Below are 55,003 nucleotides of genomic sequence, written 5' to 3' on the forward strand. Positions count from 1 at the left end.
TGAGTGCTGAGGTAGTCCCCGACGTAGACCGCGACGTAGCCGATCAGCGTGATCATGCCGAGCACGAACGACGCGATCGCCTTGCCGGAGCCGTGGTCGGCGCGGCGGCCGGCCTGCCCGAGCAAGGTGGCGCCCGCGCCCAGCACGAGGGGGATGCCCGACCAGAACGCGACCGGCACGGCGAGCAGACCGAGGACGCCCAGGGCGATGCCCCGGCCGCCGGCCGACTCGTGCCGCAGGCCGCGCGCCACGACGAGGGCGAAGATCGCCGCGGTGAGCAGCGGGATGAACACGGCCTCGCCGATCGCCTCGCCGCGGGTGTTCGCGAACAACGCGGAGACAGCGCTGCCGACGACGGCGACGGCGACGGCGGTCGGCACGAGAGCCTGGCGGACCTGGGTGCGGTCCTCGGCGGCGGTGGGGGCGTGGGTGGTGGTCATGGCAGGTCCTCTCGGAAGTGGTCTCTCGGAAGTGGTGGAGCACCAGCGAACCGCCGGCCACCGTCCCGGCGCGTCCCTCCGCGCAGCGATTCCGCGTCACCCGACAGGATGGCCCGGGGTCATTCCTGCGAGTGACTGCGCGACCACGCGCGCGGACCTACCGTTCTTGCCATGGACCTCCGCCGGCTCGCGCGCCAGCACGCCGATGTGCTGGTGCCCGTCCCGATCGCGGTCCTCTACGTCGTCGAGCTGGTCGGGCGCGGCCACGGCACCGACCTGACGCGCGCCGTACCCCTGGCCCTGCTGGCGTGCGCGTCGCTGACCCAGCGTCGGCGCCACCCCTTGGTCGCCTTCCCCCTGACCATGGTGGCCAGCGGCATCGTGCCGCACTGGTCCCCGGCCTTCGACAGCAACTCCATCAGCTACGTGGTGGTCTTCTTCTTCGCGCTGTACTCCCTCGGCCGGCACGCCCGCGGCGCCGCCGCCTGGGCCGCGGTCCCGCTGGTGGCGCTCATGGTGGTCGCGTTCGTCGTGGGCGACGGCGCGCACGGGCCGAGCGACGTGTTCTTCGCGATGGCGTTCGTCGGATCGCCGTACGCGGCCGGCCTGACCTGGCGGCTCCGCACCGAGCGCGAGCAGGTGCTGACCGCCCGCAACGAGGAGCTGCGCCGGAGCCAGGAGGAGAACGAGCGCCGTGCCATCGCCGCCGAGCGCGCCCGCATCGCCCGTGAGCTCCACGACGTCGTCTCGCACGCGATCTCGGTGACCGTCCTCCAGGCACGCGGTGGCCGCAAGCTGGTGGGCCAGGACGACGACGCGGTACGCCGTGCCCTGGACGCGATCGAGAAGACCAACGCAGCCGCGCTCAGCGACATGCGCCGCCTGCTCGCGGTGCTGCGCGACACCGACACCGACCCCGACGCCCGACAGGCGCCGCAGCCGAGCCTGGCCAGCCTCGACCTGCTGCTCGAGCAGGTGCGTGCCTCCGGCCTGCAGGTGGAGACCACGGTCAGCGGAGCGCCGGCGGCCATTCCTCCGGGGGTCGACCTCTCGGCGTACCGGATCATCCAGGAAGCGCTGACCAACGTGCTCAAGCACGCCGGACCGCAGGCTCACGCGTGCGTGCGCATCGACTACGGGACGGCGGACCTCGACATCGCCGTCACCGACGACGGACCGGGCGCCGCCGCGGCGTCGGCGGACGGCCGGGGCCACGGGCTGGTCGGGATCCGCGAGCGGGTCGCGGTCATCGGCGGCACCGTCGAGGCCGGGCCCGCGGAGGACGGTGGCTTCGTCGTACGTGCCCAGCTCCCCTACTCGGTGACGGCATGAACGCCACGCCCATCCGGGTCGTGGTCGCCGACGACCAGCCCCTGGTGCGCACCGGCCTGCGGATGGTGCTCTCCGACGTGGACGACATCACCATCGTCGGGGAGGCGGCCGACGGCCACGAGGCGATCGCCCTGACCCGGTCCGAGCGGCCGGACGTCGTGCTCATGGACGTGCGCATGCCGGGCCTCGACGGCATCGACGCGACCCGCGCGGTGACGTCGGCCGAGGACCCGCCCCGGGTGCTGGTGCTGACCACCTTCGACCTCGACGAGGTGGTCTACGACGCGCTCCGCGCCGGCGCCAGCGGCTTCCTGCTCAAGGATGCACCGGAGGAACGGCTCGTCACGGCGATCCGCGTCGTCGCCGAGGGCGGCTCGCTGTTCGCCCCGGCCGTGACCCGACGGCTGATCGAGGAGTTCTCGCGACGACCCCGGACCACGCGGCCGGCCGCGATGGAAAGCCTGACCGAGCGCGAGGCGGAGGTCCTCCGCCTGGTCGCCCGAGGCCTGTCGAACCCGGAGATCGCGGCCGAGCTGTTCGTCAGCGAGAACACCGTGAAGACGCACGTCGCGAGGGTGCTGATGAAGCTCGGCCTGCGCGACCGGGTGCAGGCCGTCGTGCTCGCCTACGAGACCGGGCTCGTGCAACCGTCCTGACCCCTCCCCTGCAGCCGCCGCCGAAAATGGGCGACTCGGCCCCCTACCCACCCCGGGTCCGACTGGTCTAGGTTGGCTGTGATCCAGACCACTTCGTCCGAAGCGGCCGTCCACAACAAATGGGAGGCCCGACTGTGTTCATCCAGATGGTTCAGGGACGTTGTTCCCGACAGGACGAGATGCGAGGTCTCGTCGACGACTGGTGCGCCGCGATGGCGGACCGGCCCGGCTGGCTCGGCGGCACCTACGGCTTCACCGACGACGGCCGGTTCCTGGGCATCGTCCGCTTCGACTCCAGCGCCGCCTGCAAGGACTGCGCCAGCATGCCCGAGGCCGCGATGATGTGGGCGGCCGCCGAGGAGCTCTTCGACGGCCGCTGCGAGATCCACGAGTCCGAGGACGTCTCGATGATGCTCGAGGGCGGCTCGGACAGCGCCGGCTTCGTCCAGGTCATGACCGGCCGGGTCGCCGACGCCGACCGGATGCGGCACCTGATCAGCGACGAGATGACCACGATGCTCCACCAGGCCCGTCCCGAGATCCTCGGCGCCACGTTGGCGATCGAGGCGGACGGCCGGTTCGTGGAGACGATCGGCTTCACCGACGAGGCGACGGCCCGCAAGGGCGAGCAGCAGGAGATGCCCGAGGACGTACGTGCCGAGCTGGAGTCGGCGATGGCCGACGTCGAGTACGCCGACCTGCACCACCCCTGGTTCGCCTCGCACCACTAGACCCGGCGTCGGCGTTGCGTGGGCGTACGCCGATCCACGCAACGCCGACGCTTCCGTCGGTGGTCGACGCCGGGGCTTTCGAGGCTCGCTGGCGTGGTTCCTGAGCCTGCCGAAGGGCTCGCACCTCAACCAGCTGGTGGTTGAGGCTGGTGGTTGAGGCTGGTGGTTGAGGTGCGGTTGTGCAGCAACCGCCTCGAAACCAGGCGAGGCGCGTCGTCACGTGGTTTCGAGGCTCGCTGGCGTGGTTCCTGAGCCTGCCGAAGGGCTCGCACCTCAACCAGCTGGTGGTTGAGGCTGGTGGTTTGAGGCTGGTGGTTGAGGTGCGGTTGCGCAGCAACCGCCTCGAAACCCGGTGAGGAACGCCGACACGCCGTTCGAACATGTGTTTGAACTCCGGCGGCGTTGGGTCTACCGTCGGCCCATGGCCTCCGACCGCTTCCGTCCCGGTTCCGCCACGCGCACCGCTGCGCAGCGCGGCAACGTCAGCGAGCTGCCCGACGCGCCTCCGGACGCGACCGGGCTGACCCCGCGCCAGCAGCGGATCCTCAACGTGCTGCGCGACGCGATCGAGCAGCGCGGCTACCCGCCGAGCATCCGCGAGATCGGCGACCTGGTCGGGCTGGCCAGCTCCTCCAGCGTGGCCCACCAACTGCGGGTGCTGGAGCAGAAGGGCTTCATCAAGCGCGACCCCAACCGGCCGCGCGCTCTCGAGGTGTTCATCCCCGAGCTGATGGCCGCACGACGCGCGATCGCGAGCGCCGACGAGCACGGGTACGACGTGACCGGCATCGGCGACGCCGTACCGGAGGCCACGCACGTGCCGCTGGTCGGACGTATCGCGGCGGGCGGCCCGATCCTCGCCGAGGAGCGGGTCGAGGAGATCTTCCCGCTGCCCAAGACGCTGGTCGGCGAGGGCACGCTGTTCATGCTCGAGGTGGCCGGCGACTCGATGGTCGACGCGGCGATCTGCAACGGCGACTACGTCGTGGTCCGTCAGGAGCAGACCGCGCAGAACGGCGAGATCGTCGCCGCGCTGATCGACGGCGAGGCCACCGTGAAGACCCTGCAGCGCAAGGACGGCCACGTCTGGCTGATGCCCCACAACCCTGCCTACGAGCCGATCAACGGCGACGAGGCCAGCATCCTCGGCATCGTCACCGCGGTGCTGCGGAAGGTCTGAGCGGTGACCCTGCGACGAACGAGCAGGGTCACCACGCGAAGAGGTTGAGGGAGCCCGCGGCCGAGCTTGCGAGGTCGCGACGGCGGCTCGAAACCTTGAGCAACGAAAACACGACGACGGGGCCCGGTGCTGGTGCACCGGGCCCTGCCGCGTCGTGCGGCGAGGTGGTTTCGAGGTGGTTCCTGAGCCTGCCGAAGGGCTCGCTGGCGCTCGCACCTCGACCACCGACCGGCGGCGTGCCTCAGGCGGCCGGCGCCTGCGTCGACGGCTGGCCCGCCGGGCCGTCGCCGTTGGCGTCACCCTGCGGGGCGGTCGGCATCGACTGGGTGCCGGTGACCGTGAAGGTCGCGTCCACCTGCACGATGACCGGCTTGCCGTGGTCGAGGATGTGCGCCTCGTAGACGCCGTCGGAGTCGGTCTCGACCCGCTGGAAGGTCGCGTTCGGGTACTTCGCCTTCACCGCGGCGGTGACCTTGTCCTTCGTGTCCCCGGTGAGCAGCTTCTCGTCGCTGCGCATCGGCTTGCTCGGGTCGTTGTTGCCGTTGGGCGCGCCGGTGCCCGTCTGGCCGGCCGGGGTCGTGCCCGGCTGGCTGGTGCCGTACGACGACGTGCCCGACGTGGCGGACGAGTCGTCGGCCGCGTTCGCCGACATCGTGCCCATCAGCACGCCACCGGCGAGCAGGCCGGCGACACCGGTCGAGACGAGCAGGGCGGTTGCCTTCTTCTGCATGTTTCCTCCTGGGGAGCGGTTGACCTCGGCAAGCGTCGCCACGGCCGCTGTCCGATCCGGGGTGCGGCGCTGGCAGGACGCTGTGAGTCGCTGTGCGGTTCGGCAGGGTGGTTTCGAGGCTCGCAAGCTCGCACCTCAACCACCGGGGTCGGGGCAGGGTGGTTTCGAGGCTCGCAAGCTCGCACCTCAACCACCCCGGGGTTGCGGCGGGCGAAAAGCAGAGGCGGTCGCGTGGGCGGGCGACGTACGTTCCCCGGGTGACCTCGGAGCTCGCGCCGCCCGCCGCCCTCACCCGGCGCGGCGTGCCGGTGGACCCGACGCTGCGGATCCTCTCGCTCGGCACCTTGGTCAACCGCGCCTCCGGGGGCGCCGTGTTCACGACGTTCGCCCTGTACTTCACCCGCCACGTCGGGCTCGAGCCGGCCCAGGTCGGCCTCGCGCTCTCGGTGTCGGCCGCGGCGGGGGCGGTCGCGCAGGTGCCCGGCGGCCAGTGGGGTGACGTGCGCGGGCCGCGGGAGGTGATGCGCGACCTCACCGTGGTCACCGGCGTCGCCACGGCCTGCCTCGCCGTCGCCCGCAGCTTCGGCGCCCTGCTGGTCGTGATCACCGTGCTCGGTGCCGCGCAGATGGCCGGGAACGCGGTGCGCAACGGCTACATCGCCCGGATCGCGCCGGGCGGGTCGGGCGTGCGGTTCAAGGCCTACCTGCGCGCGGTCACGAACGTCGCGATGACCTTCGGCGCCCTCCTCGGCGGCATCGCGCTGTGGATCGACCGGCCGTGGGCCTACGTCACCGTGTTCCTGCTCGACGGCGCCACCTCGGTGTTCACCGGGCTGCTCTTCCAGCGCCTCCCCCACCTGCCGGGGGTGCCGGCCCGCGGCGAGGGCGAGCCGAGGCTCGGCGTCGTGCGCGACCTGCCGTACGTCGCCGTCACGCTCCTCACCGGCGTGCTGTTCATGCACTTCGTGGTGCTCGAGATCGGCATCCCGCTGTGGATCAGCGAGCACACCTCCGCGCCGACGGCGCTGGTGGCGATCCTGCTCGGGCTGAACACGATCGCGGTCGCGGTCTTCCAGGTCCGGCTCAGCCGCGGCGCCGAGGGTGTGACCAGCGGCGCGCGGGCCGTGGCGCGCGGCGGCGTCCTCATCGCCGCCTCCTTCGTGCTGGTCGGCCTCACCGACGGGGCGGCCCGCGACGTGACGATCGCGGTGCTGTTCCTCTACGGGTGCGTGCACGTGGTCGGCGAGATGGTGTCCAGCAGCGGCCAGTGGGGCGTGTCGATGGGGCTCGCGCCCGTCGAGCGCCAGGGTCAGTACCAGGGCTTCGCCGGCCTCGCGTTCAGCCTCTCCCGGGTCGCGGCACCGACCCTGATCACCACGCTCTGCATCGGCTGGGGCCGACCGGGCTGGTTCGTGCTGGCCGGCCTGATCCTGGCCGCCTCGCTGCTGATGCGACCGGTCGCCGCGTGGGGCCTGGCCACCCGGGAGCGGTACGGCGCGGCCACGGCCACCGGCTGAGCCGGATAGTCCGGCACGTTCGGCATCACTCCTGTCACAGAAGCCGTGCCGAACGTGCCGGACTATCCCCCTAGGCTGCTGCCGTGGAGGCACAGGGAGACATCGTCGTGGTGGGCGGGATGAACGTGGACACGCTCGCCCGGATCAGCGGGGACACGGTGCCGGGGAGCAGCAATCCCGGCGAGACCAGCACGGCGCACGGCGGGGTCGGGCGCAACGTGGCCGAGAACCTCGCCCGGCTCGGCAGCCCGGTGCGCCTGGTCGGGGTGGTCGGCGACGACGCGCACGGCTCCGACCTGCTGGCCCAGCTGCGCCTGCTCGACGTGGACTGCGCCGGCGTACGCCGGTCCGCGGACCGCCCGACCGGCACCTACACCGCGGTGCTCGACCACGACGGCGCCCTGGTCATCGGCGTGGCCGACATGGCCGCCACCGACAGCCTCGGGCCCAACGACGTGCCGGACGCCAGCCTGCGCGGCGCGAGCTGGCTGGTGCTCGACGGCAACCTGCGCCCCGACACGATCGCCCACTGCCTCGCAATCGCCGCCGAGTGGGACGTGCCCGTGGTGCTCGACCCCGTCGGCGTCACCAAGGCCGCGCGGCTCGGCCGCCTCCCCGGGCTGCACACGTTCACCCCGAACCACGACGAGCTGCTCGCGTGGGCCGGCACCGACGACCTCGACGCGGCCCGGGAGCACGCGCACGCCCAGGGCATCGAGGTGGTCTGGCTCCGCGAGGGCGCCGAGGGCAGCACCCTGCACACCGGTGACGGCCGCCAGACCGCGCTCCGGCTTCCGCCGGCGCCGGTGGTCGACGTGACCGGCGCGGGCGACGCGATGCTGGCGGCGTACGTGCACCGGCTGCGCGCCGGCGACCCGGTGGTGCAGGCCGGGTGGTTCGCCACCGCGGCCGCCTGGCTGACGGTCGGGTCGCCGACCACCGTGCGCCACGACCTCACCGAGGACCTCGTCCACGGCACCCTGCAGGACCTGCGGTGAGGGGCGCTCCGGACCTGCACCTCACCGACGAGGTGCGCGACGCGCTCGCCGAGGGCCGGCCAGTGGTGGCGCTGGAGAGCACGATCATCAGCCACGGCATGCCCTACCCCGACAACGTCGCGATGGCGCGCGAGGTCGAGGCCATCATCCGCGGCCACGACGCGACGCCGGCGACGATCGCCGTCCTCGACGGCGTGCCCCGGATCGGGCTCGACGACGCCGCCCTCGAGCTGCTCGGCAAGGGCCAGCAGTCGATCCGCAAGGTGAGCATCCGCGACCTGCCCTACGTGGTCGCCCGCAGGGAGCACGGGGCCACCACGGTGGCCGCGACCATGCGGCTGGCCGCCCTGGCCGGCATCCGGGTGTTCACCACCGGCGGTCTCGGCGGCGTGCACCGCGGGGCCGCGACGACGATGGACGTCAGCGCAGACCTCACCGAGCTCTCGCTGACCGACGTCACCGTGATCTCCGCCGGGGTGAAGTCGATCCTCGACATCGGCCTGACCCTGGAGAAGCTCGAGACCCTCGGCGTGCCGGTGCTCGGCTACCGCACCGACGACTTCCCGGCGTTCTACACCCGCACCAGCGGGTACGCCGTGCCGCTGCGCGTGGACACCCCGGCCGAGGTCGCGGCGCTGATGCGCGCGAAGGACGACCTCGGCATCCGGGGCGGGATCAGCCTGGCCAACCCGATCCCCGTCGAGGACGAGATCCCGCACGAGCAGATCGACGCGATCATCGACCAGGCGCTGGCCGATATGGACGCCCGGGGCATCACCGGCAAGGACGCGACGCCGTACCTGCTGGGCCGGATCGTCGAGATCACCGGCGGCGCGTCGCTGACCGCCAACATCGCGCTGGTCAAGAACAACGCCCACCTCGGCGCGGAGGTGGCGACCGCGTTCGCGGCAGGCTGAGCGGTGACCCGGCAGCCCTCTCTGTGAATCCAGTGAACCTATGTCCGTTTTGCCCGCTTTAGGGCAGAATGTGAGGCATGCACCCCGGACTCCGGAGCGCGCTGGCTCTCACCGGCGCACTCGCCCTCCTCGGACCGACCACGCACGCCGTCGCAGACACCGGCGGCACCCCGGCTCCGCACTCCCACGTGCTGGCCCGGGCCGGGCACGGCGCCGCGGTGGTGAAGGCGCTCGGCGACAAGCTCCCCGCCGCGGCCGCGACCAACCGGATGAGCCCCGCCCGGCTGGCGGCCATCCTCGAGTCGGACCCGACCGCCTGGCTCGGTCCGGACGGCCAGATGTTCTACCAGGAGACCGCGCAGACGCTGAGCGCCGCCGACGCGACCACGCAGGTGGCGGCCGCCTCGCTGCCGCTCAGCCAGACCTTCGCGCTGCACAGCCTGCCCGGCTCGACGCACACGATCTTCCTCGACTTCGACGGAGCCGACGTGACCGGCACCTGGTGGAACGACAACAAGGGCCTCGCCCCCGGGTTCCACGCCGGGTTCTCGATCGACGGCGACTACAGCACCTTCAGCTCCGCCGAGCTCGCCTACATCCAGCAGGTGTGGCAGATCGTGGCCGAGAAGTACTCCCCCTTCGACGTCGACGTCACGACGCAGGACCCCGGCCCGGACGCCTACAACCGCGCCGGGCTCAGCGACCCGACGTACGGCGACCACGTGGTGATCAGCGACGACGCCGCCGCGCTCAACGCGACCTGCGGCGGCGGCTGCAGCGGCGTGGCGCTGGTCAACACGTTCGACAGCACCTGGCGCTCCGACTCCTACCTCGAGCCGGCCTGGGTCTTCTCGTCGATGACCTCGGGCTCGGCGGTGCTCACCGCGGAGACCATCGCGCACGAGGTCGGGCACACCTTCGGCCTGCACCACGACGGCGACGCGACGCACGAGTACTCGTCGGGGCACGGGAACTGGTTCCCGCTGATGGGCAGCAGCATCCGGGCGGTCGGCCAGTTCAGCATCGGTGAGTACGCCGGGGCGAACAACACCGAGGACGACCTCGCCCTGATCGCCAAGGAGGCGCCGCTGCGGCTCGACGACCGCAGCAACGGGATGCTGCTGGCCGAGCCGCTCGCGACCGGCACCCTGGTCGACGGCGTGATCAGCACGCGTACCGACCAGGACGTGTTCGTGGTCAACCACCCGTGCAACACCAACCTCGTCGCCCGGGCGACGGGCATCGGCGCCGGTGCCAGCCTGGACATGAGCGTCACCGTGCTCGACTCGGGCGGCAGCACGGTCGCCTACGGCGACCCCACATCCGGCCAGAACGCGCTCGCCTGGCCGTACACGCCGATCGGGCTGGACGCCACGGCCACCGTCTCGTCCGCCGCGAGCGGGGTCTACTACGTGCGCATCGACGGCGTCGGCAAGGGCGACCCGCTCACCGACGGCTACTCCGACTACGCCAGCGTCGGGCAGTACCAGCTCGCCGTGAGCAGCTGCGACGGCAGCCTTCCTGTGCCGACGACGCCGGTGACGGTCACCACCACGCCGACCGCACCCACGTCGCACCCCGCGACCGCGACCACTCCCTCCGCGCCCGGCATCGGTCTCGCCTCGTCCGGACGCCGGGGCCACCCGATCACCGCCGTCGCGCGGTGGAACGCTCCCGCCAGCAACGGCGGCGCGGCGATCACGGGCTACCGGGTGCGGGCCGAGCGACTCAGCCGGTCGGGGCGCGTCGTCGGGTCCGTCACCTCGCGGCTGGTCGGCTCGGGGACGCACGCGCTGACGCTCGCGCTGCCCCAGGGCAGGTACCGGTTCCGGATCGTCGCCTACAACCAGGCCGGCGCCTCGCCGTACTCGTCGGCCTCGCGCGTCGTCGTCGCCCGCTGACCGAGCCCGGCCCGGTCAGCGCCCGCTGAGCCGGCCGAGCGCCTTGCGGACGACGTCGGGGTCGGTGGTCATCCACATCGGGGGCAGGCTGGCGCGCAGGAACGACCCGTAGCGCGCCGTGACCAGGCGCGGGTCCAGCACGGCGACGACGCCGCGGTCGGTGGTCGTGCGGATCAGCCGGCCGGCACCCTGGGCGAGCAGCAGCGCGGCATGGGTGGCCGCGACCGACATGAAGCCGTTCGCCCCGGCCTTGTCGGCGGCCCGCTGCCGGGCCGACATCAGCGGGTCGTCCGGGCGCGGGAACGGGATCCGGTCGATCAGCACCAGCTGGCAGGTCTCGCCGGGGACGTCCATGCCCTGCCAGAGGCTGAGCGTGCCGAACAGGCAGGTGTGCGGGTCGTCGACGAACTGCCGGGCCAGCTCGGGCAGCTGTGCGTCCCCCTGCGCCAGCGTGGTGAGGTGCGGCAGTCGTGCCCGCACCTCCTCGGCCGCGGCCTCGGCGGCCCGGCGGCTCGAGAAGAGGCCGAGGGTGCGGCCGTCCGCGGCGTCGACGAGGTCGACGATCTCGTCGAGCTGGGCCTGCTGGAGGCCGTCGCGCCCCGGCTGCGGGAGGTGGCGGGCGACGTACAGGATCGCCTGCCTGGCGTAGTCGAACGGCGAGCCGACGTCGATGCCCTGCCAGGAGCCACCCTCGGCCGCGGGGTCGAGCCCGACCGTGCGCGCCACGGCGCCGAAGTCGCCGCCGAGCTTGAGCGTGGCAGAGGTGAGGATCGCGGTCTTCTCGGCCAGCAGCCGCTCGCGCATCGGGCCGGCCACCTCGAGCGGGGCGATGCAGAGGTGGTTGCCGCCGCGGCGCTGCTCGCGCTCGGCCACCCAGAGCACGTCGTACTCGGAGCCGGCGGTCATCCGCTCGGCGGTCTGGAACAGCTCCTGGGCCCAGCCCTTGGCCTGCGTGGCACCGGCGTCGGGCGCCCCCGCGTCACCGCCGGACTCGCGGGGGAACGCGCTGACCAGCGCCCGGGCCGCGTCGCGGACGAGGACCAGGGCGTCGGCGAGGTCGGTGGGCACGACGTCGAGCCGGCCCGGCGCCGCCGCGTCGATCGCGTCGCGCAGCGCATCGGCCGCGTCGGCGAGGTCGTCGGCCTCGGACCCCTCGACGTGCCGCTGCGCGCGGCGCGCGGTGCGCTCGACGTCCTGCACCGACAGCTCGTCGGTGGCTGCCTGGGTCACCCGGGCGGTGAGCTCGTGGGCCTCGTCGATCACCACCACGTCGTAGTCGGGAATCATCGGGATGCCCTCGATCGCGTCGATCGCGAGCAGGGAGTGGTTGGTGACCACCAGGTGCGACCGGGCCGCCTTGTCCTTGGCCCGCTCGGCGAAGCACTCGGCGCCGTACGGGCACTTCGCGGCGCCGAGGCACTCGCGGTGGCTGACGCTGACCTGCCGCCAGATCCGGTCGGTGTGCCGGGGTGCACGGTCGCGCTCACCGGTGCCGCGGCCCTCGGCCTCGTCCTCCACCCACTCGCGCAGCGCGACCACCTCGGCACCGGTCGAGCCGACGTCGGGCAGCTCGAGCACCCCTTGGTCGTCCGGCACGCCCTCGCGGACCCGGTGGAGGCAGGCGTAGTTGGAGCGCCCCTTGAGCACGGCGTACGTCGCCTCCTGGTGGAGCACGTCGGCGGCCGCCTCGACCAGCGCCGGGATGTCACGCTCGACGAGCTGGTGCTGCAGCGCCAGCGTCGCGGTCGCCACCACGACCCGTTCGTGGTGCAGCAGCGCCGGGACCAGGTAGCCCAGCGACTTGCCGGTGCCGGTGCCGGCCTGCACCAGCAGGTGCTGGCCGGACTCCATCGCGGCGGCGACCGCCTCGGCCATCTGGACCTGCCCGGCCCGCTCCTCGCCCCCGAGCGCCTCGACCGCAGCCGCCAGCACCGCGCGCACGGTGGGCGCGTCCACCTCGGCCGGCTCGTCGGGCACCGGGACACCCTATGCCGGGGCGCCGACGGTGCGGCGCGGCGGTGGTTTCGAGGCCTCGCCGGCGTGGTTCCTGAGCCTGCCGAAGGGCGCGCACCTCAACCATCGGCAGAGCGGCTCCCCGGTGGTTGAGGTGCGGTTGCGCAGCAACCGCCTCGAAACCCGACGCGTTGCTCGCCGAGGCGCCAGGAGGTTTCGAGGCTCGTCGGCGTGGTTCCTGAGCCTGCCGAAGGGCTCGCACCTCAACCACCCGTGGAGCGGTCGGCGCGGCGCCGCCGGGAGGTTTCGAGGCTCGCTGGCGCTCGCACCTCAACCACCCGGGGAACGGCTCGGCCCGCGCCAAGGTCACGATGCGGCTGAGTTGCTTGTGGTGGTGGCCCATGCCCCCTACCTTCTGATTCATGCGTGAAAGCGGCCAGACACCATCGATCCGGTTGGTCGATCTGGCCAAGGACTTCGGATCCGTGCGTGCAGTGGCCGGCGTGGACCTGGAGATCGCCGACGGTGAGTTCTTCTCGATGCTGGGGCCGTCGGGGTCCGGGAAGACGACCGTGCTGCGGATGATCGCCGGCTTCGAGCCCCCGACCCGGGGGCGGATCGAGCTCGCCGGCGCGGACGTGACCGACGACCCGCCGTTCGCCCGCGACGTCAACACGGTCTTCCAGGACTACGCACTGTTCCCGCACATGAGCGTGCTCGAGAACGTCGAGTACGGCCTGCGCGTGAAGAAGGTGGCGCGGGCGGAGCGGCGCCGGCGCGCCGTCGAGGCGCTCGAGACCGTCCGGCTCGGCGAGCACGTCGCCCGGCGGCCCAGCCAGCTCTCCGGCGGGCAGCGGCAGCGGGTCGCGCTGGCGCGAGCCCTGGTCAACCGGCCCAAGGTGCTGCTCCTCGACGAGCCGCTGGGGGCGCTGGACCTCAAGCTGCGGCGGGAGATGCAGATCGAGCTCAAGCAGATCCAGCGCGAGGTCGGGATCACCTTCGTGTTCGTCACCCATGACCAGGAGGAGGCGCTGACGCTGAGCGACCGGATCGCCGTCTTCAACGACGGCCGCGTCCAGCAGGTGGCGACGCCGCGCGAGCTCTACGAGCAGCCGGGCAGCGCGTTCGTCGCCGGCTTCGTCGGCACCTCGAACCTCCTCGACGGCCCTGCCGCACGCGCCGTGATCGGCCGCGACGGTGTGTTCAGCATCCGCCCGGAGAAGATCCACCTCGACCCGGCGGCCGACCTCGGCGGCCTCGCCGGCGCGCACACCGTCGAAGGGGTCGTACGCGAGGTCGTCTACCTCGGCTCCGCCAACCACTACGTCGTGGAGCTCGACGTGCCGGGCGGCAGCGCCGGCGCGAGCACCACCCTCACCGTGCTCCGGCAGAACCTGGACACCGCCGCGGAGGACCCGGCCGAGCGACGCGGCGACCGCGTGCGCCTCGCCTGGCTCCCGGAGCACGTCATCGAGCTCGGAACCGCAGCACCCGTCAGCACCCCCACCACCCAGGAGTCAGCATGAAGCACCCACGCAGGGTGGCCGCCCTGGCCGCGGTCGCCGCTCTCGCGCTCGCCGTGTCCGGCTGCGGCAGCTCGTCCGGCAGCGGCGGCAAGAAGAGCGCCGCAGGCTTCACCGCCCCGGACGTGCCGATGGCCAAGAAGCTCGGCACCAAGGAGGGCGCGGTCAGCATCCTCGCCTGGCCCGGGTACGCCGAGGACGGCAGCAACGACCCGAAGACCGACTGGGTGACCCCGTTCGAGAAGGCCACGGGCTGCCAAGCGACGGTGAAGTACTTCGGCACCTCCGACGAGGCGGTCAACCTGATCAAGACCGGCGACTACGACGTGGTGTCGGCGTCCGGCGACGCCACCCTCCGGCTGATCGCCGGTGGCGACGTGGCACCGGTCAACACCTCGCTGCTCACCAACTACGGCGACATCCGCAGCTTCCTCAAGGACCAGCCGTACAACTCGGTGGACGGCCAGATGTACGGGATGCCGCAGGGCTGGGGCGCCAACCTGCTCACCTACAACCCCGACGTGGTCAAGCCCGCGCCGACGAGCTGGTCGAGCGTGTTCGAGTCGAGCTCGCCGTACGCCGGCAAGATCACGCCGTACGACTCGCCGATCTACATCGCCGACGCCGCGCTCTACCTGATGAACACCAACCCCGACCTCGGCATCAAGAACCCCTACGCCCTCGACAAGGAGCAGCTGGCGAAGGCCGTCGCGGTGCTCAAGGCCCAGCGCCCGCAGGTCTCGGAGTACTGGTCGGACTACCTCAAGCAGCAGCAGGCCTTCGAGAGCGGCGACTCGGTGATCGGGACGTCGTGGCAGTTCATCGTGAACCTGATCGATGCCGACAAGAAGCCGATCAAGGCGATCCTGCCCGACGAGGGCTCCACCGGCTGGTCGGACACCTGGATGATCGCGGCGAAGTCCAAGCACCCGAACTGCGCCTACGCGTGGCTGGACTACATCGGCGGCCCGGACGGCAACGCGGCCTCGGCGTACTACTTCGGCGAGGCCCCGGCCAACACCAAGGCGTGCGACGTGATCGCGACCACCGACAAGGACCCGTCGTTCTGCGACACCTTCCACGCCGCGGACGAGGCCTACGCCAAGAAGCTCTGGTACTGGACCACGCCGGTCTCGGACTGCCTGGACGGCCGCACGAAGGTGAAGTGCACGACGTACGCCGACTGGACCCAGGCCTGGACCGAGATCAAGGGCTGAGCCGGAGCCCACGAAGAGATGTCGTCGCGCCCAGGGCCCTCCACGAGGACCGGCCTGCTCCTGCTGCCACCCATGCTGTGGCTGGGAGTGGCCTACCTCGGGGCCCTGGGCGCGCTCTTCCTGGCGGCGTTCTGGACCACGAACGAGTTCACCGGCGACCTGGTCAAGGTCTTCACGCTGGACAACTTCCGCCAGCTGCTGCAGCTGCCGGTCTACCGCACGATCACCGCGCGCACGCTCGGTGTGGCGGTGCTGGTGACGCTCGTCGACGCGGCCCTGGCGCTGCCGGTGGCGTTCTTCATGGCCAAGGTGGCCCGGCCCGGGCTGCAGCGGCTGCTGGTGATCGCGGTGCTGATGCCGCTGTGGGCGTCGTACCTGGTCAAGGCGTACGCGTGGCGGGGCATGCTCTCGCAGTCCGGGCCGCTGTCGTGGCTGGGGATCTCCCCCGGCTACGGCCTGACCGGGCTGGTGGTGACGCTGGCCTACCTGTGGCTGCCCTACATGATCCTGCCCGTGTACGCCGGCCTGCAGAAGCTCCCCGACTCGCTGCTCGAGGCCAGCGCCGACCTCGGCGCGCCCGCGCTGACGACGTTCCGCCGCGTGGTGCTGCCGCTGGTCTTCCCGGCCCTGGTGGCCGGGTCGATCTTCACGTTCTCCCTCACCATGGGCGACTACATCGCGGTGAAGATCGTCGGCGGGCCGACCCAGATGCTCGGCAACGTGGTGGCGGACAACTACGGGGTGGCGAACAACCTGCCGTTCGCCGCGGCGTACGCGGTGGTCCCGGTGCTGGTCATGCTCGGCTACCTCGGCGTCGTACGCCGCACCGGCGCCCTGGAGAACCTGTGAGGTCGCCGCGATGACGATGAGCCGTGGCCTGCGGGCGTTCCTGGTCGGCTGCACCGCTGTGGTCCTGACGATCGTCTACGTGCCGCTCGCGCTGGTGCTGCTGAACTCCTTCAACGTGAGCAAGTCCTTCGCCTGGCCGCCCAGCGGCCTCACCCTGAGGTGGTGGCAGGCCGCCGGGCACTCCACGGGTGCACGCCACGCGCTCCTGGTCAGCGTCGAGGTCGGCCTGCTGGCCACGGCGGTCTCGCTGGTGCTCGGCACGATGGCGGCCCTCGCGCTGCAGCGGGCGCGGTTCTTCGGGCGCAACGCGGTCTCGCTGCTGATCATCCTGCCGATCGCGCTGCCCGGCATCGTGACCGGCCTGGCGCTGAACAACGCGTTCACCTCGCTGTTCGGCCTGCAGCTGGGGTTCTTCACGATCGTGGTCGCGCACGCGACCTTCTGCATCGTGACGGTGTTCAACAACGTCCAGGCGCGGCTCCGGCGGATGTCGGAGAGCCTCGAGGAGGCGTCGGCCGACCTGGGTGCGAGGCCGTTCACCACGTTCCGGCTGGTGACCTTCCCGCTGCTGCGGTCGGCCCTGCTGGCCGGCGGCCTGCTCGCCTTCGCGCTGTCGTTCGACGAGATCATCGTGACCACGTTCACCGCCGGCGGCCACGAGCAGACGCTGCCGATCTGGATCTTCCAGAACCTCTTCCGGCCGAACCAGACGCCCGTGGTCAACGTGGTCGCGGCCGCGCTCATCGTGCTGTCCGCGGTGCCGATCTGGCTGGCGCAGCGGCTCAGCCAGGAGGTCGAGGGCGCGGTCTCCGCCGCTCCCTAGGAGCACCGTGAGCACACGGTGACAGCACCGTGACCGGACCGTGCTTGACCCGCGATCCACGGCGTCCACATCCTTGAAAGATGTCGATCTGGGCGGTCCCCGGGCACGCGCACGGGCCGTCGCACGGGCACCGGTCAGCCGCGTACGCCGGGCCCGGCACCGCCGTGCCGGCGTACCTGAGCGCCACGGAGCTGCTCAGCACCAGGGCGGTCTGGCCGACGCTCCTGATGGCGATCCTGAACCTGCCGTCGATCGCCCCGCCGAACCTCGACGACCTCTACCCCGGGCTGGCTGCCCTGTCGGCACCGTTGGGGGTGCTCGGCGTCGTCGCGATCGTCGGGCTGCTGCGGCGCGTCGAGTGGGGCACGCCGCTCGTCCTCGGAGTTGCGGTGCTCAACGAGCTGCTCGGCGAGCTCGCGCTGGTGTCCGGTCAGCGGGCGGGCCTGGTCGGCATCACGCTCGGCCTGCTGGCACTGGCGCTGGCCAGGCCGGTGCCACGCCGCGCGCCGAGGTACTGACGCCTCGACCCGTGTTGGTTGAGGTGTTGTTGCGCAGCAACCGCCGAGGTACTGACGGCTCGATCCCTGGTGGTTGAGGTGTGGTTGCGCAGCAACCGCCTCGAAACCCGGCGCGTTGCCCACAGAGGCGGCCGGAGGTTTCGAGGCTCGCCGGCGTGGTTCCTGAGCCTGCCGAAGGGCTCGCACCTCAACCAGCGGTGGGTTCAGGGCTGGACCGGCGGTTCCTCGCTGGCACCCGCGGGCGGCTCGACCGCCGGCGGCGGAGCCGTCGGGGGGACCGCGGGCGCGGCGGGTGTCGCCGGGGGCGCGATCGGGGCTGCCGGAGCGGAGCCGCCGAAGTCGACCTTGGGTGCGACGTCCGACCCGGCCGGGGCCTCGTAGAACTCCCGCGACCGCACCCCGGCCATGCCGGAGAACAGCATCCACGGGATCGTCGCGACGAGCTTGTTCAGGGTCGCGACCGCGTCGTTGTAGTACTGCCGCGCGAAGGAGATCTGGTTCTCGGTCTCGGCCAGCTGCTTCTGCAGGTCCAGGAAGTTGGTGTTCGCCTTGAGGTCGGGGTAGTTCTCCGCGACCGCGTTCACCCGCACCAGCGCCTGGCTCAGCGCAGCGTCGGCGGCGGCCTTGGCCGGCACGTCGTCACCCTTCGCCGCGGCGGCCACGCCCGCACGGGCGGCCGTGACGTCCTCGAAGACGCCCTTCTCGTGGGCGGCGTACCCCTTCACGGTCTCGACCAGGTTCGGGATGAGGTCGGCGCGACGGGTCAGCTGCACGTCGATGCCGCCCAGCGCCTCCTGCGCGCCGATGTCGGTGCGGCGCAGCTTGTTGAAGCCGACGACCACGAAACCGACCAGCAGGACCAGGACGACGATCACGATCAGAGCGATCAGCATGCCTCGCACCCTAGTGGCACTCGTGTGCCCGCGGCCACGAAACGGGGGCTAGCCGAGGACCACGCGCTGCTGCTCGAGCTCGGCGAGGAGGTGGTGCGCCCCGAGCTCCTGGTACGTCGCGCGGGCCGCATCGAGCGCCGCTTCCGCCTCCGCCGCAACGCCCTGGCGGCCGAGCCAGCTGCCGAGGTCGGCCAGCGTCCGAGCCCGCCACAGCGGTGAGCCCCACCGCTCGAAGCTCTCGGCGGCGTCACGCAGCAGGGGCTCGACCTCTCCCGGGTCGGTGGCGCGCGCGACCAGGCCGCGCAGCCGCAGGTGGTGCGCGCGTGTGCCGGCAGCGAGGCGCTCGGGGTCCTCGATGAGCGCGAGCAGGGCAGCCTGCCGCTCCTCGTCACCGAGCTCGGATGCGAGGTCGACGGCCAGGCCGTACATCCACACGAAGTCGTCGGTGGTGCCGCTGACGCCGTGGATCGTCTCCGCGGCCTTGGTCGCCTGCGCGCACGCGCGCGCCTTGTCGCCGGCCGCGAGCGCCAGGGCGGCCGACTCCAGGTGCACCCAGGCCAGGTCGGCGGGTGCGTCACCGGTCGGCGCGCGGTCCTCCGGCACCGGCGGGACCGGCAACCCCCGGTCCAGGGCCGCGATCGTGGAGCAGTACACCGCAGGCTGGCTGAACGCCGACTCCCACAGCTCACGCGCGCCCGCGAGCAGCGCGTCCAGCTCGTCCCACCTGCCCATCCCGGTCAGGACCGTCGCCAGGTTGAGCTGCGCGACCGCGGTGTTCAGGCGAACCCCGGTGCGTGCCAGCACCGCGAGCGCCTCGCGGGAGGCCTCGGCGGACGCCTCGAGGTCGCGCTCGAGCCTGGCCGAGCCGAGGTTGGACAGCGTGACCCCGAGCGTCTGCCAGAGCTGGTGCTCGCGCGCGAAGCGGGCAGCGGCCTCCTGGAAGATCTCCCCGGCCAAGGGCGCGCCGCTGATCGTGTAGGCGTTGCCGAGATAGCCGATGCTCTCCGCGAGCTGGTGCACGTCCTCGAGCCGATCGGCCAGCCGGATCCGCACGTCGAGCGTGCCCAGCATGTCCAGGCCCAGCGCCAGCTCGGCGCCGGTGACCGCCTGGGCCAGCTCCAGGGCTGCGCGCATCGCATCGTCGCGACCCTGGAGGGCGTCGAACCGCGGGCGGGCGAGCTCGAGCGCGGGCGAGGTCTCACCGCGCTGGGCGAGCGAGCGGGCCCAGACCGCGACGGCGCGTGCGGCCGCGACGTCGTCGCCGAGGGCGTCGAACGCCTCGGTGGCAGCCTGAGCGAGCGCCACGGCTTCGTCGTAGCGCCCGGCCGTGCGCAGCGCGGTCGCCCGTTGGCGCTGGAGGTCGGCCCGGGCGTGCTCGTCCCGGGCGTGGGCCAGCGCGGTCGCGAGGTGGGCCGCGGCATCCTCCGGCACGCCCAGCGAGTACGCCCGGTCGGCGGCCCGGACCAGCAGCTCGATCGCCTTGCTCGCCAGGTCGGGCGCGCCCGGGTCGTCGGGCACCGCGTCGAGGGCGTCGAGGTAGTGCTGGGCGATCACCGCGTCGATGTCGGTCGCGCCCTCGGCGTGCTCGTCGAGGTACCGCGCCGTGGCCAGGTGGCCGGCCTTGCGGTCGTGGCGGGACAGCATCCCGTAGGCCACCTGCCGGACCACCGACTGCACGAAGCGGAGCTGGCCGTAGTCGGCGCTGAGCCGGTTGGTGTCCCGGGTCAGGATCTGCAGCCGGAGCAGCTCGTCCACGGCCGCGTCGAGGTCGATCCCGGGACAGAGCTCGCGCGCCCCGTCGAGGGTGAAGCTCAGGCCGAGGATGCTGCCCTGGTTCACGAGAGTCCGCTCCGCCGGGCCGAGGGCGTCGAGGCGGGCGGCGACGAGCGCCTGCAGCGACGCCGGCGCTCCCACCGACGCGAGGTCGACGTCGCGGTCGACGAGGACGTACTGGCCGCCGCGAGGCACCACGAGATCACGGTCGATCAGCGAGCGCACCGTCTCCACGGCGTACAGGGGGACGCCCTCGGCGCGCTGCACCAGTGCGCCGCAGACCTCCGGCGGCAGGCCCGCCACGAGGCCGTTGACCAGGGTGGTCATGTCGCGCTCCTCGAGCGCCGAGAGGTGCAGCAGGGTCGCGCGCCGGTTGGTGGCCAGCGCGGGCCGGCGCTCGATCAGTCCGGGGCGGGTGAGCAGCACGACCATGCACGGGAACGTCGCGGCCTCCAGCAGGTACTCCACGAACGCCAGCAGCCCGTCGTCGGCGTGCTGGGCGTCGTCGATGAGCAGCACGACCTCGTCGCCGGCGCTGACCCGGTCGAAGAACGTCACCCAGGCCGTGAACAGCTCCTCGCGGGCGAAGGTGCCGATCGAGCCGCCGCCGAGCAGCGCGCCGACGCGTGGCGCCAGCCAGGCGCGCTCCTCCTCGTCGGGGACGGCGACGGCCAGTCCGTCGGCGACGAGCTGGACCGCGTCGTCCTCCTGCTCCTCGTCGCCGTCGCGACCGGCCAACCTCAGCAGCCGGAGCCGGACCGCCTCGGCGAGGGCCCAGTAGGCGATGCCGTCGCCGTAGGCCAGGCACCGGCCCTGGTGCCAGTACGTCGTCTGGGCGAGCCCGTCGATGTACTTGAAGAACTCCCAGCCCAGGCGGGTCTTGCCGACGCCCGGCTCGCCGTCGACCACGAGCAGACCCGCGCGGGCGTTCTCACCGGCGGCATGGAACAGCTCGCGCATCAGCCGGAGCTCGCGATCGCGGCCGACGAACGGCGACTCCAGGCCGTCCTCGCGCTGGCCGCCCCCGATCGCCCCGACGACGGCCCGCGCCGACCAGAGCGCCACCGGCTCGGCCTTGCCCTTGAGCGTGTGGCTGCCGACCTCGGCGTACGCGATCGCGGCGGAGGTCAGCAGCTTGGTGGTCTCGTCGACCCACACCTCGCCGGGCGCCGCGATCGACTGCACGCGGGAGGCGGTGTTCACCGGGTCGCCTGCGACCATGCCCTGCTGCTCGGCGCCGATGGTCACCGCGACCTCACCGGTGACGATCCCGACCCGCATGGCGAGGTCGGCGGCCCCGAGGTCCGCGCCGAGCTCGACGACCATCCTGGTCAGCTCCATACCGGCACGCACGGCGCGCTCGGCGTCGTCCTCGTGTGCGGTCGGCACGCCCCAGACCGCCATCACGGCGTCGCCGATGAACTTCTCGATGGTCCCGCCGTACCGGGCCACGACCTGGCGGCAGCCGTCGAAGAACCGCGAGAGCAGCTCCCGGGACTCCTCCTGGTCGCGGTTCTCCGACGCCGTGGTGAAGCCGACCAGGTCGCCGAAGAGGACGCTGGTGACGCGGCGCTCGGCGACGGGCTGCACCCGCGCCGGAGCCGCCGGCCCTGCGCCCCCCGCGACCTGCGGGGATCCGCAGCTGCTGCAGAACTTCGCGCCCGGTACGACGGCCTCGCCGCACGCGCCGCACTGGGCGGCCGTCGGAGCCCCGCACTCGTGGCAGAAGCGCGCGCCGTCGACGACGCCGACCGCGCCGCACGCTGCACAGGTCGCCATGTCAGATGCCCAGCCTGCGCGTGCTCACGTCCGCGCCTCCCTGCGACCTCGCCCCGAGAGGTTGCCCGCGCAACCGTTGCCCGATGCCCATCGTGCACCCGCGAGGGCGTCGATGTCAGCGAACGTCTAGATCACCACGAGCCGCCGCCACCGCCGCCGCCCCCGCCGCCGCCGCTGAACCCACCGCCGCCACCGGACGACGAGGACTGGGTGGCGTTGTAGGAGGAGATCGCCGAGGACACGGCCGAGTCGAAGCTGGCCACCATCGAGTTGACGTAGTTGCCCGTGTGCGCACCGGTGTAACCGACGAAGTAGCCCGGCACCGGTGGCTCCTCGCCGGTTTCGGTGCGGTACTTCTTCGCCCACTCATCAGCGCAGTCGAAGGCGACTGCCCACGGCAGGTACGCCGTGTAGAGCTCCTTGCGCCCGGAGAACTCGAACCGGTCGACCGCCGACGGCGTGGACAGGATCCGCTTGAAGCCGCCGACCCGGGACCACAGGTCCCGGCCGGTCGGGGTGCGCTTGGTGCCCGCCCCGGAGGTGCCGACGCCGAGGCCGAGGACCGCGAACGACCCGGGCACGAGCGCGAGCACCGACATGTGGAGCGGGTTGAACGCGCCGAGCCAGATGGTCAGGGCCCAGACCGCGAGCAGCGCGAAGCAGCCGAAGCCGCCCAGGCCGCTCGGGCTCATCAGCCCTGCGGTGCGCGCCCATCCCTTCGTGTTCGACTTGAACTCGCTGAGCGCGTCCTTGAGCTTCTCCCCCGCGGTCACCGACTTCGGCGATGCGGTGAACGAGGAGTTCGCGGTGACCACACCCAGCGAGCGGCCGGCGTTGCGGGTGACGTCGTCGGTGGTGTCCCACGCGGCCATGTCGCCGGTGCTCGTGATCGTCCAGGCCTTGCCGTCCTGGCTCAACTGGACGGCGCCCTTCTCCGCGGCGTACATCATCGTGGCGACGAACGCCCGGTCCTCGATCTTCTCGGTCAGCAGGTACGCCGCCTGCGCCGGTCCCACGCCGTCGGGCGGGGCGTACATCAGCGGGAACGCCGGCTCCTTCTCGTACGTCGACCGGGTGAGCGCGAGGCCACCGAGCCCGGCCAGCACGGCGAGCGCGAGCACGCCGCCGAGCAGCACCGGGTGCCGGCCGAGGATCGGGTCGAACCTGCTGCTCCACGGCAGGGTGTCCATCGGCGGTGTCGGGACCTGCAGGCCGACCTTCACCGTGACGGGTGTGTTCGGTTGCAGCGCGCCCGTGCGGATCGTCATCGTGTCGGTGCCGTCGCCCTCGACGACGCACGGGCCGGCGCTCTCGCCGAGGCCGACCGCGCACTGCACGTGCTCGGCCGCGGCGGGCAGGTGGACGGTGAGCGCCGACTGGTTGATCGGCATCTGCCAGCCCTGCGGGATCAGGTTCCAGTAGAACTGGGTCGGCGAGCCGTTGGTGCCCTTCGCCAGCGCGCCGGGAATGCGGTAGCCGATCCGGTACACGTGCTCGCCGGACCAGGTGGTGTCGGCGCTGCCGATCTTCAGGGTGCGGATCCGGCCGCGCTCCTGGGTGGTCCACTGCCACGGCTCGTCGGCGCCGTCGCGGGTCACGCTCACGTCGCGCGGCAGGAACCGGTGGTGGGAGTCGTTGGGGTCACGGGTGTCGAAGAAGCGGAAGATCCCGTGCCGCGGGACCGGGAAGTCCACGGTGAGGGTCTCGACCGCGACCAGGTCGCCGTTCGACTTCACGGTGAAGTCCGCCAGGTAGTTCGCGATCGTCGAGGTCTCGCTGACCTGGGAGCTCGAGCTGACGCTGATCGCGCCGATGCCGATGACCACGGCGAGGACGACCAGGCCCAGCAGGCCGGCGACCAGTTTCTTCATGGCGCGACCCTAGCGGCGGCGACCGGTGCCCCGGGGCCGATTGCTCCGAGGCCGATCGGGGCGGGTTACTCGTCCGCGGCAGGGACCAGGGCGTAGGGCTCGAGCTCGCCGGCCAGCGCGTCGCTGACCCGGGCCACCACGACGGTGCCCTCGCCGGTGTGCTCGGTGCTGACCACCTCGCCGAGGTCGTGGATCCTGCTGACCAGGTCGCCACGGTCGTAGGGCAGCAGCACGCGCACCTCGACCTCCGGGCGCGGCAGGTCGGCCTCGATCGCGGCCCGGACCTCGGCGATGCCCTCGCCGGTCTTCGCCGAGCAGACCACGGAGTGCGGCTCGCGCTGGCGCAGCCGCGCGATCGTCATCGAGTCCGCCACGTCGGCCTTGTTGATCACCACCAGCTCGGGGATGTCGCCGGCCTCGATCTCCGCGAGCACCTCACGCACCGCCGCGAGCTGGCCCTCCGGGTCGGGGTGCGAGCCGTCGACCACGTGCACGATCAGGTCGGACTCGGCGACCTCCTCCAACGTGCTCCGGAACGCCTCGACCAGCTGGTGGGGCAGGTGCCGGACGAACCCGACGGTGTCGCTCATCGTGTAGACCCGGCCGTCGGCGGTCGTCGTACGCCGCGTCGTCGGGTCGAGCGTCGCGAAGAGGGCGTTCTCGACCAGCACGCCGGCGTCCGTGAGCCGGTTGAGCAACGAGGACTTGCCGGCGTTGGTGTAGCCGGCGATCGCGACGCTCGGCACCGCGTTGCGGCGGCGCTCGTTGCGCTTGGTCTGCCGGGTCGTCCGCATGTGGGCCAGGTCGCGACGCAGCTTCGCGATCTTGTTGTTGATCCGGCGCCGGTCGGTCTCGATCTTGGTCTCGCCCGGTCCGCGGCCACCGATGCCCTCGCCGCCGGCGACGCGTCCGCCGGCCTGCCGGGACAGGTTGCCGCCCCAACCGCGGAGGCGCTGCTTCATGTAGTTCAGCTGGGCGAGCTCGACCTGGGCCTGGCCCTCCTTGGACTTCGCGTGCTGGGCGAAGATGTCCAGGATGAGGGCGGTGCGGTCGACCACCTTGACCTTGAGCTTGTCCTCGAGGTTGCGCAGCTGGCTGGGTGCGAGCTCGCCGTCCATGATCACGGTGTCGGCGCCGGTGGACTGCACGATCTCGCGCACCCCCTCGACCTTGCCGCGCCCGATGTAGGTGGCGGGGTCGGGCTTGTCGCGACGCTGGTAGACGTTCTCCAGCACCTGCGAGCCGGCCGTCTCGGCGAGCAGCGCGAGCTCGGCCATGGAGTTCTCGGCGTCCTCGACGGTGCCCTCGGTCCACACGCCGACCAGCACCACCCGCTCGAGGCGGAGCTGGCGGTACTCGACCTCGGAGATGTCCTCGAGCTCGGTGGAGAGACCGGCCACACGCCGGAGCGCGTGCCGCGCGGCGAGGTCGAGGTCGCCCGAGGTCTCCTCCGGATCGTCCTCGTCGTCCCAGCCGGCGGTCTCCTGGAGGGCTTCGTCCAGGGCGAAGTCGGGGTCGATCTCGATCTCGAGGTCGCGTGCGTCCAGCGCGTCGTGCGACTGGTCGAAGTCTTCCGGTGCGTTCGTCATACGCCTTCCAGAGTAGGCCCCACGGCAACAGGTTTCACCCGTACGCCGGGTTGGCTGACGTCGAGGGGATGGAGCGGTCTCCCGCCGAGCAGAGCGTGCTCGACAGATTCTTCCGGGCGGCAGGCTCGTGCTGATGCCGACCCGGCGAGCCAAGCGGCTCCTGGTGCTCGACGAGGTGGCCCAGCTCTTCGAGCTCGGGCGGACCTACTCCGAACACGAGGTCAACGCTTCGCTGGCTCCGATTCATCCCGACGTCTGAGCCGTGACCCTGCGAGGAACGAGCAGGGTGACGACGCGAAGAGGTTGAGCGAGCCCGCGGGTGAGCTCGCGAACCCGCGACGGCGGGTCGAAACCAGCGCTCCGGCGCTACCTGGTGGACGAGCAGTTCCTGACCCGCGAGGGCGGTATCGCTCCTGGCGCAGCGGCGGCAGCGTGGACCTCGACCGGCTCTGAGGCCGCTCCAGGGTCTCTCGGACGAGGCCCACGCCGCCCGCGTCAGCAGCTCAGCGCGGGGTTGAACTCGGCGAACATGCCGGCCGGGTTGTGCTTCCAGATCCACACGTGCAGGTCGTAGTGGCGCGGCATGCCCCCGCCGTGACCCTCCATGGGACCGTCGAACGGCTGACCGAACAGGGTCGGGCGGTCGTCGTCGGTGCTCAGGTCCTGATCGGCGTCGGCGTGGAAGTACTCCACCCCCGCCAGCTCGAGGCCCTCGTCGCCCGGCACGTAGAGCAGCAGTGCCGGGTGCAGGGCGTCGACCGGCTGGCCCAGCAGCGCGGGCTTCGCGTAGTGGAAGCCCATGACGCCGTCCGGGCCGGCCACGCAGTCCGAGATCGGGACGTAGCCGTCGGCGACGGCGGCTTCGACGTCGTGGTACTTCGCGGTGACGTGGCGGACGGCCGCCAGCGAGTCGGCCCCCGCGCCGGACGCGGTGGTGGTGAGCGCCGAGGCGACCAGGGCCGCGGAGACGGCGGCGGCGAGGGACAGCCGGCGGATGCGGGCATTCATGAGGTGCTCCTTGTGTGTGGCGATGGTGTGGTGATGTGACGTCCCAAGGCTCGGGTCCCGCGCCTCCCGCGGACCATCCCTCGAACCTGGGGGGTTTCGGACCCGGCGATCAGGGACGGCCACGCACCCCGGACGCCGGGATGGGCTCGGCGTACTGGACGGGCGCGAATGGGTGGGATGCCCTCGGGTACACCGGCCCCATGAGTGACTACGAGACGCCGCCTGCCGACGCGGACCGTACGATCACCGACGCCGAGGAGGTCCTCGACCCCGAGGCGCCCACCGACAGCCCGCTGGTGAACCCACCGCGCGACGACGGCGACCGCCCCGTACCGGAGCTGGAGGACGTCGACGACGACTTCCAGGCGGAGAACGCCGGCTCCTCCCTCGACCAGCCCTCGGACCAGAGCTCATGACGGCGGAGTCCGAGAACCGGCTGGACGCACACGACGAGGAACCGGGCGTGGACGCCCCGTCGCCGGCCCCGATGGTCACGGAATCCGACCCGAGCGGCAACGGACCGCAGGGTCTCGCCGGCGGAATGGGCGTGAGCAGCGAACGGACGGGGCCCGTGCCGGGCGCACAGGGGGAAGCTACCCACGGTGCGGTCGACCCCTATCCCGAGCTGCCCGCGGACGAGGACCCGCCGGCCGAGCAGTCGGCCGGCGGGCCCGAGGTCCAGCCCGACAACGACCTGCCCCCACATCCCTTCGACCCGCGGACGGCCCAGCGACACTCGCACGGCTGAGCTGCCCGCACTGGCTGGCTTTTCCCAGGAGTCAGCCGACGGAGCGCCCGGAGCCCCCTCACGCAGCGGGGCACCGGGCGCTCCGGCGTTTCGAAGCGTCGAGTGCCGAGGTGGTCGCTCCGGCGACCGTCTCAGCACTCGACTGGCTCCCTCAGCGGATCCGGAAGCGGGGCGAGCTCACCGAAGGACAGTCCGCCACGCCGGGCACGAGCAGGGTGGGGACCGTCGCGTAGTAACGGCCGGGGTGCCGCGCGCGCAGCAGCCGGTAGGACCCGTCGGAGCGCGTGGAGCGGGTGCCGAGGGCGCGGTCCGGGCCGGGGCGCACCTTCCACACGGTCACCGGCCGGGCCACCGAGCAGGCAGCGACCGGCGACGAGACCACCCCACGGAACCTCCCCCGGCGGTACGCCGCCGAGACCTCCGCCACCGGCACGGGGCACCCGGTCGCCGGGTCGCCGGCCGCCCCCGGGCACGCGTCGACGTGGTCCTCGACCGCGTCCGAGTCCAGGTCGCAGGTGGCGTAGCGCAGGGTGAGGGTCCAGTCGTCCAGGACCCCGCCGCTGTCGCCGTCCCCGTTGACGTGGTCCTCGACCTTGAGCACGTACTTCCCACCGATGTGTCCGACCACACCCGAGAGCGGCTGCGCGGGCCGGAAGGTCCCGGTGTACGGCGCTGTCCCCGTCGTGATCGACGTCGCGGCGGCGTCGTCGAGGACGGTGCCGGCGAGGTTCGCACCGGAGAGGGTGCCCAGGCCGACGAGCGTCACCTCCGGCGAGGACGCGACGCCGGCGTCGTCGAACCACTGCAGCGTGATCGACAGGTCGGCCAGGTTCGCGTGGTGGAGGTCGACGGCCACGGCGACACCGGTGACCGCCGTCCCGTCCTCGGGCATGTCGACGGTGCTCTGGTGGTTGCTGCCGTCCGGAATGGTGTTGACCAGAGGCGCCGGCACGTCCCTGACGGACTGCTCGCACGTCGCCGCGGCGGCGCGGCCCGGCGCCGCGACCAGCGAGAGCGCCGACGCCACGAAGGTAAGGACGAGGACGAGAGGGGCGGGGCCTCGCCGCGAGATGACAGGCACGATTGCCTCCTGAGAGCGTCCGACCTCCCGGGAGGATCGCACGCAAGCCGCCGGTGACACGGCGACCGGGCTAGACCGTCGGCCGGAGAACGGCACGGCCCGGTCGTGCCGAGGCACGACCGGGCCGCAAAGCCGGGCAGGCTACTTCGGTGGCATCCGGATGCCGCCGTCGACGCGGATGGTCTCGGCGTTGACGTAGGAGTTCGTGACGGCCTCGACGACCATGCTGGCCAGCTCGTCGGGCACGCCGAGGCGCTTGGGGAAGAGCACGCTCTGGCCGAGGTGCGCCTTGAACTGCTCGGCGGGCTCACCCTCGCCGTAGATCGGGGTGTCGATGAGGCCCGGGGCGATCGTGTTCACCCGGATGCCGACCGCGGAGAGGTCGCGGGCGATCGGCAGGGTCATGCCGACCACGCCGCCCTTCGACGCGGAGTACGACGCCTGGCCGATCTGGCCGTCGAAGGCCGCCACGGACGCCATGTTGACGATCGCGCCGCGCTGGCCGTCGGCGTCCGGCTCGTGGCGGCTCATCGCGGTGGCCGCGAGCCGGATCGCGTCGAAGGTGCCGATCAGGTTGATCGCGATCACCTTCTTGAACGCGTCGATGTCGTGCGCCGAGCCGAACTCACCGTCCTTGCCGATCGTGCGCTGCGCCCAGCCGATGCCGGCGGAGTTGACCAGCACCCAGAGCGGGCCGAGCTCGAGGGCCTTCTCGACGGCTGCCTGGATCTGCTCGGTGTCGGTCACGTCGACCGACACGAACGCGCCGCCGATCTCCTGCGCGAGGGCCTCACCCTTCTCGGCGTTCAGGTCCGCGACGACCACCTTCGCGCCCTTGGCAGCGAGCTGGCGGGCGGCCGCAGCCCCGATGCCGGAGGCTCCGCCGGTGACGATTGCACTGACTCCGTTGATGTCCATGGCGGCGATCCTAGGGCCAGGCTCGGGGCAGGCACCGACGCCCTCGGCACCGGCGTGCGCTCAGGCGAGCGCACGGACCGGCAGGGCGAAGATCCGCGTGAACAGCCGACGCGCCGCACGGTCACCGGTCACGTGGAGCCGGGCCGAGGCGGCGTCCAGCGTCGTCGTGCCGCGGCAGACCTCCACCAGCGCTGCGGCCGAGCCGGTGAAGGTGAGGTCGGGGGTCGCGGAGCGGTCGGCGCGGACGATCCGACCGTCGCGCACCTGCAGCCACAGGTCGTCACCGTCGAGCTCGAAGCGCAGCAGCAGGTCCTCGCCCGCGGCGGCAGCCGGGTCGAGCAGGGCCGCCAGCCCGCCGTACACCGCGGTCCTCGGCCGGACCTTGCCCTCGACCGGGTCGTCGAGGAAGGGCAGCCCGAACTGGGCGAGCGCGCGGAGCACCGGCACGATCCGCCGACCCTGGTCGCGCGTGAGCGCGTAGACCGTGCGCGCGGCCGGCGCCGGCAGCTCGCGCTGCTCGACCAGGCCGGCGTCCTCGAGGTGCCGCAGGCGCTCCGCGAGCAGGTTCGTGGCGATGCCGGGCAGCCCTGCACGAAGGTCGGTGAACCGCTGCTCGCCGAACGACAGCTCGCGCAGGATCAGCAAGGTCCAGCGGTCGCCCACGAGATCGAGGGCCGCGGCGATGCCGCAGTACTGCTGGTAGCTCTTGTTCGACACCACCTCAGGGTAGATGAGTTGTTTTCTTCAATCAAGTAATTGATTTTCTAAAGCGTTGCGGGCTAGGGTTCCGCGCATGGCTCCCGCACATCCCCCGGTCAGGCCGTGGTCGGTCCTCGGCATCGCCAGCCTCGCGGCGTTCATGGTGTTCCTCGACACCCAGGTCCTCTTCGTGGCGTTCGACGACATCCGCGCCAGCTTCCCCTCGGTGTCGTTCGCGACGATGTCGTGGACGCTGTCGGCGTACACGATCGCGCTGGCGGCGGCGCTGGTGCCGGCCGGGCGGATGGCCGACCGGTTCGGGCGCCGGCGCGTGTTCCTCCTCGGCCTGGTCGCGTTCACGCTGGCGTCGGTGCTGTGCGCCTTCGCCCCGACCGCGGGACTGCTCGTCGCCTTCCGCGTCGTGCAGGCACTGGGTGCCGCGGCCCTGGTGCCGTCGTCGCTGGCGATCGTCCTGTCGGTGTTCCCCGCTCCCAAGGTGCCGATCGCGGTCGCGGTGTGGGGCGCGATCGCCGCACTCGCCGCGGCGGTCGGGCCGACGGCCGGGGCACTGCTCGTGCAGACCTGGGACTGGCGCGCGGTGTTCCTCGCCAACGTGCCGATCGGCCTGGTCGCGTTCGTCCTCACCGTGCGCAACGTCCCCGAGTCGCGCGAGGCGACCCGCGCTCGCTTCCCCGACCCGGTCGGCACCCTGCTGCTGGCCGGCGCGCTGACCTTGCTGGCGCTCGGCATCGTGCAGAGCAACACCTGGGGCTGGGCCTCGGCGCGCACGATCGGCGCACTGGTCGCGGGTCTGCTGGTCCTCGTGTGGTTCGTACGCCGCACGCTCGCCGTACCGCACCCGGCCCTCGACCTGCGCCTGTTCGCGCGACCGTCGTTCCGGTGGGCGAACCTCGCCACGGCGGCGTTCATGATCGGCTTCACCGCGATGTTCTTCGCGCTCATCCAGTTCACCATCGGCGTCTGGCACTACGGCATCGTCCGCGCCGGGCTGGCGATGATGCCCGGGCCCGTGGTCGTGATGGTGCTGGCACCCGTGTTCGGCCGGATCGCCGCGCGCATCGGGCAGCGTCGGCTGCTGGTGCCCGGCGGGCTCGTCTACGCCGCCTCCGGGCTCTTCCTGGTCACCCGCGTCGGCGCCGACCCGTCGTGGGCGACGACGCTCCTGCCCGGCGGACTGATCGCGGGTCTCGGCGTCGCCCTGGTCATCCCGCAGCTGGCCAGCGCCGCGGTCCAGGGCCTGCCGCCCGACGAGTTCGGTGCCGGCTCCGCGGTGAACCAGGCCATCCGGCAGTTCGGTGCGACCTTCGGCGTCGCCCTGGTGGTCGCGCTGCTCGGGACCCTCACACCGGCCGACGCGGTCGACCACTTCGAGCGCGTCTGGTGGCTGCTGGTGGCCTCGGGCGTGCTGACCTCCGTGGCCGCGTTGGCGCTGCCCCGGACCGCCCGGGCCGCCGCACTGATCGACTCGCCGGTGGCACCGGCGGTCGCCGACCCGGTCGTGGCGCTGGGGGCCGAGGCATGAGCGCGCCCACCGTGGACGTCGCGTCGCTCTCCGGTCTCGAGGTGATGCAGCTGATCGCGGCCGGCGAGCTGCCGCCTCCCCCGATCGCCGCGCTGCTCGGGATGGACGTCGAGGAGGTCGGCGACGGCTTCGCGACCTTCGGGCTCGAGCCGGACGCCCGGATGCTCAACCCGATCGGCTCGGTGCACGGCGGCATCGCCGCCACGCTGCTCGACTCGTGCATGGGCTGCGCCGTGCACACGACGCTCGCGCCGGGTCTCGGCTACACGACCGCCCAGCTGAACCTGCACTACCTGCGCGCGATGCAGCCCGGCATGGGCCGCGTGCGGGCCACGGGCAGCGTGCTGCACCGCGGACGGAAGCAGGCCACGGCCGAGGCGAAGCTGTACGACGACGCCGGCCGGCTGCTCGCGCACGGCACGACGACGTGCCTGATCCTGGGCTTGTGACGACGGGTCCGCGTTCGCGTGCCGGAGGTTCCGAGGTGGTTCCTGAGCCTGCCGAAGGGCTCGCACCTCGACCACCGTTGGTTGAGGTGCGGTTGCGCAGCAACCGCCTCGAAACCCGGCGAGTCAGGCGGGCGCTGAGCATGGTTTCGAGGCTCGCTGGCGCTCGCACCTCAACCACCGGAGCGGCTGGCGCTCGCACCTCAACCACCTCGACCACCGTTGGTTGAGGCGCGGTTGCGCAGCAACCGCCTCGAAACCCGCCGAGTCAGGCGACGGAGTGGTCTGAGGTTTCGGCCCGCGGTCGCGGGTTCGCAAGCTCACCCGCGCGCTTGCTCAACCTCTTCGCGTCACGACCCGGCTCGTCCCTCGCCGGGTCGTGGCTCAGAGGTCCGTGACGCCCTCGGCGACGAGGACGGCGGGGCCGGAGAGCAGGACGCGGTCGTCGGGCGTCCAGACGACCTCGAGGGTGCCGCCGGGCACGTCGACGGTGTACGGCGTGCCGCGCTCGGCCGAGTCGGCCAGGGAGGCCGCGACCATCACGGCGCAGGCGCCGGTGCCGCACGACCGGGTCTCTCCCGAGCCGCGCTCGTGCACCCGCATCGCGACGTGCCGCTCGCCCCGGCGTACGACGAACTCGACGTTGACGCCCTCGGGGAACACCTCGCGGTCGTAGCCCGGCTCCTCACGCAGCGGCCCGGCGTCGGCGAGGTCGTCGACGAAGGCGACCGCGTGCGGGTTGCCCATGCTCACCCGGGTGGCGGGCCAGGAGCGGTCGCCGACCTCGACCTTGGTCTCGGCGAACACCTCGGGCGTGCCCATGTCCACGGTGATCCGGTCGCCCTCGAAGGTGAGCTCCTTGATCCCCGCGCGGGTGGCGACCCGCAGCGGGTCGCGCGGGTCGACGTCGGCGTGGGTGGCGAGGTAGAGCCCGAGCACGCGGATGCCGTTGCCGCACATCTCCGAGAGCGACCCGTCGCTGTTGCGGTAGTCCATGAACCAGCGCGCCTGCCCGCGAGCGCTGACCGCGGCGGGGTCGTCGGTGGCGTCGGTGCGGACCACGCGGATCACGCCGTCGGCACCGATGCCCGCGCGGCGGTCGCAGAGTCGCGCGACCTGCTCCGCGGTCAGCTCGTGCTTGCCGTTGGCGTCGGGGATCAGCACGAAGTCGTTCTCGGTGCCGTGACCCTTGAGGAAGGCGTAGTCCACGAGGGAAGTCTAGGAGCCCGGACTATTGCAGGTGACCGCGCGGGCGACGCTGCCTAGGGTCGGGCCATGCGACTGACGAAGTTCGGCCACGCGTGCGTCCGGCTCGAGGACGAGGGGCGACGTCTCGTGATCGACCCCGGCACCTACACCGAGCCGGAGTCGCTGGACGGGGCCGACGCGATCCTGGTCAGCCACGAGCACGAGGACCACGCCGACGTCGACCAGATCGCCGCGGCCTGCGCGGCCAACCCCGATCTCATCGTGCACGGGCCGACCGGCTGGGCCGACACCGTGCGCGGACGGCTGGGCGATGCGGTGATCGGCGTGAGCTCCGGCGACGACTTCGAGGCGGCCGGGTTCGGCGTCCGTGCCGTCGGCGGCCGGCACGCGGAGATCATCGACGGACTGCCGGGCTGTCCGAATCTGGGCTACGTCGTCGAGGGGATCTACCACCCGGGGGACAGCCTGTTCGTGCCTGAGGCGGACGTCGAGGTGCTGCTGGTGCCGGTGTCCGGCCCGTGGCTGAAGCACCGTGACGCGATCGAGCTGATGCGCGCGATCCGACCCTCACGGGCGATCCCGATCCACGACTCGATGCTCAGCGACCTGGGGCTGGCCAACGTCGACGCCTGGCTCGAGGGCGAGGGCGGCGCCGACTACACCCGGGTCGCGCCCGGAGCCACGGTCACCGTGTCGAGCTGACCACCGCGGCCGAGCCACCGCCGCGGCGTACCGGCTCGGCGACGGCGGTCATCCGGTGGTGCGGCCCGAACTCGATCGCGGTCGCGGCACCGATCTCGGCCGCGGTCGTGCCAGGAGCGCCGGCGGGCGTGAACGTGTGCCCGTACGCCGACAACGCACTGCCCCACTGGTCGATGAACGCCTGCTCGGCGGTGACGCTCGCAGTGTTGCGCTGCGAGGCCCGCGGCGCCGCGATCGCCTGCTCGATGCTCATGCCCCGGTCGATCCGGTCGAAGAGCAGCTGCAGGACGGTCGTGATGATCGTCGACCCGCCCGGCGACCCGAGCGCGAGGAACGGCTTGCCGCCGTGCATCACGATCGTCGGCGAGATCGACGACCGCGGCCGCTTGCCGGGGTCGATCCGGTTCGGGTCGGCCGGGTCGTAGACCGCCGAGAAGTCGGTGAGCTCGTTGTTGAGCAGGAACCCGCGGCGCGGGAGCACCATGCCGGAGCCGCCGGTCTGCTCGATCGTCAGGGTGTACTCGGCGACGTTGCCCCAGCGGTCGGCCACGGTGAGGTTCGTGGTGTTGAGGTTCTCGGTGTCGGGAGTGGTGCGACCCGCGGACCGGGCGCTGCAGCCACCGGTCGCGTTGACGTCACCGGCGGCCACCGGCTTGGTCATCGCGGTCGTCGGGCTGATCAGGCAGGCGCGCGTGGCGGCGTACTGGTCGGAGAGCAGCTGGGTCAGCGGCACGTGCACGTACGCCGGGTCGCCGACGTACTTGCCGCGGTCGGCGAACGCGAGCGCCGAGGCCTCGAGGTAGTGGTGCAGCGCGTCGGCGTCGCTCATCGCCGGCACGTTGAACCGCTCGAGGATGTTCAGCGCCTCGCCCACCGTGGAGCCGCCGCTGGAGGCCGGGCCCATGCCGTAGACGTCGTAGCCCCGGTAGCCGACATGGGTCGGGGCGCGGTTGATCACGCGGTAGCGCCGCAGGTCGCGAGCCCGCATGAAGCCCTTCGGCACCGGCAGCGTCGTGGTCGGCGAGGTGCGCGGATGACGCACGTTGCGCGCGATCTGTCGCGCGAGGGCGCCGCGGTAGAACACCCCGGTGCCCCGCCGCGCGATCAGGTCGTAGGTGCGGGCGAGCGCCCGGTTGCGGAAGCGCGAGCCGACCGCGGGGGCGTCACCGCCGGGGAGGAACAGCCGCGCGGTCGCGGGGAACGCCTGGAAGCGGGTCTTGTTCTCCAGCGTCTGCTGCCGGAACGTCGGGTCGACGACGAAGCCGCGACGCGCCAGCCGCGCAGCCGGCCGCAGGGCGCGACCGAGCCGCCAGCTGCCCCAGCGGTGCAGCGCACGCTTCCAGGTGGCCAGCGTGCCCGGGACGCCGACGGAGACGCCGCTGGTGACCAGGTCGGGGGTGAACGTGTAGGGCTTGCCGGTGGCCGGGTTGATGAAGGCGTCGTGCGGCATCGCCGACGGCGCGGTCTCGCGGCCGTCGATCGTGCGGACCCGGCCGGTACGGGCGTTGTAGTAGACGAAGAAGCCGCCCCCGCCGATGCCGCTGCTGTAGGGCTCGGTGACCCCGAGCGCGGCGGCGGTGGCGACCGCGGCGTCGGCCGCGTTCCCGCCGCGGCGCAGCACGGCGAGCCCGACCCGGGTGGCGTTGGCGTCGACCGAGGTCACCGCGCCGCCGTAGCCGACGGCAGTAGGCGTCTTCGACGACGCGGTGACGGAACCGGAGTGCTGAGAGGGGCCACTCCGGGGCTCGGTGCGCTCGCGTGCCAACGCGGGAGGACCGGAGACGACCCCGGCGACCAGGACGGCCAGGACCGTCCCGAGCACGGCGACGACGCCCGCCTTCGCGGCGAGGGAGGGGACAACGACTCGGCGTTCGGGCCGATGGGACATGGGCACTCCCGAGAAGAGATGGCACGCGGCTACCACGATGCGCCCGGCAGTACCCGGCTGTCGAGGGGTGATGCCCGTTCGCTTCGCAGATCTCGCCGTCGTGCGCGCTCAACGCACCTGTGGCACCGGCGCGGCGGGTCAGTACGGCGTCGTCGCCGCCACCTTCAGCGTGCGGCCGAGCTTGAACGGCGAGGCCTGGCGGTAGAGCCACGGGCGCCCGAACCACAGGTAGCCGTCGACGTTGGTCGCGGCCGCCTGCTGGAGGTCGGCGGGCAGGCCCCAGCGCGCGTCGGCGACCTCCCAGGTCGGCGGGATGCCGAGGGTGTCGCACCGGACCTGCGTCGTGCTGCGGCACGGCTCGGCGTTGTCGAAGTCGCCGTGCGGGTGCGCGGCCCAGTACTGCAGCCAGGTGAACGGCCGGCCGTTGTCGGCGGTGTCGATCACGAAGTGCCGGTCCGGCACGCCGGCCGCGGCGAGCGCGGCCACGACGTTGCGGCCGTAGGCGATGTTCTCGGCCGTGCCGGAGTAGTGGGTGGCGCCGAGGGCGAAGCCACGGGCCTCGCGGATGCCGGAGGCGAGCAGCATGTTCGTCGCCTGGGGCACAGAGAGCCAGTCGGAGTCGGAGGCGTCGATGTAGACCGAGGTCTGCGGCAGCTGGGCGAACGCGTGCGCGGCGTACGCCGTGAGCGCCTCGCGGACGGTCGGCTGCCAGCCACCCAGCGACACCGCCAGGTCGGGCTCGAGCACGACCGCCACCCGCGAGCCGCCGATCGCCTGCGCAGCCGCGTCGACCCAGCGGCGGTAGGCGTCCTGCTCGGCGACGGTGATCGGCCGGTTCTTCGCGCCCTCGCCGTGTGGCCAGAGCCGGAAGACGGCGAGCTGCACCAGCACGCTCGGGTCACCGGCCTGGGTGGTGGTGATGTAGTCGCGGATCTTGGCGTTGGCCTGGGCCGCCGACATCCAGGTGCCGAACCAGCGCACCCGGGGCCGCAGCGCCACCTTGGCGAGCAGCGCCTTGCGGGTGCCGGTTGCGCGCTGGTACGCCGGGTAGACCCCGTCGGCGGAGCCCCGGTAGACGCCCCAGGTGCCGCCGGCGAGCGGGTTGCCCGGGTTCTGCGGGTACGCCGCGACGCGGCTCGTGCCGCCGACGGACGCTCCCGCGACGGACCCGCAGGCCAGGGCCGCGAGGACCGCGGCGAGGCCGGCCAGGAGGACGACGCACGCGCGCCGGGTCGTGTGGTGCCGAGTCATGGGTGCACAGCCCCTTCGGGTGGCGGGTCGGGGCAGGCTTCACCACCCCTCCTGGTCTCTTTCGGCAGCGCGGAGGCCGACCTGAGGAGTTCCGCTCGTGTCTTGTCAGATCCTGTCGGCGGCCCGTGTCATGGTCGTGCCATGGACGGTGACCACCTTGATCTCGTGCTGATGCTGCGGGGCGAGACCCGCCACTGTGCCGACTGCGCCACCGCGACGGTCTTCCTCCCCGTCGGGGAGCACGGCTGGGTGTGCACGGCGTGCGACGCCGCGGTCCTGCTGCTGGACCCGGCTCACGCCTGGGTGTCGGCCGCCTGAGCCTCGGCGGCGAGCGCCGCCTCCAGCCGCTCGGGGTCGTCGTGGCGCACCCACGTGATCCGGTCGTCCTTGCGGAACCAGCTGTCCTGCCGGCGGGCGAACCGCCGGGTGCCGGTGACGGTCTGCTCCTTCGCCTCCTCCTCGGTGATCTCGCCGTCGAGGAAGGCCAGCACCTGCCGGTAGCCGAGGGCGCGGTTCGCGGTCAGCCCGTCACGCAGCCCGTGCCCGGCCAGGGCGCGCACCTCGTCGACGAACCCCTGCTCCCACATCCGCTCCACGCGCCGGGCGATCCGGTCGTCCAGGGTCGGGCGGTCGATGTCCACCCCGACCTGGACGGTCGCCGGGTCGGCGTACCGGGGCGGCGGGAGGGTGGCGGTGAACGGACGCCCGGTGATCTCGATGACCTCGAGCGCGCGCACGATCCGCCGGCCGTTGGTCGGGATGATGCCGGCCGCGGCCGCCGGGTCGACCTCGGCCAGCCTGCGGTGCAGGGCCTCCGGTCCGAGCTCGACGAGTGCCGCGTCGTACCGGGCACGGACCTCGGCGTCGGTGCCGGGGAAGTCGAACTCGTCGAGGATCGCGCGGGTGTACAGCGCCGACCCGCCGACGAGCACCGGCACCACGCCACGACGGCGGCAGTCGGCGATGACGTCGCGGGCCCAGCGCTGGAACTCCGCGACCGTGGCCGGTTCGGTCACCTCCAGCAGGTCGAGCAGGTGGTGCGGGATGCCGCGCCGCTCGGACTCCGGCAGCTTGGCCGTGCCGATGTCCATCCCGCGGTAGAGCTGCATGGCGTCGGTGTTGACGATCTCGCCGCCCAAACGCTCGGCCAGGTCGAGGGCCAGCTCGCTCTTCCCCGAGGCGGTCGCCCCGACGACGGCGACGATCGGCAGCGACGGCATGGGGTCAGTCTGCCAACGTCCGCCGGGCGGGCGTCGGACCGGGACACTCCCTCACGTTGGGCACCGCCGGGACCGGCCTACGGGTGCCGGACGTGAGGGACTATCCGCGTCGGGGCAGGTCAGCGAGGTCCGCGCGCCACACCCTGCCGATCCCGGGCAGCTGCCGGCGGAGGCCCCACAGCCCCACCGGCAGGAGGAGCAGCCAGCCGTAGTGGTGCGGCCCAAGCGCCTCGGCGAGGCCGAAGGCGATCAGCACGAGATCGAGCAGGCAGCCGAAGACCTGGAGCAGCACCGCACCCACCTTGAGCCGGACCCAGTTCGACTCGTCCACCCGTGGCTCAGGACGTGAGCGACGGACGACCAGGAAGACGACACTCGCTGCCGCCAGGACGAAGAGCGCCAGCTGCCCCCAGGACATCCGGCCCGCCGACAGGTCCTCCGCAAGGTGCAGGAAGCTGATGACCATCACGATCACGCCGCACACGATGCCGAGGAGGACTCGCTGCTGCCGCTTCACCGACCGGCCCCTGGTTGTACGTCGAACACCGACCCTCCCCCGCCCGAGCTTCCACCGGTCCGTCGGGACTCGACGCTCGCGGCGTCCTCACGGTACCCGCCCCGTGCCGGTGACGACCGATGTTTGCGCACGTCCCCGTCGGGGCACTGCGCCTGAGGTGGGAGAGGAGAAACGATGAACATCCCGGAGCCCAAGATCGACCCGGACCCCGACCCCGGCAACGAGGCGGGCGGCGTGGACGCCGTGCCGGAGCAGGCCCCCTTCCCGCCGGTGCCCCCCGACGAGCCGTTGAACGCCCAGATGGAGGACGAAGAGGTCCCCGACGAGATCCAGGAGCCCGAGGAGCCCGACAGTGGGGCGAACGTCGAGGACCCGAGCGCCGAGCCCTCGGCCTAGGCCTCTGCTTCTGCGACGAGCACGGCCGCGAGCAGCGCGACTGCCTGGTCGTGGATCCCGGGCGCCTCGCTCTCCCGCGGCCCCGCCACGTTGAGGACCACTCCCGCCGGGAGGCCGTCGAGCCAGGTGCGCACCGTGGCGACGTCACCCACGTCCGCGACCAGGTGCGCCCGAGCGAGCCGACGCACGGCCTCGATCGTGGCCTCGGTACCGGGCGAGTCGACGTCCGGGCGGAGGAGGACGAGGGTGGCGTTGCTGTCACGCACGTTCCACTCCGAACGCACCCCCGGGTCGGACGACGGTGTCTCGAGCAGCTCCGGGAACAGCGCCCGCACGCCCGGCGGGTCCGCGAGGTCCTCGGCCCAGCCGCCGGCCGGGCACCAGCCACCGATCGGGATCCCGGTGGCCCGGCCGAGCTCGAGCGCGGCCCGGTCCACCCCGGTCTGGCCGCCGGAGACGATCCGGCGCAGCTCCCGGGAGTGCTCGACCATGACCACGTCAGCGGCAGGCCGGCGCGTCCGGCAGCGGGGCGGGTACGCCGACCGTCGGGAGCCCGAGTGCGACCCCGGCAGGCTGCGGAGCGGTCCGGCACTCCCACGCGTCGCCGGCCCGGGTACGCCGCACCGACACGACCGGGCCGTCGGCGACGAGGTGGTGCGGGGCGGCGTACGTGACGACGACCTCGACCATGTCGCCGGGCCTCACCTCCACCGGAGCGCCGTCGGCGGCGACCGGCGTGAAGTGCACGAGGCGGTTGTCGCGGGCCCGGCCGGAGAGCCGGTGGGTCGCGGCGTCCTTGCGGCCCTCGCCCTCGGCGACCATCAGCTCCAGGGTGCGTCCCTCGAGCGCCTGGTTCTCCGCCCAGGCGATCTCGTCGACGAGGGCGACGAGCCGCTCGTAGCGGTCCTGGACGACGGCCCGCTCCACCTGGTCGGGCAGGTCGGCGGCCGGCGTACCGGGGCGCTTGGAGTACTGGAAGGTGAACGCGGCCGAGAACCGCGCGGCGCGCACGACGTCCAGGGTGGCCTGGAAGTCCTCCTCGGTCTCGCCGGGGAAGCCGACGATGATGTCCGTGGTGATCGCCGCGTCGGGCATCGCGGCCCGCACCCGGTCGATGATCGCGAGGTAGCGCTCCTGGCGGTACGAGCGCCGCATCGCCCTGAGCACGCGGTCCGACCCCGACTGCAGCGGCATGTGCAGCGAGGGCATCACGTTCGGGGTCTCGGCCATCGCCTCGATCACGTCGTCGGTGAACTCCGCCGGGTGCGGGGAGGTGAACCGGACGCGCTCGAGCCCGTCGACCTCGCCGCACGCGCGCAGCAGCTTGGAGAACGCCTGCCGGTCGCCGAACTCCACGCCGTAGGCGTTGACGTTCTGACCGAGGAGGGTCACCTCGGTGACGCCCTCGGCCACGAGGGCCTCGACCTCGGCGAGGATCTCGCCGGGCCGGCGGTCCTTCTCCTTGCCGCGCAGCGACGGCACGATGCAGAACGTGCAGGTGTTGTTGCACCCCACGGAGACCGAGACCCACGCGGCGTACGCCGACTCGCGCCGGGTGGGCAGCGTCGAGGGGAACACCTCGAGCGACTCGAGGATCTCGACCTGCGCCTCCTGCTGCACGCGGGCCCGCTCGAGCAGGACCGGCAGGGAGCCGAGGTTGTGGGTGCCGAAGACGACGTCGACCCAGGGCGCCTTGCGGGTGATCGTGTCGCGGTCCTTCTGCGCCAGGCAGCCCCCGACGGCGATCTGCATGCCCGGGTGCTTCGCCTTCACGGGCGCGAGGTGGCCGAGGTTGCCGTAGAGCTTGTTGTCGGCGTTCTCCCGCACCGCGCAGGTGTTGAACACCACGACGTCCGCCGGCTCGTCGGAGGCCGCCGCGACGTACCCGGCGTCCTCGAGCAGGCCGGTGAGCCGCTCGGAGTCGTGCACGTTCATCTGGCACCCGTAGGTGCGGACCTGGTAGGTGCGTGGGGCAGCTTCGCTCATGACCGGACAAGAGTACGTGCGCGCGGCTCGCGCGCCCGCATCGCGGCGGCCTCGCGCAGCCAGCCGAACAATGCCGGGCCGGTGCGATCGTCGAGGTCCGCGTGCCACGTCAGCTCCGGGTGCCACTGCACCCCGAGTGCCGGCCAGTCGCCGGCTGCCCACTCGATCGCCTCGACCGTGCCGTCGTCCGCCCACGCCGTCGGCCGCCAGCACGGGGCCACCTCGACCGCCGCCTGGTCGTGCAACGCGCTGGTCACGACCCGCTCCCCCAGCAGGCCGCGCACGAGCGAGCGGGGAGCGGTCGCGACCGGATGACCCTCGAGCGGTAGCCGGTGGCCGATCCCCGCCGCGAGACTCCCGCCGAACGCGACCGCGAGCACCTGCAGTCCGCGGCACACGCCGAGCAGAGGTACGCCGGCCCGCCGGGCCTCGTGGACCAGCGCGATCTCGGCGTCGTCCCTGGCCCGGTCGACGTCCGCCGCCGCGCCCGACTCGCCTCCGTGGAGGGCCGGGTCGAGGTCCCCGCCGCCGGTCAGCACCAGACCGTCGACGAGGTCGAGCAGCTCCGACGCACGGCCGCCCGGCAGCAGCACCGGTCGGGCGCCGCACGCCGCGAGGGCCTCGACGTACGTGGGTGGGGTGCCGGTCACGGGCAGGTCGCCGAACGGCCTCGCGACGACGTACCCGTGACCGACGATCCCCACCACGGGGCCTGACACCCCCGGCGTGCGGTCGGACATGGATCAGAGCGCCGCGAGCACCGTGATGCCCAGGGCGACGCCGGACAGGTAGGTGAAGATCGCGCCCGCGTCGCGCACCGGCCCGTGGGTGTTCATCGTCTTCGCGGTGAGCAGCCCGAACGCGTGCACGCCACGCGCGACCACCGCCGTGACCGCCAGGGCGTCCAGCCACCAGCCTCCGGTCAGGGTCGAGCCGACGATGAGGAGCGCGATCAGGGTCGGGATGTACTCCGCGGCGTTGCCGTGCGCGCGCTGGGCGATGAAGAGGCGGTCCGCGGGATCGGTGGGCATCTGGGTCTCCCCCGACGTGCCGCGCACTGCGCGGATCCGGGTGACGTTCGCGCCGAGGAGGAACAGCAGGATGCCCAGGAGGGCGATGCAGATGACGACGGTCGTACTCATGCCAGGGCCTTGCCTTTCGAGAGGGTGTTTCCGTGGTGGAGGAGGCGGCGCAGGATTGCTCCGCTCAGGTCGGTGCCCAGCAGCGCGTCGGTCTTGTGCATGCCGCCGGGACAGGTCACGTTGACCTCGATCAGGCGACCGGCGATCACGTCGATCCCGGCCAGGGCGATGCCGTGCTCGGCGAGCAGGGGCGCCAGCGCGTCGACGATCGCCCGGTCCGCGTCGTCGGGATCGGCCGCCGCGACCGGGGGTCCGATCCGGAAGTCGCTCGCCGACGGGCGCCGGAGCACGGTGCCGACGATCTCGCCGTCGAGCAGGAACAGCCGCTTGTTGCCCGCGGCGACGTCGGCGAGGTACTCCTGCACGATCACGTGGCGTCGTCCCGACCCGGTGGCCGACTCGGCCAGCGCCGTGGCCGCGGCATCGTCGGAGACCAGCCAGACGTCCTGGCCCGCGTAGCCGTCGACGGGCTTGACCACGGCCCGGCCGTGCCGTGCGACGAACTCGCGGACCGCGGTCGCGTCCGTCGTGACCATCGTGGCTGGGCAGAGCCAGGGGAAGCGGAGCGCGACCACCTTCTCGTGCAGCGCCCGGACTCCCTCGGGCCGGTTCACCACGCGCACCCCCTCGTCCTCCACGAGGTCGAGCAGGTACGTCGTGTGCAGGTAGCGGACGTCCACCGGAGGGTCGATCCGGAGCAGCACCAGGTCGACGGCGGCCGCCACGTCGAGGACGCGCGTCTCCCGCGGCGTGTGCCCCGGCGCCTCCACCTGCCAGCGGTGGTCGAGGCCACGGCGTCGGCGGCCCAGCGTGATCCGCGTCGCCCGGGCGTGCACCCGCCCGTCGACGAGCGCCAGGTCCTCGGGGTGGCAGCACCACACCGCGAGCCCGCGCTGCTGCGCGGCCGCCATGAGGCCGATCGAGGCGTCGATGTCGGGCACCAGCGTGTCGAGCGGGTCGACGACGAACAGCACGCTCATGCCGCCACCGCCGTCGTCGGCGAACCGACGAGGAGAGCCGCCCCGCGCTCGGCGTCGCCGTGTCCGGCGGCCGTGGCGACCCAGTGGTCGGCCAGGCGCGCCGGCTCGCCGGCCAGCGAGGCGAGCGCCCGGCGACGCCGCTCGTCGTCGTAGAGCAGCCCGGCCAGCCCGTGGGCCAGCGCCGCGACCTGGGCCGCGGGGCGCGCGTCCGGGAAGCGCACCTCGAGGTAGCGACCTCGCGGGCGCACCGGCGGGAACAGCGTGGTCAGGTGCTCGGCCGGGCCTCCGCCGACCAGCACGGCCGCGCGGGCGGCGAAGTCCGTGTACGCCGTGACCGGGCACTCCCCCGCGACCAACCGGTCGTCGAACGCCGTGCGCATCGGGTCGACGGCGAGCCAGGTCGCGAGCCGGTCCGGGTCGGCGAGGGTCGCCGCCGCCAGGAACGGCGCGGCCAGGTGGAGCAGCCGCCACTGCTCCTCGCCGTCCCGTCCGGGCCACCAGTCGAGACACACCTGGGTGGAGCAGGTCTGCCGCATCATCCGGCGGCCGGCGGGCCCGATCGTGTCGAAGTGCGCCTCCATCGCGTCGTACCGGGCGCTGCGGAGGAACCGTGGCGTGGCAACGGCCCGCACCGGGCGGGCCGCGAGCACGATCCCCCGGGCCTGCAGGTCGACCGCGAGCGCGCGGGTCACCTGCTCCAGGTGGCGGGCAGCCCGGCCGGCGGACGCGGCGCGCGGGAGGCTCAGCTCCACCTGCCCGCCGGGCTCGAAGCCGACCCACGCGGCGTACGGGCGACCGGCGATCGCCTCCCGGACCCGGACCGGATCGGCACTGCCGCCGCTGGGGAACACGACCGCGAAGAGCTCCTGCTCGAGGCCGACGCCAGTGCTGCGCCCGGCGCCGCGGCGGAAGAGGGACTCGACGTGGGGCCGGAGGGTGCTGGCGTCCATGGCTGCTCCTGATAATGTAAGGCTACCTGTCGAATTATTGGAAGGTAACCTTACGAATGTCAAGACCTGAGGCGCCCAGTCCTGACTACGTGCCGCTCATCGCCCTGGTGCACCGGCTGAACAAGGCGCTGCAGCTCGACATGGTCAGAGCCGCTCACCGCATCGGCTTCACTGGCGCGAAGTACTCCCACAACGCAGTGTTCGCCACGCTCGACGCCGAGGGCTCCCGGGCCGCGGACATGGCCGTCCAGATGGGCATCACCCGCCAGTCGATGGGCGAGATCATCCGCGAGCTGGTCGAGCTCGGGATCGTCGAGATGAAGCCCGACCCCGCCGACCGGCGGGCCAAGCTGGTGACCTGGACCGAGCACGGCCTGGCGATCGCCCGGGCCGGCTACACCCACATCCTCGACGTCGAGGACCTCTTCGCCCAGGAGCTGGGCAAGGAGCAGTTCGCCGCCGTCAGGGACGCCCTCGTGCAGATGGCCCGGATCATCGACCAGGACCCCTGGGCGACCGCCCCCGACGAGGGCGAGCCATCCGAAAGGGCCTAGCTGTCGGCGTCCGGCTCGGGGTCGGCGCCCTTCCGCAGGGTCTCGCTCTCGCTGCGGATCGCCTTCGCCACCGACGGATCGAGCAAGGGCTGCGTCAGGTGCTCGGGTCGGTCGGCGTCCCCGGTGTCCGGGTTGTTCCCGACGCCGGCACCGGTCGTGCCGACCGACGTCTCGACGTCGACGTCCTCGCCGCGGGCCATCGCCTCGTCGATCCAGGCGTCGATCTCCGCGTCGGTGGCGGGACCGCCACCGTGCGCCGACTCGCGCGACACCGCCTTGGGCTCGGTGGCGAAGGACTCGCCCGGCTCCTCGTCGTCCGGCTCGATGACGATCGGCTCCTCGAGGTCCTCGGGCCGCGGCACCGCCTTCATCACCCGCTCGGGCTCGCGCGGAGCCGTCGCGGGCTCCGGCGCGGGCTCCGGCGCGGCCGCTCGCTGCGGGGGCACCGTGGTCCGTCCGGCTCCGGTGTCGTGGCCGGTCGTGGCGGCTCCGTGGAGCGCTGCCCCGACGAGCCCGCGCGCCATCCCGGCGGTGTACGCCGCAGACGCGACCGGGTGCCGCAGGGCGTGGACCGCGGTGCTGGTGGCACGTTCGAGCAGCTTCACCGGGTGCATGGGCGAACCTTTCGTGAGGAGGACTGGTGGTTCTGTCCCAGTGCCCGACCCGGCAGGGCACAAACCCGTGACAAGACCGACACCCAGCCAGCCTTGCGTCGGGACCGGGCGGGCCGGCGAGTGGCGCCGGTGATCAGCGCACCGGTAGGAAGGGCGCATGAGCGAGCAGCCGGACCTGGTCGTCCTCGAGGGCGTCCACAAGTGGTACGGCGACCTGCACGCGCTCGACGACGTCAACCTGTCCATCGCGAAGGGCGAGGTGGTCGTCGTGATCGGACCGTCCGGCTCCGGCAAGTCCACCTTGTGCCGCACGATCAACCGGCTCGAGACCATCGACCGCGGCACCATCACGATCGACGGCCGCCCGCTGCCCTCCGGCGGCAAGCCACTGGCAGCGCTGCGGACCGAGGTGGGCATGGTCTTCCATGGGTTCAACCTGTTCGCGCACAAGACCGTCCTCGACAACGTCACGCTCGGGCCGGTCAGGGTGCGCGGCGACGCACCCGACGAGGCGGAGCAGCACGCGCGCTCCCTCCTCGAGCGGGTCGGCGTCGGCGACCAGGCCGACAAGCTGCCCGGTCAGCTCTCCGGCGGCCAGCAGCAGCGGGTGGCCATCGCGAGAGCGCTCGCCATGGACCCGAAGGTGATGCTCTTCGACGAGCCGACCTCGGCGCTCGACCCGGAGATGATCAAGGAGGTCCTCGACGTCATGGTCGACCTCGCCCGGCGCGGCATGACCATGGTCGTGGTCACCCACGAGATGGGCTTCGCCCGGACGGCGGCCGACCGGGTCGTGTTCATGGCCGGCGGAGCCGTGGTCGAGGAGAGCGCTCCGGAGGCGTTCTTCGGCAGCCCGCAGACCCAGCGCGCCCGGGACTTCCTGAGCACGATCCTCAGTCACTGACCGGCGAGCCCGGCAGACTCAAGGCTTCGGTACGTCGACCGCCCGCGTCCGGGCGCGCAGCGCCGTGGCCGCCCACGCGAGGACCGGCACCAGGACGAGCGCCCAGGCACCGCCTTCCCAGAGCCAGCGGATCCGCAGGGCACGGTCCGCCACGGGGGTCAGCCCGAGGACCGCGATCCCGACGACCACGAACGCCCGCTCGGCACGTCGCAACGGCGCACAGGCGAGCACCGGCACGCACCAGAGGAAGTACCAGTAGTGCACGACCGGGCTCAGCACGACCGCCGCCAGCAGCACGCCTCCGGTGACGGCGACCGCCTGCCGGGGCGACCCGACCCGCGTCCTGAGCAGTGCCCACGCGCCGACGAGGAGCAGCACCACGAGGCCGAGCCGCTTGGCGAAGATCTCCGGGTGCACCTCGTGGATCAGGTGCACACCGCTCCTGCCGGTGTGCCGGAGGAACGAGCGCACGACCCGGCCACCGACCGCGGACAGCGAGAGGACCGTGTACTCACGGTCGGGCACCGCCAGCGCGCCGAACCAGCCGGTGCCCAGCCCGGTCACCCAGCCGCTCACCAGCACCACACCGCCCGCCACCGCTCCGACGACGGCCGTGCGGCCGATCCGGGCGATCCAGCCGGCCGCTGCGTGCAACGAGAGCAGGACGACGCCGAGCCCGGCGACGATCCCCGGTGCCTTGACCGCCGCGGCGACCCCCACCAGGACCGCACCGGGTAGCCACCGACCCGGCCGACTGACGGCCAGGGCAGCCAGCGCCAGTGCCGCGACGACGAGGTCGTTGTGCAGCCCGCCGATGCCGTGCGCCAGCACGAAGGGGCTGGCGATCACCAGCACGGAGGCATCCACCGGGTCGCGGCCCACCTTGGTGGCGAGCACCGGGACCGCCCAGGCCAGGAGCACCAGTCCCAGCACGGCGGCGAGCCGGTACCCGGCGAGCAGCAGCCACGGGTCGTGGGTCACCCTCGAGAGGACGCCGCCCCAGGCCAGGGACAGCGGGCCGTAGGGCGACGGGGTCTGCTGCCATACGGGCGCGACCCCGGAGCGCAGCGGGGTCGGCAGCGCGGCCGGGGTCCACGCGTACGGCGACCGGCCCTGGCCGGTGAGCACGCCGGTCGCGACGTAGCTCCAGCCGTCGTTGCTGAACAACGGTGGTGCCAGGAGGAGGGGCGCGGCCCACACGGCCGCAGCCCGGCGTACGCGGGACAGGCCGGCGGGCTCACGCCGCACGGCACCGCGCAGGTCCCACCACGCCCAGGTGAGCAGCGCGAGGCCTGCGGCGCTGAGGGCGAGGCCCCAGGCGAGGTGGTGGGGCGCGTCCCGGACGGACCAGAGCAGCGGCATCCGGTCCATCCAGGTGTCCCGGGGCAGACGCATGTAGCAGTAGCCACCCACCACGAGCAGCGCCGAACCGACAGCGCCCCGGAGAAGTGGCGCGCGCACAAGCTCACCGTAGGGTCGGTTGCTGAACCGCTCCTGACCGCCGCCACAAGGTTGGCTGAACCGCGCGCACCCGCGGCGCTGTGGTCACCTCGAACGGTTCCGGCTTCGCAAGCTCAGCCGGACTGAGGACGTCGAAACCGCAGGCCAAGGCCTGAGCGAGCTCAGGCCTTGGCCTGCGGCTTCTCGGTCACCCACAGCTTGATGACGCCTTCGATCACCACGGTGCCGTCCTTGCGGACGCCACGGACCCGGACCGGGAGGTCGGGGTCGTCGCCGGTCCACTGCTCGGGGTCCGTCTCGGCGATGCAGGTGATGTCACTGGTGGCCTTGGCGGTGTAGCGGATGTCCATCCCCTTGGGGATCCAGCGCTTCGTGCTGGGGATGGTCGCCTCGGCCAGCGCGCCCATGGCCGCCTCCAGCCCGTTGCACAGCGCGATCGCGTGCACGGTGCCGATGTGGTTCTGCACCGCCCGCCGCTTGGGGATCACCAGCTCGGCGTGGTTGGGCTCGATCACGGTGAACCGTGGCCGGATGCTCCAGAAGTACGGCGCCTTCTGGGCGAACGCGAGCGAGAACAGCCGCTCGCCCACGATCGGGATCGCGGAGCTCTTCTTGTACAGGTCGGCGACATTCGGCATGCCGACACATTACTCCCGAGTAACCTCCCGGTGGCCTATGACCTGCGCCACGTCGAGCGAGCAGCCGACCACAGTGTCCACGCCGCCCCGCGGCGTCGGCTCGTCGAACCACAGCCCCGGCACGAACCCGAGCTTGGCGAGCACGCGCAGGGAGACGACGTTGCGGTGGTCGGGCGCGGCGAAGAACTCCAGCGCGTCCGGGTACGCCGGCCAGACGATGTCGCGCAGGAACACCCAGAGCAGGCTCGTGCCCAGCCCTCGGCCGACGAACGCCGGCTCGCCGAGGGCGTAGTCCACCCCGATCGCGTCCGGCCGGGTGGAGAGCAGGGCGTACTCGGGGTGGTCGCTGATCCGGTAGTCCTGGGAGAAGCCGACCGACCGCCCGTTGACCTCCCAGACCCACATCCGCGTCGGATCGTCGCCGGCGAGGGCCGGACCGTACTGCGCGGCGATCTCCTCCGTCGTGCGCACGCCGGAGGGCTCGAAGTCCGTCCACCAGCGCGCAACGTGCGGCTGGTTCACCCAGCGAGCGACCTCCGGGAAGTCCCCGGCGGTCATCGGCCGGACCGAGAACACGTGGTCGGGATCGACGCGGAAGCGCAGCGGGTCGCCGGAGAGGTCGACGGCCAGGACCGGCCGGGCCTCGTCCGGGGAGAGCCGGTCGGCGGCCTGCGCCCAGGCCTCGCCGTCGCGCACCTGGGCGCGAAGGATCTCGAGCTGCACGAGGCGATTGTGCCGCCGACCGCTCGTCGGCGGCGCCGGAACCGTGGTTGGATGCGCCGGTGGACCAGAATGAATTGCAGAAAGCGTTCGACGCGTACGTCGCAGCGGTGGACGAGATCGCCGGCACCGGCGACTGGGCCCGGTTCGCCGACCTGTTCACCGAGGACGCCACCTACTGCGAGCACGTGTACGGCGACTTCACCGGCCGCGAGGAGATCCGGCCGTGGATCGTGCAGACGATGACGACCTACCCGGGCAGCGAGATGGTCGCGTTCCCGCCGGCGTGGCACGTGCTCGACGCCCCGACGAACCGCGTGATCTGCGAGATCCGCAACATCATGCGCGACCCCGGCGACGGCTCCGTGCACGAGGCGTCGAACATCACCATCCTGACCTTCGACGAGGACGGCAACCCGGTCCGCGAGGAGGACATCTACAACCCGCAAAAGTTCGCCGACATGGTGCGCGCCTGGTCGCGTGTGGCCAAGCAGCACGGCACCCTCGGCGAGGACGGCCTGGCGATGCTGGAGGCGCTGGGCGGGTGACGGAGGGGTTTCGAGGCTCGCTGGCGCTCGCACCTCGACCACCGGCCCGGTGACGGACGCGTAGTCAGCCCAGGTGCTCGGGGTCGGCGAGGTCGACCGACAGCTCCTCGCGCACCACCCGGTAGGCGACCGAGCTCGAGTGGCCCTTGCGGGCGAGCATGCCGACCAGCCGGCGGACCGCCTTGTCGGGGTCCAGGCCCTGCACCGACCGGACCTTGCGCCGGACCAGCTCCCGGGCGACCTCGACCTCGTCGTCCGGATCGATCTCGCCGAGGGCGTCGCGGGCCACCTCGTCGTCGATGCCCTTGCGGCGCAGCTCCTGGGCGAGGGCCCGCCGGGCGAGCCCCCGGCCCTCCTGGCGCTGGGCCACCCACTCCCGGGCGAACGCGGCGTCGTCGACCAGGCCGACCTCCTCGAACCGGTCGAGGAGGCGGGCCCCGATCTCCGCCGGCACGCCACGCTGGGCGAGCTTCTTCTCCAGGTCCGACCGGCTGCGGGCGCGCCCGGTCAGCTGGTCGAGCAGGATCTTGCGCGCCACGGACTCCGGGTCTGCCTCGGGCCCGAGGTCGCGGTCGGTGTCGGGTTCAGTCGGCATGGGGGTCACCAGGTTTCGAGGCGGTCGCTGCGCGACCGCACCTCAACCATCGCGCCGGGGTCAGAAGTCGATGCCGTCGGGGTCCACGACGGCCTCGGCGGGCGCGTCGACCGACGGGCCGATCCCGAGGTGCTCGAGGATGCGCTTCTCGATCTCGTTGGCCAGGTCGGGGTTGTCGCGCAGGAAGTTCCGCGAGTTCTCCTTGCCCTGGCCGAGCTGGTCGCCTTCGTAGGTGTACCAGGCGCCGGCCTTGCGGACGAGGCCCGTCTCGACGCCGACGTCGATCAGGCCGCCCTCCCGCGAGATGCCCTTGCCGTACATGATGTCGAACTCGGCCTGCTTGAACGGCGGGGCCACCTTGTTCTTCACGACCTTGACCCGGGTGCGGTTGCCGACCATGTCGGTGCCGTCCTTGAGGGTCTCGATCCGGCGGACGTCGAGCCGCACCGAGGAGTAGAACTTCAGCGCGCGGCCGCCGGTGGTGGTCTCCGGGGAGCCGAACATCACGCCGATCTTCTCGCGCAGCTGGTTGATGAAGATCGCGGTGGTCTTCGAGGTGTTGAGCGCGCCGGTGATCTTGCGCAGCGCCTGGCTCATCAGGCGGGCCTGGAGGCCGACGTGGCTGTCACCCATCTCGCCCTCGATCTCCGCCCGGGGGACCAGCGCGGCCACCGAGTCGATCACGATCAGGTCGAGCGCGCCGGAGCGGATCAGCATGTCCGCGATCTCCAGCGCCTGCTCGCCGCTGTCGGGCTGGGAGACCAGCAGCGCGTCGGTGTCGACGCCGAGGGCCTTGGCGTAGTCGGGGTCGAGCGCGTGCTCGGCGTCGATGAAGGCCACGATGCCGCCGCCCGCCTGGGCATTGGCCACGGCGTGCAGCGCGACGGTGGTCTTGCCGGAGGACTCCGGGCCGTAGATCTCGACGACCCGGCCGCGCGGCAGGCCGCCGAGGCCGAGCGCGATGTCGAGGGCGATGGAGCCGGTCGGGATCACCTCGAGAGGCGCCCGGATCTCGTCGCCCAGGCGCATCACCGAGCCCTTGCCGTACTGCTTCTCGATGTTGGCCAGTGCGATGTCGAGGGCCTTGTCGCGGTCTGCTGCAGCCATGGTGTCCGTCCCTGTCTGTGGTCGTCGTGTGTCGTCGTCTGGGGGTCGTCTGCGTCCGTCGGAGGAGAACTTAGGTGCGGCCACCGACACTCACGACGGGCGCTGTCTGCCCTGTGCACCACGGCGGTTCGACCCTTGCCTGTGGACGTCACAGTAGTACGAACATGTGTTCGATCCAACGTCATCGACCGGGCGTGTCGGCGGGTTGCCTCCCCGCGTTCCTCACCTGGTTTCGAGGCTCGCTGGCGCTCGCACCTCAACCACCAGCGTCACGAGCTCGCACCTCGACCACCCGTGCCACGAGCCCGCACCTCGACCACCCGTGCACAAGACAGCGGGGTGCCCGCAAGAGGGAGGGGCGGGCACCCCGCTGCGCCGGTGGCGGACGCCGCCGGCCCGGACCTACTGGGTGATCCGGGTCAGCGGCCCCGGGGTGTACGGCGACACGGCGGTGAGGTGGTCGGCGAACGCGTCGATGTCCAGGCCGCCGAAGTACTTCCCGGTGCCGTGGGTGAACGCCGGGAAGCTGTCGCCCCCGTCGGAGAGGAAGTTGTTCGTCACGATCCGGTACGACGCCGCCTTGTCGATCGGCGTGCCGTTGAGCTTCACGGTGCCGTCGACCGCTCCGGAAGCACCGAGCTGGTAGGTGAAGCCCTGCGAGACCTGCAGGATCCTGGTGCTCGGCACGTTCGCCCGGGGCAGCTGCTGGGCGAGCAGGTCGTAGATGTCCTGCCCGGTCAAGGTCATCGAGACCAGGTAGTTGTTGAACGGCTGGACCGAGAAGGCCTCCTCGAAGGTGACGTCGCCGGCCGGCTCGCCGTACTTCGAGTTCGCATAGGTGAGGTCGGCCCGGATGCCGCCGGGGTTCATGAACGCGATCACGGGCGTCTGGCCGCCGGTCACGGTCGACGGGTCGGCCAGCTGCGCGTCGGCGATCAGGTCACCGAGCTGGGACTCCCCTGCCGCGTTGCCGGCGGCGGTGACGTCGGTGGTGATGTGCCCGATCACCTTGCTGGCGATCGGCCGGACGAGCTGCTGGTACTTCGCGATCAGCGAGGTCTCGGCCGGGTCCTTCGCCACGTCCCGGGTGACCGGGAAGTTCGCGCCCTTGACCGAGGCCCGCACGATGTCGCCCTTGCGCTTGTCGTACTTGAGGTCGGTCTCGGTGAACAGCCGGCCGAACGACGAGGCCGAGGTGAGCAGCCGGCGGTGACCCGCAGGGTCGCGGACCGAGCAGACGTACGGCTGGTGCGTGTGACCGGAGACGACCATGTCGATCTGCGGGTCGAGGTTCGCCGCGATGCCCAGGATCGGCGAGCTCGCGGCGATCAGCGAGCCCCCGCCGCCACAGGCGTAGTCGTAGTTCGGGTTCACGGCCCAGGTCTTGCCGCTGGGGTCGGTCCACTGCTGCTTGTCCGGCACGCCGCCCTGGTGGATCAGCACGATGATCGCCTTGACGCCCTGCCGGCGCAGCACCGGCACGAGGGCGTTCGCGGTGGCGACCTCGTCCTTGAACTCGAGACCCTGCACGCCGCTCGCGGTGACGATCGAGGGGGTGTCCTTGAGGGTCATCCCGATGAAGCCGATCCTGGCGCCGTGCACCTTCTTGATCGTGTACGCCGGCAGGATGGTGCGGTTCGACCCGGCGTAGAAGACGTTCGCGGCCAGGAGGTCGAAGTTCGCGCCCTGGAACACCCCTGCAGGGCAGGAGTTCTGGTTGTTGGCGCCGTTGCCGTCGTCGATGCAGCCGCCGTACTGCATCCGCTGCAGCTCGCGGTAGCCCTCGTCGAACTCGTGGTTGCCGACCGCGGACACGTCGAGGCCGAGCGTGTTCATCGCCTCGATCGTGGGCTCGTCGTGGAAGGCCGCCGACAGCAGCGGGGAGGCGCCGATGATGTCGCCGGCGGCGACCGTGAGCGAGTTGCGGTGGTGGGCGCGCGCCTGGGCGAGGTGGGTCGAGAGGTACTCCACGCCGCCGACGTCCTGGGTGACGTCGACGGGCTTGCCGGTCGACGGGTCGATCCGGTGGCCGACGACGATCCGCCCGGACGAGCCGGTGGGCGGCTCGAGGTTCCCGTGGAAGTCGTTGAACGACAGGATCTGGATGTTCATCAGCTTGCGGTGGTGCTTGTGCTTGTGGTGGTGACCCGGGTGGTGGCGGGTCGGGTCGGCGGCGGAGGACGCCTGGGTGGCGGCGACACCGGAGAGGGCGACGAGGGTGGCGGTGAGCACGCCGATCAGGCGCGACCGGACCCTGGGCCGAGGGGTGAGGTGCATGAAGAGACTCCCGAGATTCCCGAAACGGAGTGGATGTCCCGCACGCTAACCCGAGAGCGAGGCTGCTGGCGAGGCAGTTGCGCGGCCGGCGAGCACGGCGGCGACGAGGACGCCGACGGCGAAGAGCGACGCGAAGCCGGCCAGCACAGGGAAGCCGAGCTCCCCGACGATCACCCCGGAGGCGGCGCTGCCCAGCGCGGCCGCCAGCCCCATGGTCAGGTCGGCCGCACCCTGCACGTCGGTCACCGCACCGAGCGGGGCGAGCTCCGCGACCATCGTCGAGGCGGAGACGGTCGCGAGCGACCAGCCCAGCCCGAGCAGGAACAGGCCCACGAAGATCTGCGGCGAGCTGCCCTCCGGGGAGCGGGCGCAGAGCACGAGTGACACCAGCAGCACTCCGCCGCCGGTGGCGAGCACCGCCACCCGCCCGAGGCGGTCGGCCGCGATCCCGACCAGCGGGGCGAAGGCGTACATGCCGAGCACGTGGATGCTGATCACGATCCCGATCACCTCGAGGTCGGTGCCGCCGTGCTCCATGTGCAGCGGCGTCATCACCATCACCGAGATCATCACCGCGTGCGCCGCGGCGAGGCCGGCGATGGCGGCGGCGATCGCGGGCTGCCGGCGCAGGATCACCCGGACGGGGTCGCGACGCAGCCGGGGAGAAGGCGCGCCGTTGGTGGCGGCCGGCCGGCCCGGGCCGGTCTCGGGCTCGGGCAGCGCCGCTGCGCGCGCCACGAGCAGCGGGTCGGGCCGCAGCCGTACGCCGACCACGACGGCCGCGAGCACCATGCCGAGGGCACCGAGCGCGAACGGCCCGGTGAGCTCGGGGATGTCCAGCCACGACGCGAGCTGGCCCGACGGGCCGGTGAGGTTCGGGCCGGCGACCGCCCCGATCGTGGTCGCCCAGACGACCACGGACAGCGCACGGCCGCGGTCGAGCGGGGTGGCGAGGTCGGTGGCGGCGTACCGGGCGGCGTAGTTCGCCGAGCTGGTGGCGCCCAGCAGGCAGGCCCCGACGAGCAGCAGCGACATCGAGCCGACGACGCCGGCGACCACGGCGAGCCCCGCACCCGAGGCGCCGACGAGGTAGCCAGTGACCAGTCCCGCACGCCGGCCCCGCGCACCCATCAGCCGGGCCAGCGCCCACGAGCCGACCGCCGCGCCGAGCACCTGCGTCGTCTGGGCCAGCCCGGCGAGCTCCTCGGAGCCGGACAGGTCGCGGGCCAGCAGCGAGGCGGTCGCGATGCCGATCGTGATGCCGAGCGCTCCGACCGACTGCGAGCCGACGAGGGTCCGGATCGTGCGGCGCTGGAGGGCTCGGCGCTCGAGGTCGGGGGCCGGCACTAGCGCTCCCGGGCGGGCAGCTCGAGCGCCGACCAGACCGCGCGCCACACCTCCTTGGGTGGGACGCCGGCGGCGAGCGCCTCGTCCACCGTGCGACCGCCGAGGTCGGCGAGGACGTACATCGACGCCCAGGAGCGCGCGTACGCCGGCCCGAGCGCATCCTCGAGCCGCGACCAGAACTCGGTGTGCTTCACGCCGGGGCCTCCCCGGCACGGGCCAGCGGGTCGGTCATCGCCCGATGTCGTGGAGGTGGTGGACGACGTCGTGGAGGTGGTAGACGCCGAGCGTCTCGACCGTGAACACGGAGCCGTTGCTGCGCCGGCCGGGACGCTGCCACTGCCCTTCCTGGACCTGCGCGTAGATC

The 55,003-nt window shown here is 72.3% G+C and carries 56 protein-coding genes (2 of these 56 cut by a window edge); 24 read left to right on the forward strand and 32 right to left on the reverse strand.

The genetic code is table 11. The annotated features are described in order from the left end of the window. On the reverse strand, positions 1–440 hold the 5' portion of the coding sequence (locus EFL26_RS05200; protein ID WP_123221843.1) for a hypothetical protein. The gene continues 4 nt to the left of window position 1, outside the view; the window shows 440 of its 444 coding nt (coding positions 1–440); the start codon lies at positions 438–440; its stop codon lies off the left edge, out of view. Between the two features lie 171 nt (positions 441–611). Between EFL26_RS05200 and EFL26_RS05205 the strand changes: the two genes are divergently transcribed. The 4 genes from EFL26_RS05205 to lexA all read left to right on the forward strand — a co-directional run bounded on the left by EFL26_RS05205 (position 612) and on the right by lexA (position 4,339). Next, positions 612–1,772: a sensor histidine kinase gene (locus EFL26_RS05205; protein ID WP_123221844.1), complete on the forward strand. Its 1,161-nt coding sequence runs from the start codon at positions 612–614 to the stop codon at positions 1,770–1,772. Beyond that, positions 1,769–2,428: a response regulator gene (locus tag EFL26_RS05210; RefSeq protein WP_123221845.1), complete on the forward strand. Its 660-nt coding sequence runs from the start codon at positions 1,769–1,771 to the stop codon at positions 2,426–2,428. The genes EFL26_RS05205 and EFL26_RS05210 overlap by 4 nt, the downstream gene beginning before the upstream one ends. A gap of 179 nt (positions 2,429–2,607) precedes the next feature. Next, positions 2,608–3,159, forward strand: a complete 552-nt coding sequence (locus EFL26_RS05215) for a hypothetical protein (protein WP_246000028.1) — start codon at positions 2,608–2,610, stop codon at positions 3,157–3,159. A 421-nt stretch (positions 3,160–3,580) separates the two neighbouring features. After that, entirely contained in the window at positions 3,581–4,339 is a 759-nt protein-coding gene (lexA, locus tag EFL26_RS05220; protein WP_123221847.1) for a transcriptional repressor LexA, read from the forward strand. Positions 4,340–4,580: 241 nt separating this feature from the next. Here the strand turns inward: lexA and EFL26_RS05225 are convergent, their stop codons facing one another. Continuing rightward, positions 4,581–5,069, reverse strand: coding sequence for a PepSY domain-containing protein (locus EFL26_RS05225; RefSeq protein WP_123221848.1), 489 nt, complete (start codon positions 5,067–5,069; stop codon positions 4,581–4,583). Between the two features lie 257 nt (positions 5,070–5,326). On the opposite strand from EFL26_RS05225, the gene EFL26_RS05230 reads away from it, so the two are divergent. From EFL26_RS05230 to EFL26_RS05245, 4 genes are all read left to right on the forward strand, one after another. Next, entirely contained in the window at positions 5,327–6,586 is a 1,260-nt protein-coding gene (locus EFL26_RS05230; protein ID WP_183408038.1) for an MFS transporter, read from the forward strand. Positions 6,587–6,669: 83 nt separating this feature from the next. After that, positions 6,670–7,584, forward strand: a complete 915-nt coding sequence (locus tag EFL26_RS05235) for a carbohydrate kinase family protein (protein ID WP_246000029.1) — start codon at positions 6,670–6,672, stop codon at positions 7,582–7,584. Further along, positions 7,581–8,501, forward strand: coding sequence for a pseudouridine-5'-phosphate glycosidase (locus EFL26_RS05240; RefSeq protein ID WP_123221850.1), 921 nt, complete (start codon positions 7,581–7,583; stop codon positions 8,499–8,501). The genes EFL26_RS05235 and EFL26_RS05240 overlap by 4 nt, the downstream gene beginning before the upstream one ends. A 77-nt stretch (positions 8,502–8,578) precedes the next feature. Continuing rightward, positions 8,579–10,402 carry a fibronectin type III domain-containing protein gene (locus tag EFL26_RS05245; RefSeq protein ID WP_123221851.1) on the forward strand — a complete coding sequence of 608 codons (1,824 nt, stop codon included), beginning with the start codon at positions 8,579–8,581 and terminating at the stop codon, positions 10,400–10,402. 15 nt (positions 10,403–10,417) lie between these two features. Here the strand turns inward: EFL26_RS05245 and EFL26_RS05250 are convergent, their stop codons facing one another. Then, positions 10,418–12,379 carry an ATP-dependent DNA helicase gene (locus EFL26_RS05250; protein WP_246000030.1) on the reverse strand — a complete coding sequence of 654 codons (1,962 nt, stop codon included), beginning with the start codon at positions 12,377–12,379 and terminating at the stop codon, positions 10,418–10,420. Between the two features lie 398 nt (positions 12,380–12,777). Between EFL26_RS05250 and EFL26_RS05255 the strand changes: the two genes are divergently transcribed. The 5 genes from EFL26_RS05255 (at position 12,778) to EFL26_RS05275 (ending at position 17,285) form a co-directional block, all read left to right on the forward strand. After that, positions 12,778–13,881 (forward strand): ABC transporter ATP-binding protein, encoded by a 1,104-nt coding sequence (locus tag EFL26_RS05255; RefSeq protein WP_123221852.1) that lies wholly within the window; start codon positions 12,778–12,780, stop codon positions 13,879–13,881. Continuing rightward, positions 13,878–15,095: an ABC transporter substrate-binding protein gene (locus EFL26_RS05260; protein ID WP_123221853.1), complete on the forward strand. Its 1,218-nt coding sequence runs from the start codon at positions 13,878–13,880 to the stop codon at positions 15,093–15,095. Before EFL26_RS05255 ends, EFL26_RS05260 begins: the two co-directional genes overlap by 4 nt. A gap of 72 nt (positions 15,096–15,167) precedes the next feature. Further along, positions 15,168–15,944, forward strand: a complete 777-nt coding sequence (locus tag EFL26_RS05265; RefSeq protein ID WP_246000031.1) for an ABC transporter permease — start codon at positions 15,168–15,170, stop codon at positions 15,942–15,944. A 10-nt stretch (positions 15,945–15,954) separates the two neighbouring features. Beyond that, positions 15,955–16,767, forward strand: coding sequence for an ABC transporter permease (locus EFL26_RS05270; RefSeq protein WP_123221855.1), 813 nt, complete (start codon positions 15,955–15,957; stop codon positions 16,765–16,767). Between the two features lie 80 nt (positions 16,768–16,847). Next, the gene (locus EFL26_RS05275; RefSeq protein ID WP_123221856.1) at positions 16,848–17,285 is read left to right on the forward strand and encodes a hypothetical protein; all 438 of its coding nucleotides are present in this window, start codon (positions 16,848–16,850) and stop codon (positions 17,283–17,285) included. A 203-nt stretch (positions 17,286–17,488) separates the two neighbouring features. Here EFL26_RS05275 and EFL26_RS05280 read toward each other — a convergent pair whose 3' ends face one another. From EFL26_RS05280 to hflX, 4 genes are all read right to left on the reverse strand, one after another. Next, positions 17,489–18,178, reverse strand: coding sequence for a LemA family protein (locus EFL26_RS05280; protein WP_123221857.1), 690 nt, complete (start codon positions 18,176–18,178; stop codon positions 17,489–17,491). Positions 18,179–18,226: 48 nt separating this feature from the next. Further along, a complete protein-coding gene (locus EFL26_RS05285; RefSeq protein WP_123221858.1) occupies positions 18,227–21,730 on the reverse strand; it encodes an adenylate/guanylate cyclase domain-containing protein in 3,504 nt (1,167 codons plus the stop codon). 131 nt (positions 21,731–21,861) lie between these two features. Continuing rightward, entirely contained in the window at positions 21,862–23,601 is a 1,740-nt protein-coding gene (locus EFL26_RS05290) for a DUF2207 domain-containing protein (RefSeq protein WP_123221859.1), read from the reverse strand. Between the two features lie 65 nt (positions 23,602–23,666). Further along, positions 23,667–25,190, reverse strand: coding sequence for a GTPase HflX (gene hflX / locus EFL26_RS05295; protein ID WP_123221860.1), 1,524 nt, complete (start codon positions 25,188–25,190; stop codon positions 23,667–23,669). A gap of 133 nt (positions 25,191–25,323) precedes the next feature. On the opposite strand from hflX, the gene EFL26_RS05300 reads away from it, so the two are divergent. After that, the gene (locus EFL26_RS05300; RefSeq protein ID WP_123221916.1) at positions 25,324–25,449 is read left to right on the forward strand and encodes a DUF2087 domain-containing protein; all 126 of its coding nucleotides are present in this window, start codon (positions 25,324–25,326) and stop codon (positions 25,447–25,449) included. A gap of 236 nt (positions 25,450–25,685) precedes the next feature. On the opposite strand, the gene EFL26_RS05305 is transcribed toward EFL26_RS05300, so the two are convergent. Further along, positions 25,686–26,198, reverse strand: coding sequence for a hypothetical protein (locus EFL26_RS05305; RefSeq protein ID WP_123221861.1), 513 nt, complete (start codon positions 26,196–26,198; stop codon positions 25,686–25,688). Between the two features lie 200 nt (positions 26,199–26,398). On the opposite strand from EFL26_RS05305, the gene EFL26_RS05310 reads away from it, so the two are divergent. Both EFL26_RS05310 and EFL26_RS05315 read left to right on the forward strand, forming a co-directional pair. Beyond that, positions 26,399–26,614 carry a hypothetical protein gene (locus EFL26_RS05310; RefSeq protein ID WP_148046636.1) on the forward strand — a complete coding sequence of 72 codons (216 nt, stop codon included), beginning with the start codon at positions 26,399–26,401 and terminating at the stop codon, positions 26,612–26,614. Next, positions 26,611–26,946 carry a hypothetical protein gene (locus EFL26_RS05315; protein ID WP_123221863.1) on the forward strand — a complete coding sequence of 112 codons (336 nt, stop codon included), beginning with the start codon at positions 26,611–26,613 and terminating at the stop codon, positions 26,944–26,946. Before EFL26_RS05310 ends, EFL26_RS05315 begins: the two co-directional genes overlap by 4 nt. Before the next feature lie 151 nt (positions 26,947–27,097). Here the strand turns inward: EFL26_RS05315 and EFL26_RS05320 are convergent, their stop codons facing one another. From EFL26_RS05320 to EFL26_RS24060, 3 genes are all read right to left on the reverse strand, one after another. After that, entirely contained in the window at positions 27,098–28,027 is a 930-nt protein-coding gene (locus EFL26_RS05320; RefSeq protein WP_123221864.1) for a hypothetical protein, read from the reverse strand. A 141-nt stretch (positions 28,028–28,168) separates the two neighbouring features. Further along, positions 28,169–28,945 carry an SDR family NAD(P)-dependent oxidoreductase gene (locus tag EFL26_RS05325; protein WP_123221865.1) on the reverse strand — a complete coding sequence of 259 codons (777 nt, stop codon included), beginning with the start codon at positions 28,943–28,945 and terminating at the stop codon, positions 28,169–28,171. Positions 28,946–29,005: 60 nt separating this feature from the next. Next, the gene (locus EFL26_RS24060; protein WP_183408039.1) at positions 29,006–29,662 is read right to left on the reverse strand and encodes a winged helix-turn-helix transcriptional regulator; all 657 of its coding nucleotides are present in this window, start codon (positions 29,660–29,662) and stop codon (positions 29,006–29,008) included. A 76-nt stretch (positions 29,663–29,738) separates the two neighbouring features. Between EFL26_RS24060 and EFL26_RS05335 the strand changes: the two genes are divergently transcribed. Next, a complete protein-coding gene (locus tag EFL26_RS05335; protein ID WP_123221866.1) occupies positions 29,739–31,187 on the forward strand; it encodes a DHA2 family efflux MFS transporter permease subunit in 1,449 nt (482 codons plus the stop codon). Further along, a complete protein-coding gene (locus tag EFL26_RS05340) occupies positions 31,184–31,636 on the forward strand; it encodes a PaaI family thioesterase (protein ID WP_123221867.1) in 453 nt (150 codons plus the stop codon). The genes EFL26_RS05335 and EFL26_RS05340 overlap by 4 nt, the downstream gene beginning before the upstream one ends. Before the next feature lie 381 nt (positions 31,637–32,017). Here EFL26_RS05340 and dapF read toward each other — a convergent pair whose 3' ends face one another. Beyond that, the gene (gene dapF, locus EFL26_RS05345; RefSeq protein WP_123221868.1) at positions 32,018–32,842 is read right to left on the reverse strand and encodes a diaminopimelate epimerase; all 825 of its coding nucleotides are present in this window, start codon (positions 32,840–32,842) and stop codon (positions 32,018–32,020) included. Positions 32,843–32,908: 66 nt separating this feature from the next. Between dapF and EFL26_RS05350 the strand changes: the two genes are divergently transcribed. Further along, positions 32,909–33,544 carry an MBL fold metallo-hydrolase gene (locus tag EFL26_RS05350; protein ID WP_123221869.1) on the forward strand — a complete coding sequence of 212 codons (636 nt, stop codon included), beginning with the start codon at positions 32,909–32,911 and terminating at the stop codon, positions 33,542–33,544. On the opposite strand, the gene ggt is transcribed toward EFL26_RS05350, so the two are convergent. Together ggt and EFL26_RS05360 are read right to left on the reverse strand one after the other, a co-directional pair. Further along, the gene (gene ggt / locus EFL26_RS05355; protein WP_123221870.1) at positions 33,528–35,432 is read right to left on the reverse strand and encodes a gamma-glutamyltransferase; all 1,905 of its coding nucleotides are present in this window, start codon (positions 35,430–35,432) and stop codon (positions 33,528–33,530) included. The two genes, EFL26_RS05350 and ggt, sit on opposite strands and share 17 nt — an antisense overlap. Before the next feature lie 138 nt (positions 35,433–35,570). Continuing rightward, positions 35,571–36,683 carry a glycoside hydrolase family 6 protein gene (locus EFL26_RS05360; protein WP_123221871.1) on the reverse strand — a complete coding sequence of 371 codons (1,113 nt, stop codon included), beginning with the start codon at positions 36,681–36,683 and terminating at the stop codon, positions 35,571–35,573. Positions 36,684–36,824: 141 nt separating this feature from the next. Between EFL26_RS05360 and EFL26_RS24065 the strand changes: the two genes are divergently transcribed. Beyond that, the gene (locus EFL26_RS24065) at positions 36,825–37,001 is read left to right on the forward strand and encodes a hypothetical protein (RefSeq protein WP_183408040.1); all 177 of its coding nucleotides are present in this window, start codon (positions 36,825–36,827) and stop codon (positions 36,999–37,001) included. Here the strand turns inward: EFL26_RS24065 and miaA are convergent. Next, complete coding sequence (gene miaA / locus EFL26_RS05365; protein ID WP_123221872.1) at positions 36,977–37,903, reverse strand: tRNA (adenosine(37)-N6)-dimethylallyltransferase MiaA; 927 nt, start codon at positions 37,901–37,903, stop codon at positions 36,977–36,979. The two genes, EFL26_RS24065 and miaA, sit on opposite strands and share 25 nt — an antisense overlap. A gap of 100 nt (positions 37,904–38,003) precedes the next feature. Then, on the reverse strand, positions 38,004–38,420 hold the full coding sequence (locus EFL26_RS05370; RefSeq protein WP_123221873.1) for a hypothetical protein: 417 nt from the start codon (positions 38,418–38,420) through the stop codon (positions 38,004–38,006). A 174-nt stretch (positions 38,421–38,594) separates the two neighbouring features. Here EFL26_RS05370 and EFL26_RS05375 point away from each other — a divergent pair, with 174 nt between their 5' ends. Next, the gene (locus tag EFL26_RS05375) at positions 38,595–38,816 is read left to right on the forward strand and encodes a hypothetical protein (RefSeq protein WP_123221874.1); all 222 of its coding nucleotides are present in this window, start codon (positions 38,595–38,597) and stop codon (positions 38,814–38,816) included. Here EFL26_RS05375 and EFL26_RS05380 read toward each other — a convergent pair. Genes EFL26_RS05380 through EFL26_RS05405 form a run of 6 tightly spaced genes read right to left on the reverse strand, consistent with a single transcriptional unit; the run spans position 38,813 to position 43,874 of the window. Beyond that, entirely contained in the window at positions 38,813–39,307 is a 495-nt protein-coding gene (locus EFL26_RS05380; protein ID WP_183408041.1) for a YpsA SLOG family protein, read from the reverse strand. The two genes, EFL26_RS05375 and EFL26_RS05380, sit on opposite strands and share 4 nt — an antisense overlap. A gap of 7 nt (positions 39,308–39,314) precedes the next feature. Beyond that, positions 39,315–40,802, reverse strand: coding sequence for a tRNA (N6-isopentenyl adenosine(37)-C2)-methylthiotransferase MiaB (gene miaB / locus EFL26_RS05385; RefSeq protein WP_123221875.1), 1,488 nt, complete (start codon positions 40,800–40,802; stop codon positions 39,315–39,317). Continuing rightward, positions 40,799–41,542 carry a gamma-glutamyl-gamma-aminobutyrate hydrolase family protein gene (locus tag EFL26_RS05390; protein ID WP_123221876.1) on the reverse strand — a complete coding sequence of 248 codons (744 nt, stop codon included), beginning with the start codon at positions 41,540–41,542 and terminating at the stop codon, positions 40,799–40,801. The genes miaB and EFL26_RS05390 overlap by 4 nt, the downstream gene beginning before the upstream one ends. 3 nt (positions 41,543–41,545) lie before the next feature. Further along, on the reverse strand, positions 41,546–41,944 hold the full coding sequence (locus tag EFL26_RS05395; protein ID WP_123221877.1) for an MAPEG family protein: 399 nt from the start codon (positions 41,942–41,944) through the stop codon (positions 41,546–41,548). Then, complete coding sequence (locus EFL26_RS05400) at positions 41,941–42,924, reverse strand: ATP-grasp domain-containing protein (protein WP_123221878.1); 984 nt, start codon at positions 42,922–42,924, stop codon at positions 41,941–41,943. Before EFL26_RS05400 ends, EFL26_RS05395 begins: the two co-directional genes overlap by 4 nt. Continuing rightward, positions 42,921–43,874, reverse strand: a complete 954-nt coding sequence (locus EFL26_RS05405) for a glutamate-cysteine ligase family protein (protein WP_123221879.1) — start codon at positions 43,872–43,874, stop codon at positions 42,921–42,923. Before EFL26_RS05405 ends, EFL26_RS05400 begins: the two co-directional genes overlap by 4 nt. A 56-nt stretch (positions 43,875–43,930) precedes the next feature. On the opposite strand from EFL26_RS05405, the gene EFL26_RS05410 reads away from it, so the two are divergent. Further along, on the forward strand, positions 43,931–44,428 hold the full coding sequence (locus EFL26_RS05410; RefSeq protein WP_123221880.1) for a MarR family winged helix-turn-helix transcriptional regulator: 498 nt from the start codon (positions 43,931–43,933) through the stop codon (positions 44,426–44,428). Here EFL26_RS05410 and EFL26_RS05415 read toward each other — a convergent pair. Then, a complete protein-coding gene (locus tag EFL26_RS05415; RefSeq protein ID WP_123221881.1) occupies positions 44,425–45,042 on the reverse strand; it encodes a hypothetical protein in 618 nt (205 codons plus the stop codon). The genes EFL26_RS05410 and EFL26_RS05415 overlap by 4 nt on opposite strands. A gap of 157 nt (positions 45,043–45,199) precedes the next feature. On the opposite strand from EFL26_RS05415, the gene EFL26_RS05420 reads away from it, so the two are divergent. After that, positions 45,200–45,946 (forward strand): amino acid ABC transporter ATP-binding protein, encoded by a 747-nt coding sequence (locus EFL26_RS05420; RefSeq protein WP_123221882.1) that lies wholly within the window; start codon positions 45,200–45,202, stop codon positions 45,944–45,946. A gap of 18 nt (positions 45,947–45,964) precedes the next feature. Here the strand turns inward: EFL26_RS05420 and mptB are convergent, their stop codons facing one another. The 3 genes from mptB to EFL26_RS05435 all read right to left on the reverse strand — a co-directional run bounded on the left by mptB (position 45,965) and on the right by EFL26_RS05435 (position 48,768). Continuing rightward, positions 45,965–47,407 carry a polyprenol phosphomannose-dependent alpha 1,6 mannosyltransferase MptB gene (gene mptB / locus EFL26_RS05425; protein ID WP_123221883.1) on the reverse strand — a complete coding sequence of 481 codons (1,443 nt, stop codon included), beginning with the start codon at positions 47,405–47,407 and terminating at the stop codon, positions 45,965–45,967. A 161-nt stretch (positions 47,408–47,568) separates the two neighbouring features. Continuing rightward, positions 47,569–48,045 (reverse strand): hotdog fold domain-containing protein, encoded by a 477-nt coding sequence (locus tag EFL26_RS05430; protein ID WP_123221884.1) that lies wholly within the window; start codon positions 48,043–48,045, stop codon positions 47,569–47,571. 9 nt (positions 48,046–48,054) lie between these two features. Next, positions 48,055–48,768 carry a GNAT family N-acetyltransferase gene (locus EFL26_RS05435; protein WP_123221885.1) on the reverse strand — a complete coding sequence of 238 codons (714 nt, stop codon included), beginning with the start codon at positions 48,766–48,768 and terminating at the stop codon, positions 48,055–48,057. A gap of 59 nt (positions 48,769–48,827) precedes the next feature. Between EFL26_RS05435 and EFL26_RS05440 the strand changes: the two genes are divergently transcribed. Continuing rightward, on the forward strand, positions 48,828–49,313 hold the full coding sequence (locus EFL26_RS05440; RefSeq protein WP_221176849.1) for a nuclear transport factor 2 family protein: 486 nt from the start codon (positions 48,828–48,830) through the stop codon (positions 49,311–49,313). Positions 49,314–49,377: 64 nt separating this feature from the next. Here EFL26_RS05440 and EFL26_RS05445 read toward each other — a convergent pair whose 3' ends face one another. From EFL26_RS05445 to EFL26_RS05470, 6 genes are all read right to left on the reverse strand, one after another. Beyond that, positions 49,378–49,908 carry a regulatory protein RecX gene (locus EFL26_RS05445; RefSeq protein WP_123221887.1) on the reverse strand — a complete coding sequence of 177 codons (531 nt, stop codon included), beginning with the start codon at positions 49,906–49,908 and terminating at the stop codon, positions 49,378–49,380. A 60-nt stretch (positions 49,909–49,968) separates the two neighbouring features. Further along, positions 49,969–51,015 (reverse strand): recombinase RecA, encoded by a 1,047-nt coding sequence (gene recA, locus EFL26_RS05450; RefSeq protein WP_123221888.1) that lies wholly within the window; start codon positions 51,013–51,015, stop codon positions 49,969–49,971. A gap of 402 nt (positions 51,016–51,417) precedes the next feature. Further along, entirely contained in the window at positions 51,418–53,292 is a 1,875-nt protein-coding gene (locus EFL26_RS05455; RefSeq protein ID WP_123221889.1) for a bifunctional metallophosphatase/5'-nucleotidase, read from the reverse strand. Positions 53,293–53,337: 45 nt separating this feature from the next. After that, positions 53,338–54,639, reverse strand: coding sequence for an MFS transporter (locus tag EFL26_RS05460; protein ID WP_123221890.1), 1,302 nt, complete (start codon positions 54,637–54,639; stop codon positions 53,338–53,340). Next, the gene (locus tag EFL26_RS05465) at positions 54,639–54,833 is read right to left on the reverse strand and encodes a DUF3046 domain-containing protein (RefSeq protein ID WP_123221891.1); all 195 of its coding nucleotides are present in this window, start codon (positions 54,831–54,833) and stop codon (positions 54,639–54,641) included. The genes EFL26_RS05460 and EFL26_RS05465 overlap by 1 nt, the downstream gene beginning before the upstream one ends. Positions 54,834–54,867: 34 nt before the next feature. Beyond that, on the reverse strand, positions 54,868–55,003 hold the end of the coding sequence (locus tag EFL26_RS05470; RefSeq protein WP_123221918.1) for a DinB family protein. The gene runs 383 nt beyond the window's last position; the window shows 136 of its 519 coding nt (coding positions 384–519); its start codon lies off the right edge, out of view; it ends in the stop codon at positions 54,868–54,870.

This window comes from Nocardioides pocheonensis (assembly GCF_003725535.1).
GTDB lineage: Bacteria > Actinomycetota > Actinomycetes > Propionibacteriales > Nocardioidaceae > Marmoricola > Marmoricola pocheonensis.

Coding starts and splice junctions, on each gene's coding strand:
- miaB (WP_123221875.1), bottom strand. CDS start 40,802: ATGAGCGAAGCTGCCCCACGCACCTACCAGGTCCGCACCTACGGGTGC.
- EFL26_RS05410 (WP_123221880.1), top strand. CDS start 43,931: ATGTCAAGACCTGAGGCGCCCAGTCCTGACTACGTGCCGCTCATCGCC.
- EFL26_RS05205 (WP_123221844.1), top strand. CDS start 612: ATGGACCTCCGCCGGCTCGCGCGCCAGCACGCCGATGTGCTGGTGCCC.
- EFL26_RS05315 (WP_123221863.1), top strand. CDS start 26,611: ATGACGGCGGAGTCCGAGAACCGGCTGGACGCACACGACGAGGAACCG.
- ggt (WP_123221870.1), bottom strand. CDS start 35,432: ATGTCCCATCGGCCCGAACGCCGAGTCGTTGTCCCCTCCCTCGCCGCG.
- EFL26_RS05305 (WP_123221861.1), bottom strand. CDS start 26,198: ATGAATGCCCGCATCCGCCGGCTGTCCCTCGCCGCCGCCGTCTCCGCG.
- EFL26_RS05455 (WP_123221889.1), bottom strand. CDS start 53,292: ATGCACCTCACCCCTCGGCCCAGGGTCCGGTCGCGCCTGATCGGCGTG.
- EFL26_RS05245 (WP_123221851.1), top strand. CDS start 8,579: ATGCACCCCGGACTCCGGAGCGCGCTGGCTCTCACCGGCGCACTCGCC.
- EFL26_RS05265 (WP_246000031.1), top strand. CDS start 15,168: ATGCTGTGGCTGGGAGTGGCCTACCTCGGGGCCCTGGGCGCGCTCTTC.
- recA (WP_123221888.1), bottom strand. CDS start 51,015: ATGGCTGCAGCAGACCGCGACAAGGCCCTCGACATCGCACTGGCCAAC.
- EFL26_RS05260 (WP_123221853.1), top strand. CDS start 13,878: ATGAAGCACCCACGCAGGGTGGCCGCCCTGGCCGCGGTCGCCGCTCTC.
- hflX (WP_123221860.1), bottom strand. CDS start 25,190: ATGACGAACGCACCGGAAGACTTCGACCAGTCGCACGACGCGCTGGAC.
- EFL26_RS05415 (WP_123221881.1), bottom strand. CDS start 45,042: ATGCACCCGGTGAAGCTGCTCGAACGTGCCACCAGCACCGCGGTCCAC.
- EFL26_RS05380 (WP_183408041.1), bottom strand. CDS start 39,307: ATGGTCGAGCACTCCCGGGAGCTGCGCCGGATCGTCTCCGGCGGCCAG.
- EFL26_RS05325 (WP_123221865.1), bottom strand. CDS start 28,945: ATGGACATCAACGGAGTCAGTGCAATCGTCACCGGCGGAGCCTCCGGC.
- EFL26_RS05430 (WP_123221884.1), bottom strand. CDS start 48,045: ATGCCGAATGTCGCCGACCTGTACAAGAAGAGCTCCGCGATCCCGATC.
- EFL26_RS05310 (WP_148046636.1), top strand. CDS start 26,399: ATGAGTGACTACGAGACGCCGCCTGCCGACGCGGACCGTACGATCACC.
- EFL26_RS05210 (WP_123221845.1), top strand. CDS start 1,769: ATGAACGCCACGCCCATCCGGGTCGTGGTCGCCGACGACCAGCCCCTG.
- EFL26_RS05395 (WP_123221877.1), bottom strand. CDS start 41,944: ATGAGTACGACCGTCGTCATCTGCATCGCCCTCCTGGGCATCCTGCTG.
- EFL26_RS05275 (WP_123221856.1), top strand. CDS start 16,848: ATGTCGATCTGGGCGGTCCCCGGGCACGCGCACGGGCCGTCGCACGGG.
- EFL26_RS05300 (WP_123221916.1), top strand. CDS start 25,324: ATGCCGACCCGGCGAGCCAAGCGGCTCCTGGTGCTCGACGAGGTGGCC.
- EFL26_RS05375 (WP_123221874.1), top strand. CDS start 38,595: ATGAACATCCCGGAGCCCAAGATCGACCCGGACCCCGACCCCGGCAAC.
- EFL26_RS05225 (WP_123221848.1), bottom strand. CDS start 5,069: ATGCAGAAGAAGGCAACCGCCCTGCTCGTCTCGACCGGTGTCGCCGGC.
- EFL26_RS05390 (WP_123221876.1), bottom strand. CDS start 41,542: ATGTCCGACCGCACGCCGGGGGTGTCAGGCCCCGTGGTGGGGATCGTC.
- EFL26_RS05400 (WP_123221878.1), bottom strand. CDS start 42,924: ATGAGCGTGCTGTTCGTCGTCGACCCGCTCGACACGCTGGTGCCCGAC.
- EFL26_RS05420 (WP_123221882.1), top strand. CDS start 45,200: ATGAGCGAGCAGCCGGACCTGGTCGTCCTCGAGGGCGTCCACAAGTGG.
- EFL26_RS24065 (WP_183408040.1), top strand. CDS start 36,825: ATGGACGGTGACCACCTTGATCTCGTGCTGATGCTGCGGGGCGAGACC.
- EFL26_RS05445 (WP_123221887.1), bottom strand. CDS start 49,908: ATGCCGACTGAACCCGACACCGACCGCGACCTCGGGCCCGAGGCAGAC.
- EFL26_RS05255 (WP_123221852.1), top strand. CDS start 12,778: ATGCGTGAAAGCGGCCAGACACCATCGATCCGGTTGGTCGATCTGGCC.
- EFL26_RS05405 (WP_123221879.1), bottom strand. CDS start 43,874: ATGGACGCCAGCACCCTCCGGCCCCACGTCGAGTCCCTCTTCCGCCGC.
- EFL26_RS05335 (WP_123221866.1), top strand. CDS start 29,739: ATGGCTCCCGCACATCCCCCGGTCAGGCCGTGGTCGGTCCTCGGCATC.
- EFL26_RS05360 (WP_123221871.1), bottom strand. CDS start 36,683: ATGACTCGGCACCACACGACCCGGCGCGCGTGCGTCGTCCTCCTGGCC.
- lexA (WP_123221847.1), top strand. CDS start 3,581: ATGGCCTCCGACCGCTTCCGTCCCGGTTCCGCCACGCGCACCGCTGCG.
- miaA (WP_123221872.1), bottom strand. CDS start 37,903: ATGCCGTCGCTGCCGATCGTCGCCGTCGTCGGGGCGACCGCCTCGGGG.
- EFL26_RS05350 (WP_123221869.1), top strand. CDS start 32,909: ATGCGACTGACGAAGTTCGGCCACGCGTGCGTCCGGCTCGAGGACGAG.
- EFL26_RS05285 (WP_123221858.1), bottom strand. CDS start 21,730: ATGGCGACCTGTGCAGCGTGCGGCGCGGTCGGCGTCGTCGACGGCGCG.
- EFL26_RS05280 (WP_123221857.1), bottom strand. CDS start 18,178: ATGCTGATCGCTCTGATCGTGATCGTCGTCCTGGTCCTGCTGGTCGGT.
- EFL26_RS05215 (WP_246000028.1), top strand. CDS start 2,608: ATGCGAGGTCTCGTCGACGACTGGTGCGCCGCGATGGCGGACCGGCCC.
- EFL26_RS05270 (WP_123221855.1), top strand. CDS start 15,955: ATGACGATGAGCCGTGGCCTGCGGGCGTTCCTGGTCGGCTGCACCGCT.
- EFL26_RS05340 (WP_123221867.1), top strand. CDS start 31,184: ATGAGCGCGCCCACCGTGGACGTCGCGTCGCTCTCCGGTCTCGAGGTG.
- EFL26_RS05290 (WP_123221859.1), bottom strand. CDS start 23,601: ATGAAGAAACTGGTCGCCGGCCTGCTGGGCCTGGTCGTCCTCGCCGTG.